This is a genomic window from Gammaproteobacteria bacterium, assembly GCA_013817245.1.
In the GTDB taxonomy this organism is placed as follows: Bacteria; Pseudomonadota; Gammaproteobacteria; order HTCC5015; family HTCC5015; genus JACDDA01.
Map to the genome: position 1 here is coordinate 1 of JACDDA010000004.1, position 57,671 is coordinate 57,671.

Sequence of the window (57,671 nt, forward strand, 5' to 3'; positions counted from 1 at the left end):
GATCGACCGGTTGTTGCGAGAAGCAAAGGCGGGGATCGTAAATCGGCAGATTTTCAACGGAAGCTCAAATGAAAAACCAATATCAATCGAGTCCGACCCTATTGAAACTTCAATTTAATAATATAATTAGCTTGAACACCTTCTTTGTCAAATTCAACAAAATAATCATTCATCATGCTGATTTTATTTAATATTGATTGTGTTCTTTCCTTTTTATAGAGCCAATCTATCAAAGAATTAATAAATGATTTTTGATATTCAATAAATTGATGGGCTGCATCAGAGTTTTTGCTTTTATAGATAGTGTATGTATCGTCAAACAATGTTTTCATAGATGCTGAAAGCTCACTTGGTATTTTTTCACTTTCTTTATAATCGGATAGTACTCCAGAAATAAGAAATCCTATCAGGAATATGGTACTAGCGACTAAACTTGTGAAAAGGGCATTTAATTCCATGACCTCTAATCCAAATTTATGAGAAAGAAACTTCAATATAGTTACTAAAATAATTACAGGCATTATCCTGAATGCTATTGACCATTTCTGCCACAATTTTTTTGTTGATTTTATAATTATTTCTTGATCAATGGGGACAGACTTGTTTGATATTGGTGTTTTCATTTAACCTTCCTTTGAAAGTCTGTGGATTTACGGTCGCCGCCTTTGCTTCTGGCAACAACCGGTCGATCTAGTTTCTGATCTTGCCCTGCTTTAACGAGTACTTCGAAAGGGGTTCTTCTGCGAATTGCCTCGTGCGATACCCATGAAAAACATTAACTTATAAGCGATGAAAATACTAAAATTCGATGAATCGTATTTTGGTAGTGCGTAGGCGCAGGGTCTTAAAGAAATAAATTTTCAAACATGATAATGTAAAAAACTTTCTGTCTCACGCGGTGTTATTAATTAGCTTTAAATTTTTTGAGCTATCGAAACCTAAATAAAATAATCATTTTAAGAATGCAATTGTAATGAGCTCTATATACCGGAGCTTATTTTCATTACCCAATCTAATGCCGGTTGTGGATAGATACCCATTAATAATACTAATGTTGCGGCGATGATCACCATCACACCGCCTGCGAGTTGGCCCCAATCAGCGGGTGCGTCTTGTTGACGCATACCGGGTTCAGACAAATATAGTGTCACGATGACGCGTAGGTAGTAGTAGACACCAATGGCGCTGCCCATCACTAAAGCGCCAAGCAACCACCACAGTTGTGCTTGTACGCCGACGGCTGCGATATAAAATTTTCCGATAAAGCCTGCGGTTAACGGAATGCCGGCGAGTGATAACAGCATGACGGTGAGTGCAGCGGTGAGATAAGGATTTTTCCAGAATAAGCCGCGATAAGCATATAGCGTATCTGCGTCATGTCCTTGATACGGGCTGGACATTAATGCAATCACGCCAAATGCACCTAACGTTGTGAGTACATACGCCAGTAAATAAACGGCGATGGCTTCGGTTGCGAGTGTGTGTGCGGGAACGGCGACCAGTGGGATCAGTAAATATCCAAAATGTGCAATAGATGAATACCCTAACAAGCGTTTGATGTTGTTTTGCATTAACGCTAATAAATTGCCTACGAGTATCGAAGCAATCGCTAATGCTGTGAATAAAGTAGTCAGCAAACCGTCGTGCAATAAGGGCGTTTCTTGTGATAAGCGTAACAACACAGCGAATACTGCAACTTTACTGCTAGTGGCAAGATAAGCGCCGACAGGTGCAGGTGCGCCTTGATAAACATCGGGTGTCCATAAATGGAATGGCACGAGGGATAGTTTGAATGCAATCGCGACGAGTATCATGGCAACGCCAGCTAATAGTAGTGGATTGTAATGATAGGCTTCCATGAGTGGCATGCTTAAGTCAGCAGCGATATCTGCGAAAGCGAGACTGCCCGTGTGTGCATACAATAATGCCATGCCAAATAATAAGAAAGCAGAGGCAGCGGCCGATAGCACTAGATATTTTAGTCCCGCTTCCAGTGTGCGTTTTTCGCGAAAGGTGTAAGCGACGAGACCGTAAAGTGGCACTGATAAAATTTCTAAGCCTAAAAACAAACTTGCTAAGTGATTGCTGGATACGAGTACTAAGCCACCGGCTGCTGACATTAACAGCAACAAATAAAATTCTTCACGGTTGCCTTGGTATTTTTCTAAATAGGCGTGCGCAAGTGTTGCGCATGCAAGTGTTGAAATTAAAATAAGCGCCATATAAAAACAGGCGCTGGCATCAACTCGCAACAAACCAGTGACATCGTGAGGTCCTTGCCACGCGGCATAAGCCACACACAATAAAGTGATATTTAAACCGATGACGGTGAAGGTCGCATTCCAAAAATGATTGCGACGAAATGCAATCGCTAACATTACCCCAACAATCGTGCAGCAGATAGCAATGAAGGGTAGGAGTGCGATTAAATCTAAACGGGTAAATATCATATTGCGTTACTCAATTGAGACCGGTAAGTAAGCTTGTTGGATGCTTTGCATAACACTGGCTGAGGTGTCTAGTAACGGTTGTGGATACAAGCCGATGTAAAGCAATAACAGCACTAATGCAAACGACATGAGGAATTCGCGTAACGAAGGGCCGCGTATAGGTTCATCGGTTTTAGCGGGTCCATAAAATGCACGTTGCATCAAGGTGAGCGAATAAATAGAAGCTAATACTAAACCGCTGGCAGCAATGATGACGATAATCGGCGCTGCGTCATACGCGCCGAGTAAAATTAAAAACTCGCCAACGAAGTTACCGGTGCCAGGTAAACCTAATGATGCTGCACTAAAAAATAATGCGAAAGCGGGTAACAAAGGTAAGCGCGACCACAAACCACCCATTTCATTTAAATTACGAGTGTGTAAACGTTCATACACTTGGCCGCATAAAATAAATAAGGCAGCAGCTGAGATACCATGCGCTACCATTTGCACCACAGCGCCTTGTAACGCTATTAAAGTACCTGCGTAAATAGCAATCAACACAAAGCCCATATGCGAAATGCTGGTGTAAGCAATCAAGCGTTTGATGTCGGTTTGAGCAAACGCTAAAACCGCGCCGTAAATAATTCCAATGGCACCTAATGTCATCGCAATGGGTGCAAATTCTTGTGAGGCATGAGGAAAGATGGGTAGTACAAAGCGCAACAAACCATACGCTGCGGTTTTTAATAATAAACCGGCAAGATCCACGCTGCCCGCAGTAGGTGCTTGTGCGTGCGCATCGGGTAACCATGAATGCAAAGGCACGACCGGGAGTTTTACGGCAAATGCAATGAAAAAACCTAGCATCAATACGAATTCTAGAGCAGGCGACAATACGGCGTGTCGTAAAACATCGTAATCAAAACTAAGAATGTTGGTGCTTTGATAATGCGCAAATACTAAACCGAGAATGGCAAGCAGCATTAATAAACCACTGGCTTGTGTATAGATAAAAAACTTAGTGGCAGCGGTGATCCGACTTTTACCATCGGAGCCACTATGTCCCCATAGCGCAATGAGGAAATACATCGGCACTAACATCATTTCCCAAAAGAAGAAAAATAGAAATAAATCTAGCGCTAGAAATACGCCAATGACGCCGCCTAAAATCCATAATAAATTTAGGTGGAAAAAGCCCACGTATTTTTGTACTTCATTCCACGAGCAAGCAACCGATAATGCGCCAATGAATCCGGTTAACATGACGAGTAACAAGGATAGGCCGTCTAATCCTAAATGGATGCTGATCCCAAAACGTGTGATCCACGGTATTTGATATTCTAGTTGCCACTGACTTTGAGTAGCTGCACCACTAATGGCAGCAAGGTTGTAATCGCCTTGCAGCCATAATAAAACCGATATCACTGTGACTGAGGTCATGCACAATAATGCTATCCAGCGCGGAAAATTTTCTCCGAAGCGTTCAATTTGCCAGCACAGTAAACCGCCGATGAAAGGAGTTAAGATAAGTAAAATCAGTAGCATATGGATGCTGTATCCGCTTTAAATTAATTTAAAAATACTAAGGTTATTAAAACGATGACTGCGCCTATACCGATACTCGCGGTGTACCAGCGCAGGTAACCGGTTTGCGTCACGCTTAATAACATATTGCTACGTTTAACGAGTTTGGGTATTAAATTAATTGTGCGATCGGCGATATCGCGGCGCAGTAATCGTGCGACAGCAATATACGGTTTCACCAATAACGCATCATATAAAGCATCGAATCCCCACGCGTTATACCAAACATGCGTTAAGCCTCGTCCGATAGTGCTATTGGCAATGCGAGTTATAAAATCACGATTGCCAAGATACAGTGCAATTGCAATGCCGATACCGAGGATTGCTACTGCTGCAGATATGATTTCTATGGTGTGCTTCAAGTGATTATTATTGTCGTCAAAGCTAGGCAATACCGCCGCTAGCGGTGGATGGATTAATGCGCCGACAAAAGTGGATAACACTAATAATGTTATAAGTGGCAGTGTATACGCTATGCCGTGACCGGGGTGTGCATCGGTTTTTGCTTCGCCGTGAAATACGATAAAAATTAAACGGAAAGTGTAAATGGAGGTTAACAGCGCGCCGATTAAACCTGCGATGAATAAATCCAAATGTTGATTTGCAAACGCTTGCCATAAGATTTCATCTTTGCTGTAGAAGCCGGCAGTAATAAAAGGTAAAGCAGCAAGCGCTGCGCCGGCGACGATGAAGCAGGCGTATACCAGTGGTAATTTTTTACGTAAGCCACCCATTTTGAAAATATTTTGTTCGTGGTGACAGGCGACAATCACTGCACCTGCGGATAAAAATAATAAGGCTTTAAAAAATGCATGTGTCATTAAATGGAAAATTGCGGCTCCCCATGCGCTAGCACCCAGCGCCAGAAACATATAACCAATTTGACTCATTGTTGAGTAAGCAAGTATACGTTTGATATCGCGCTGCGCTAATGCGGCGAATCCTGCGAGTAATAAGGTGATGGCGCCGATATAACCAATGAGAGATAAAACGGTAGGTGATAATTCAAATATCGTGTGTAGTCGCGCAATTAAATAAACGCCCGCCGTAACCATAGTTGCGGCATGTATTAATGCCGATACCGGTGTTGGGCCAGCCATCGCATCGGCTAACCATGTATGTAAAGGTGCTTGTGCGGATTTGCCGATAGCGCCACCTAATAACATTAACGCGGTCAACATGATGAGCAAAGAGTCGGGGCTATAAACAGTGGGTGCGCGAGTGAGAATTTCTTGAATATTTAAGGTGCCTAGTTGATACCACAGCATGAATAAACCAATTGCCATGAATACATCACCTATGCGAGTGATGACAAAGGCTTTCATCGCAGCAGCGCCATTTGCCGCATTGCGATAATAAAAACCAATCAACAGATAGCTACATAAACCAACGCCTTCCCAACCAAAATAAAGGAATATTAAATTGTCGGCGAGTATGAGCACTAACATGCTGGCAATAAATAAATTCATATACGCAAAAAAACGTGAATAACCTTCTTCGCCGCGCATATACCATGATGCAAACAAATGAATTAAAAAACCGACGCCTGTTACTACGCCCAATAAGGTCAGTGACAATCCATCTAAATGTAACGCTAATTGTGGTGTGAAATTATCAATGCGTACCCAGTTCCATAATGGCTGAGTGAACTGTTGCTGGCTTTGTGACAATAAATCAAAACCAACCCACGCTGTGACTAATGCAGATAAACCAATTGAACCAACACCAATAATGGCGGCGTGATTTTCTGCTAGTCGACCACGAGAAAAAGCCAGCAGCAAGAAACCTAATAAAGGAAACGCAATAGTTAAAAAGAGTAAGCTCATCCGCGCATCTCACTGGCTGCGTCTATATCCAATGTGTGGAAGCGACGATAAAGTTGTAAGACTAAAGCAAGACCAATAGTGGCTTCGCATGCGGCTAAACTTAAAATCAAAATAAACATGATTTGACCATCTGCCTGCCCCCAGCGACTGCCTGCGACTATGAATGCCAGCGCTGCCGCATTCATCATTATTTCTAAACACATCAACATAAAAATAATATTGCGACGCACGAGAATGCCGGCAAATCCAATAACAAATAACATGGCGGCTAATGCTAAGCCGTGCTCCATGGGAACAGTGTTAGTCAGGTTAAACATATTTTTTCTCTTCAGGGCGACCTAAGTGCCAAGCGGTAACAAGTGCCGCTAATAATAAAAGTGAAGCGAGTTCTACTGCGAGCAAATAAGGACCAAATAGCGCGATGCCGACTTGTTTTGCATCGACGGTTATAGCCCCTGCGGGATGCGAACCGTTTTGTATAAATACATAAAGTAGGGTGCCTAACAAAATCAGCGATAAAAATGTGGGACCTAACCAAATGCGCGGTTTTAACCATTCGCGTTCTTGTTTAATAACGGCGGGGCCTAAATTTAACATCATCACGACGAATACAAATAACACCATAATGGCGCCTGCATAAACAATAATTTCTAATGCGCCAGCAAAGGGTGCGCCTAGCGCGAAAAAAATCATCGCAACGGCTATGAGTGAAATCACTAGATACAGTAATGCATGCACAGGATTGGTGTTGATAACAACACTTAAGGTTGCAAATAATGCAACGGCAGAGGCTATGTAAAACGCAATTTCCACTTTGGTGTTTCCTTATTAATTACTTTATAAATTAGGGCAGTAAGTTTTTCACGTCAATGGGCGCTGCTTCGTGTTGTGCGTCGCCTTTTTGTTTGCCCGCTATTGCGAGTCCTGCCACACGATAAAAATTGTAATCAGGATATTTGCCAGGGCCTGATATGAGTAAATGTTCTTTTTCATAAACTAAATTTTGACGATTGTAATCCGCCATTTCAAAATCTGGCGTTAGTTGAATCGCTGTAGTAGGACACGCTTCTTCGCAGAGACCGCAAAAAATGCAACGAGAAAAATTAATGCGGAAAAATTCGGGATACCAGCGACCATCCTCGGTTTCGGCTTTTTGTAATGAAATGCAGCCGACCGGACACGCGACTGCGCAAAGGTTGCACGCAACACAGCGTTCTTCACCGTCAGGATCGCGAGTAAGTACAATGCGGCCACGATAACGCGGTGGTACGTTTACTTTTTGTTCGGGATATAAAATAGTGTCGCGTTTGCGGAAGGTGTGCATGAAAACCAGCCACATGCTGCGCAGTTGACTGCCTACACCTGTCGTAATACTAACTAATGCGTTCCAAAAATAAGCCATGTGTTAACTCCGGCTCGCTACGTTCATGAGCAACAACGCCATAAAATAACAGCGCCAGTGATTAATAGATTAAGTAAGGTCAGCGGTAAACATATTTTCCAACTGGCACTCATCAATTGATCGTAACGAGGACGCGGTAATGCGGCACGTATTAAAATAAATAACATAATGAAAAATATCATTTTCAGTGCAAACCAAACGACGGGTGGTAAAAATGGCCCGTGCCAACCACCGAAGAATAAAGTCACTAATAATGCAGACACTAATAAGATGCCCACATATTCACCGACAAAAAACATTCCCCATTTCATGCCGGAATATTCGGTGTGATAGCCTGCCGCTAATTCTGATTCTGATTCAGGTAAATCAAAAGGACTGCGGTGAGTCACCGCGACGCCCGCTAACGCAAAGGTTATAAAACCAAAAAACTGTGGCACGATAAACCACAGGTCTTGTTGCGCATCGACAATGTCACGCATATTAAAAGAGCCGGTGATGGCCACCACGCCCATGAGTGAAATACCCATAAAGACTTCATAAGAAACCGTTTGTGCGGCTGAACGTAAACCACCCAGTAATGCGTATTTGCTATTGCTAGACCAACCTGCGAATAACACGGCATAGACGGCTAGCCCGGCGAGCATTAAGAAAAACAAAATACCGATACTAAGATCAGCCACACCCCACGTAGGCGTGATAGGCACAATAGCAAATGCAATAAGGAAAGCGCTCATTGCAATGATGGGCGCTAACCAAAATGTTAATTTATCAACAAATGGCGGCGTCCAATCTTCTTTAAAAAACATTTTGATCATATCAGCAACAATTTGCAGTAGACCAAATGGGCCGACTCGATTTGGGCCATAGCGATCTTGCCACAATGCTAATAAACGACGTTCGACGAAAGAAAGTAGTGATGCGCCCGTAACCGTTACGATGAGAATAAGCAGCGCTTTTGCAACAGCGATTAGAACTTCTAAGATGTCGGGTGTCAGCCAATTGAAATTCATACGATAACCTGCGCCCACAATTCTGTTTCGTCACGATTAATTATCAAGGGCATATTCGGTAAAACAGGTAAACCAATCGTGCCGCTCGCTAAAGCCGCGTGAATAATAACGGGGAGCTTCAATGTACATTGGCTGGTTTTTATATTAACAATCGTATTGTCGAGCACGTGAAGTTGCTGCGCATCGTGCGCAGAGATTGCGACATACGCTGTCGGCATGCGTGCTTGTATCGGTGCTGTGCGTGCGGATAATTCATCGCTGCCAAAAATATGGTGTAACGGTAAAACGCGCCATTCATTTTTGCGAGTAATAAAAGCGGCTGGTGCAGTGCCGAGATAGGGCGTTGTAGTGTTGTTAGGTTCTATTAAACGCACACCCGAATCACCGCCGCGTGAATGACCGCCGACTTCATCTTGAAATTTATTCCAAGCTTGCGGAGAATTCCAGCCAGGTACCCATGCAAAAGGAATAAGCGGCGCAACGGATTGTTTTGCACCGCTGTAACCTTCCATCGAGAATGCCAGTGCACTGTCTTTATCTTGGGATGCGCGTGGTTCATGCACCGATAAATTTGCACGCATAGCGGTGCGACCGCTGTAACGATTAGGTTCGCGCGCAATTTTTAAACCTTGTACACGGAAAGTTGCATCAGGCGCGGCTTCAACAATGCGTGCTAAAGCGGGAATTGCCGTTGCGCAAGCAAGCGTTACTTGATCGAGTTGAGTCCAGTCGATGTTTTGATTTTTAGTTGCGCACTGGAGTGCATGTAACCAGCGCCAGCTTTCTTTGATTTGACATTGTGGATCGTAGTAGATGGGATCATAAACTTGAAAATAACGTTGCGCGCGCATTTCATTATTAATTAAGGTGCCGTCACTTTCAGCGAAGCTAGCAGTAGGTAATACCATGCTCGCTTGTTGGGTGGTGCGTGTAATTTGATGATCTAAAACAATTATATTTTTAATTTTTTGTAATGCGTTATCGATGACGCTCGTGTCAGCGCGCTGATACAGATCATTTTCAACAATAATAACGGTGTCAACATTACCCGTATTTAATGTGTGTAGCGCGGCATCAAGTGATTGATTGTTGAGCATTGCTACGCCAAGACTATTTGTTTCTGGCACTACTAAACTGATTGCGGTATTTTTATTGTGTGCGTGTAATGCCGTAGTGATGTTGGCAGCTGCGTGCAGCACTGCGGTAGAGCCCGCACCAGTACCAGAAATGATCAAAGGTTTTTTAGCGTTACGTAATGCTTGCGTAATTTGTTGCGCTAGTGCCGAAGTGTTTGCGTCTAAGTCTTTTACGGCCGGCGCTTTGGAATCTAGTGCATGCGCAATAGCAAAACCTAATCGTGCTAAATCTTCTGGCGCGGCGCGATAAGTTGCGGTCGCAATATCATCAAGTTTAGTGCTGCTGAAGCTCGCAACAAACAAAGGATTTTTTTCATGTTGCGCAATGTTTTTAATGGCGTCGGCTTGCCACGTAGCAATATTTTGAGCGGCAGCGAGTGTTTGAGCTTTGCCATAAACAATTGCTTGGCGTAATGCTAATGCAATGCGCGGTGCGGTTTGTGTTACATCTTCTCCGAGCACCAAGATGGCATCGTATGATTCGATATCACGTAATGAAGGTGTACGTGCGGGACTGTTTTTTAATATACTCAATATTAGTTGAGTTTGAGTTAATTCTGCCGCGCGCATGCCCGTGTAAAAGTTTTTGTCGCCCACCAATTCGCGCAATGCAAAATTAGCTTCAAGACTGGCGCGAGGTGAACCAATACCAATAATGTTTTTGGCGTCGCGCAAATTGCTGCTAGTAATGGCTAATGCTTGATCAGTATTGATAATGCTGTAGGCGTTGTTGCTTTGTTTGGCAGTAGGCTGGCGAGGGCGGTCTTTATTATTGACATAGCCATAACCAAAGCGGCCGCGATCACATAAGAACGAATGATTCACTGCGCCGTTGTAACGATTTTCAATCCGGCGCACTTCGCCATAACGTTCGCCGGGGCTGGTATTGCACCCCACAGAACATTGTTGGCAAATGCTGGGTGCAAATTGCATATCCCATTTACGCGTGTAATGTTCACCGTGAGTTTTATCGGTAAAAACACCGGTGGGACATACTTCTGTTAAATTGCCAGAAAATTCGTTTTCTAGTGGGCCACTTTCAACGCGACCAAAATAAACATTATCGTGTGCACCAAAAACGCCGAGATCATCTCCGCCGGCATAATCTTGGTAATAACGCACGCAACGATAACAGGCGATACAACGATTCATTTCGTGATTAATAAAAGGACCGAGGTCTTGATTTAAATGAGTACGTTTATCAAAACGATAACTACGTTTGTTGTGACCGGTCATAACGGTCATGTCTTGTAGGTGGCAATTACCACCTTCTTCGCACACAGGGCAATCGTGTGGATGATTAACCATCAACCATTCAACTACATTTTTGCGGAATGCTTTTGCTTCTGCATCGTCAATTGAAATCCATGCGCCATTGCTTGCCGGCGTCATGCATGACATGACAATCTTGCCGCGTTTATCATTTGCATTTGCGTATTGTTTAACTGCGCATTGACGACAAGCGCCGACGCTGCCGAGTGCAGGGTGCCAGCAAAAATAGGGAATATCGAGATCTAATGACAAACACGCTTGCAGCAAGTTGTCTGTATCATCAACTTCGTATGTCTTGCCGTCTACGTGAATAGTTGCCATGATTATTTGTCAATCTCGTTAGCGTTTAATGCCGAGTTCAAATTCAGCGCGAAAATATTTTAATGCGCTTTGTAATGGTTCCATTGCGCCGGGCGCTAATGCACAAAATGTTCTGCCAGGTCCAAGCGCTACCGCTGTGCGTTCTAACATTTCGATATCGCCAGGTTTGCCTTCACCGCGTTCAAGTGCGCGTAAAACTTTTGCGGTCCACGGTAAACCATCACGACACGGTGTGCACCAGCCGCAAGATTCGCGCGCAAAAAATTCTTCAAGATTACGCACAGCCGCAATCATACTTTGTTGTTTGTCGATAACAATTAATAGACCCGTACCAAGACGACTGCCGGTTTTTGCAATAGTGTCGAAGTCCATTGCTAAATCTAAATGTTCTGGTAATAAGAAATCAGTTGATGCGCCGCCCGGTAACCATGCTTTGAGCGCGCGACCTTGTTGCATGCCGCCCGCGTGTTCTTCAAGAATTTCGCGCGCGCTAGTGCCTATCGGTAATTCCCATAATCCTGGACGTTTTGCGCGACCCGATACACCATAAATTTTAGTTCCACCATCGGTGCTTTTACCTTGCGCTAAACCGGTAAACCATTCAGCGCCATGCAACACAATATGCGGAACGTTTTGTAAAGTTTCTACATTATTAATAATGGTGGGTTTGCCCCATAAACCAGCGACTTGTGGAAAGGGTGGTTTTGCACGCGGATTAGCGCGACGACCTTCTAAGGCATTGATGAGCGCAGTTTCTTCACCGCAGATATAACGTCCTGCGCCCGTGTGTACAAATAATTCAAAATCCCAACCGCCACCGAGAATATTTTTTCCTAAATAACCAGCGGCTTTAGCTTCTGCAATGGCTTGATTTAAACGTTCTGCCGCAAGTACATATTCGCCGCGTAAAAAAATATAACCTTTTTTTGCTTGTATGGCATAACCCGCGAGCAGCATGCCTTCTATCATTTGATGTGGTAAACGTTCGAGTAATAAACGATCTTTAAAAGTGCCGGGTTCCATTTCATCTGCATTGCAGACAATATATTTTTCTTTAGGCGCATCCGCAGTCATGGGAACAAATTCCCATTTCAAACCAGTAGAAAATCCTGCGCCACCGCGACCACGAAGATTGGCGTCTTTTACAGTTTGTGTAATTTCAGCAGGCGCCATATTTTTTATAGCTTTGCGAACCGCTGCATAACCTTCTTGTTGTTCATACGTTTTTAAATCGGGTGCGCTGCCATCGGCGCGCATACGCCACGTTAGCGGATGTGTTTCGACCGATACATTCGTAGTGTTGCTAACATTACTCATGGGTATTGCTCCAACAACGAGCCAATTTTTTCGGGCGTTAAATTGTCGTGGGTATCATCATTAATCATTAACACGGGGCCTTTATCGCAGGCGCCTAAACAACAGATGGGTAAGAGTGTAAAGCGGTTGTCGGCGGTGGTTTGTCCGTATTGAATGTTGAGTTGTTGTTGCAGTGCAGTTAGCACTTCTTCATAGCCGGTGAGCATGCAAGAAATGCTATCGCAGATTTTAATAACATGACGACCTACGGGGCGACGAAAAATTAAACTATAAAAAGTGGCAACGCCTTCGACATCGACCGCAGAAATGCCCAGTATATTTGCAATAGGTGTGATCGCACCGTCAGGCACCCAGCCGCGATGCTTTTGCACAATTTTTAATGCTTCAATGCACGCGGCGCGCGAGTCATCGTAATGCTGCATGTCGTGTTCAATCTCCGCACGTTCTGTTGCAGACAGCACGAATGCATCTTGTTGCACGAGATCAATGCGGTTTAATTTAAATGTAGTGTTATCGGTCGACATCGGCCATCACAAAATCAATACTTGCCAAATAGGCGATAAGATCGGGAACCATGCCGCCACGAATGACGGATGGGATTTGTTGCAAATGCGGGAAACTTGGCGTGCGAATACGTGTGCGATAACTCATCGTGCTGTGATCGGAGATTAAATAATAACTGTTAATCCCTTTAGTGGCTTCAATCAATTGACTGGATTCACCGGCAGGCATAATAGGTCCCCACGAAACACTTAAGAAATGCGTAATCAGTGTTTCAATATCTTGTAAGGTTCGTTCTTTAGGTGGCGGTGTAGTTAATGGATGATCGGCTTTATACGGACCCGCTGGCATATTTTCTAAACATTGTTTGATGATGCGCACGCTCTGACGCATTTCTTCTAAACGCACCATGCCACGATCATAAGCATCGCCGTTGTTTGCAAGTGGCACATCGAATTCAAAATTTTCATAACCAGAATAAGGTCGCGCTTTGCGCAAATCATAATCTAATCCGGTAGCGCGTAAACCAGGACCGGTGACGCCCCATGATAATGCTTGCTCGGTATTATATTGTGCAACACCAATAGTCCGTGCGCGCAAAATACCATTAAGCATCGCGGCTTTTTCGTATTCATGTAAACGTTTTGGCATCCATTCTACAAATTCGCGAACCAGTTTATCCCAACCTTCAGGTAAATCGTGTGCGAGTCCACCGATGCGGAACCATGCGGGATGCATACGAAAACCGGTAATGGCTTCGATAACGTTGTAAGCTTTTTGTCGATCAGTAAACATGTAGAAAATCGGTGACATGCCGCCGACATCAACAATATAAGTGCCTAAGAAAAGTAGGTGACTGGTAATGCGAAAAAATTCTGACAACATGACGCGAATTACTTTTACGCGCTCAGGTACTTTTATGCCGGCTAATTTTTCTACGGCTTGTACATACGCTAAATTATTCATCACACCGCCGAGATAATCGATGCGATCGGTGTAAGGAATGTAACTGTGCCAGGTTTGGCGCTCGGCCATTTTTTCAGCGCCGCGATGGTGATAACCGATGTCAGGTACACAATCGACTATTTCTTCGCCATCCAGTTGTAAAACAATACGGAAAGCACCATGCGCAGAAGGATGATTAGGGCCCAAATTTAAAAACATGAAATCAGCATTATCAGAATGGCGTTTCATTCCCCATTCTTCAGGGTTAAAACGTAAGGCTTCTTGTTGTTCGTCTTGACGCGCAGTGGTGAGTGTAAAAGGATCAAACTCGGTGGCGCGTGCTGGATAACTTTTACGGAGCGGATGACCTTGCCAGTTACGCGGTAATAAAATGCGTTGCAGTAAAGGATGACCATCGAAATGTATGCCGAATAAATCCCACACTTCACGTTCATACCAATTGGCATTGGGCCAAATGCTGGTGACGGTGGGTAACGTTAAATCATCTGCTGATAATGCGACTTTAATGCGCACATCGCTGTTTCTTTCAATCGACAACAAATGATAAAACACGGTGAAATCAGCAGGCGGTAATCCTGTGCGGCGCGTGCGCAATGTTTCATCCATTGCGGAAAGATCTAGCAGCATCACATACGGACGTGGCAGCTGACGCAAAAAGCGCAACACTTCAAGTAGCTGGCTACGCGCTACCCACAAGGTGGGTATTTGATCGATCGTAGATTGAAATACAAAATTGTCTGCACCAAAACGTGTATACAAACCTTGCACTACATCGTGCGCATATTCTGCATCGGCGTTAGGAGGAGTTAGCGTTGAATGTTCGGTCATTTATTATTCGCTTGTAACAACGCTTAAATTTTATCGGGTGTGCGCAGATTGACAGTCTGCATGCGTGCTTCTTGTTTAACGTCACGTTGCGCGGGCATATTGGCGCGGTATACGCCTTGATCACCTACCACCCATGAAAGCGGTCGACGTTCTTTGCCGATAGAATCTTGTAAAAGCATTAAGCCTTGTAAAAAAGCTTCAGGACGGGGAGGACAGCCAGGCACATACACATCGACAGGTAAAAACTTGTCTACGCCTTGGACGACCGAATAAATATCATACATGCCGCCGGAATTGGCGCAGGCACCCATCGAAATTACCCATTTGGGTTCGAGCATTTGTTCGTATAAGCGTTGAATGACGGGCGCCATTTTAATGAAACAGGTACCCGCGATAACCATGAAATCAGCTTGGCGTGGTGATGCGCGGATAACTTCAGCACCAAAACGGGCAATATCATGCGGTGGTGTAAATGCGGTGGCCATTTCGACATAGCAACAAGACAGGCCGAAGTTGTAAGGCCATAAAGAATGTTTGCGACCCCAATTGACGGAGTCGTGTAACACATCTTGCAGTTTGCCCATGAAGATACTGCGATTAATGTGTTCTTCTGAGGGGTCGGCTACTGTTTGGCGTTGTCCCTGCGGATAAGGCTCGCTGGGGTTTTCGGCAGCGGTGGGGTCAATACGGGTGAGGGTGTATTCCATATATATAGTGTCTCAATTATCGGAATCGGCTTGCTGACGCGCGCGTTCGGCTAAGTTACGGCGCGCTTGAGGAGCCCAATCCAACGCGCCCAGGCGCCATACGTAAATTAAGCCAGCCAGTAAAATCGCAATAAAAATAGTTACTTCGATAAAGCCCATCCAGCCGCTTTCGCGTACTGAGACTGCCCAGGCGTATAAAAACAACGCTTCAACGTCAAAAATGACAAACATCATCGCGACTAAATAGAATTTGGCAGAGATGCGCATCTGCGCGCCGCCAACTGAGACAACACCGGATTCAAAGGCTTCTTCTTTAGCGCGGCCGCGGGCACGACCACCTAATACAAAGGATAGACCCAGCATAAAAGTGCACATTCCGCATACACCTAGCAGGTATACGATAAAAGACAAGCTGTGCGCGTCTAGCAGAGGCAGTGACATAGTGATCCCTCAAGGGTGAATGATTATAAAGGAACTGTGAAAAACTCTCTACGCTGTTTTTTTGACGCTTAACGCACGCGCAATGTTGAAGATTGTTGCATTGATAGCGGTTGCATGAAAGGAAAGTTGAGTCGGGTGACGGTTTTTTTAAACCGCTTGACGTTGATAATTGCAAAACGGGTTTGCTTTGAAAAAATTGTTTATATGTTTTTGTAGGTGTCATTCAGCAATATCGGAGCGCGCGCATTTTTTATATTGCAGCGCGCTAATTTTGTCTGATGGTTTTATCGCCATAATAATAAAACTTACATGATTTCAGTGTAATTCAGATCTTTGCCAAAGGTTTCTTTGCTGTTAAGTGTTGCAATGAAGGCTAGACCAATACAAATCATACCGACAATGAGCGCGCTAGTGATGCTGCCTGTAAAGGGGGTCAAATAAGTAAACAGCACAGTAATGGGTAATACGGCGCCGCGGACAAAATTAGGCACGGTGTTAGTAACAGTGGAACGAATATTAGTACCAAATTGTTCGGAGGCGATGACTACAAACAATGCCCAATAGCCAGTCGCACATCCCAATAAGAAACACAAAGTATAGAAATAAGTGAGCGAAGAGTGTGGCGGCATAAATAAATAAGCTAATACTAAGATGACGGTGGCAGTGAGATACGCTAATACAATTTTCTTGCGGCTGCGGAACCATTGACTTAATAAACCGCTGAGTAAATCACCTACTGATAAACCAATATACGCGCACATAATAGCGGTACCATTTTCAACAACACCGTCTACTTTTAGTTCAATGCTAAACACATCTTGCGATAAACTGATGAGCACACCAATCATGTACCAAATAGGCAAGCCGATTAAAATGCAATTGAGGTATTTGAAAAAACGTTCGCGATTATTGAATAATTTAAAGAAGTTGCCTCTACTAACACCGGTATGTTGCAAAGACTGAAACATACCTGATTCGTAAATGCTGAGTCGCAATGCGAGCAACATTAATCCTAAGGTGCCGCCAACCAAGTAGGCAACTTGCCAATTAGCAAATGCTATTCCGGTGGTTGCCAGCAGTATTTCTCCTAGCGCCGTGCCACGCGCACCGACGAATGCCGCCAGCACTGCGCCCAAAGCGCCAAAAGTAACAATGATCATCGTTCCATAACCGCGTTTTTCTTTGCTCATGGCTTCTGACACGAGTGTTACACCAGCGCCTAATTCACCGGCTAATCCAATACCCGCTAAAAATCTGAGCATCGCATAGGTGTTGACGTCGGTAACAAATGCATTGGCAATATTAGCCGCAGAATAAAGCAGGATAGAGCCAAATAGCACTGAGACTCGGCCGCGTTTATCGCCCCATACACCCCATAAAATGCCGCCAATTAACATGCCTAACATTTGCATGTTAAATAAGAAAATCCCGGTGTTTTTTATAATTTCTGCTGAATGACCAATGAGAATTTGCTCAAGGCTGGCCTTTTTTACGATGTTAAACAGAACTAAATCGTAGATATCGACAAAATACCCCAGTGCCGCGACGGTAATGAGAATGGCGGTAGAGCCTTTTATTTTGCTAAGCGATGTCATGCGATAGTCCAGGTTACGAAGAAGCCCAAAGGTTGTGCATATTACGATATTTTCGTTATTTTAACAGCGCACGCGAAATTCTGAAGAAGATTTTCATCAACGCTAATTGCCAATTTATTGATTCATCTAGGAAGACGAGGGGCGGGAAGACGGAAATTTTAGAGCTTAAAAATTATAAAATTTCTAAGCGCCTATCAATTTAACACGATCAAACTTGCGCATCAAATTGGCGGCTGAGATTATTATTGCTGTTAGTGTTGCCAGTAGTGTTGAGAGGACCGTAGGTGTTGTTATTGTCGTTGGTTAAACCCAATGCTTGACATATAAACTGTAAAGCATTGCGGGTGTTTTGTAATTGGCTGTGAGTGACTTGGCGGTTATTTTGGTTTTGTTGAAAACATTGCAGCAACACACTTAAATATTGTTGCCAGAGATCGTGAAGCTGTTCATCGTTAGCTTTAAGCAATGCGCTAATGGCGATTGCATCGCTATTAGAAATTTGTAATTGTTGTTTGAGTTTGCGATCAAGCAAGTCCAATGATTCGGTAGCGTGATGCAAATCAGGGGTGATGCGTTCTAATGTTTCAGTGTCGCGTTCACGCAGAGCGCGTTCCATGCTACGACTGATGTTGCCGAAAAGATGCGCCTGCTGGATGAGATCATTCAGCAGGCGGTTTAATGAACTGATCGTATCCTTGTTCATGCCGATCCTCCCTGGTAATTTTTTTGCTCGTCCTGAGCGATTATTTCAGTAAATTTTCCATATCCAGAAGTTTGTTTGCAATCTTGTCGGCATCGACACGATAACTTCCATCCGCTAAAGCTTGTTTAATACTATCTACTTTCGCGGTGTCGACTACGGGAATTTGCGCGAGCGTTTGCTCTAACTGCTGCAAACGTTTTGCAGAGTCCGTCAGCACTAGTTCGTCGCTGCCACTCGTGCCACTTGTGATGGCTGAGTTAGCTTGGCGGCGAGTATCGATATCCTTATCCGTTTGCCCAGCAGATTCCCGCAATTTCGCAGCGGTTTCAGTATTCGCCGCGAGGTTATTGCTAGATACACTGTCAATTGAATTACTCATCTTTCTCTCCGGTTGATATTCCCAAGGTTGCCGTGTTTTACAGGGAATTCACTGTACCTAGCGGCCAATAAGCGCAAAACTTTAAACCCCAGCCCCGCCCAAGCAAGAGCTTGCCAAGTTCGGGTGATCATAAAGGAACCTCGACTATACCACGGGCAATAACGACGCCTTGTATAACGCGGGCGCTACTATGGCTGCGCGCGCGTAAGGTTTCGCCGAGGCGAGCGGTATTTAAGGCAATGCCGCTACTATTTACGGCCAACGTGCTACTACTGGCGCGAATAATCACGTTTTCGCCTTGTTTCACCAACGGTGGGTTAATCACCGCGGAGCCACTCAAAACTTCACCTTGTTGAAGATTGCGGCGTAATTGTTGGCCGACCACTTCTTGCGGCGTTTGCCAATAACCTTGTAACAAATAACTGACGTTTTGTTCGGCGATTTCCACATCGTTTGCGGTCAGCGTAGTGCCGCGCATTAACGCGCTGCGGGCAACCAACACGGGGCGAACGACTTGCACATCCAGCGGTATATAAAGTTGCCAAGGTTTATCGCTATGGTCGCAACGCACTTGTAAAGATGTTTTACCTAAGCGCCGCGCTTGGGCGGGCCATTGCAAGTTAATCGGGGTATTGCAAGCTAACTGTAAGCGTTGATCCAACTCCATATTAATAGTCACGCTTTTGGCGTCGGCATGTTCTGCGCGCACAAATTGTTCAATGCTGTTTTGTAAATTCAATGCACGCGCCTCAATCGCGATCGCGTGATTGCCGAGCAGCATAATGAATAAGTATACGAGCAGCACGTGCTTATTAGTTTTGTCAGATTTTTGTCGGAGTAATATTTTCATGCTTAGGATTCAGCAAGTACTGTGCCTAGTTCTAATAATTATGGATGGATGTGTGAGCGCAGCAACAGAAGGATTTTAATGCGTACGAGTGATTAATAGGATGGCGGCGATTGTTTGCCTGTCATTGCGCAGCGCGCGGGCAAAATTTTGCCGCCATAAAAATAACAATAAAAAATAAAAATAAAAAACAGTTTTGCATAGTCTGATGCGCCAGCATTAGCGGCTGGCATAAGCATTGCTTTAGTCTTTATTGCCAAGGAGTATTGACGGCAAGGATGCTTGATATGACTAATATATTAGACCAACATTTCGGTATACACGCCAAAGCGTTGACAGTGCGCTCGCAGCGCAGTGAATTACTGGCTTCGAATATCGCGAATGCCGAAACACCTAACTACAAAGCACGCGACCTCGATTTTAAATCTATTTTAAGTTCTGAAGCAAAAGCTAATGATGATAGTTTAGGTAATACAATGCTCAGTACAGCCAATGGGCATATCCATGATAATGAGTTTTCTGCTAATACTTTATATCGTGTGCCTAATCAATCTGCTTTAGACGGTAACACGGTCGATCCTCATATGGAACACAGCCAGTTCACTGAAAACGCCGTGCGTTATCAGATCAGTTTGCAATTACTTAACAGCAAAATTACCGGCATGTTGAAAGCGTTGACGGGAGATTAATCATGTCTTTGTTTAATATTTTAAATATTTCTGGTTCTGGGATGAGTGCAGAAAATTTGCGCTTAAATATGATCGCTAGCAATATCGCCAATGCTGAAACCGTTGCAAGCTCGGCGGCTGACGCTTACAAATCCAAACAACCGATTTTTTCTACGGTCATGGAAAACGCGACCGAAGAACAAGTTCAAGGCGGTGTTGCCACTACCGCGATTGTGCAAAGCAAAGCAGAGCATGCGCGTCAATACGAACCTGAAAATCCATTAGCGGATAAAGAGGGTTATGTGTACGCGTCTAATGTTGACCCCGTAACTGAAATGACCAACATGATCAGTGCGTCGCGTAATTATCAAAACAATGTTCAAGTGTTTAATACTTCTAAAGAACTGGTGTTAAGAACCTTGTCATTAGGTCAGTAACACATAGCGAAAATATTAATCAGGAGTTAAATCATGACCGCAATCAGCGCAGATGCTTTAAGCAATCTTGGCATTAAGCAGCAAGAAAGTATTGGCGAAACGAAAACGCGTAAAGCCGATGATTTGGGCGTGAATGATTATCTGCAATTAATGATTGCACAAATGCGTAATCAAGATCCGTTTGAACCAATGCAAAACGGCGAGTTTATTGCACAGCTTGCCCAGTTCGGTACCGTTTCCGGTGTAGAAAAATTACAGCAATCATTTGAAGGTTTATCGAAATCTATAGATTCCGATCAACGTTTGCAGGCCGCTGGTTTAATAGGTCGGCAAGTGAGCATTGCTAGCGATAAAATTAATTTTGATGGACAGAATATTTCTAGCGGTGCGGTTTCATTACCGTACTCGACCTCGGAATTAAAATTACAAGTTGTCGATGCAAGCGGACAAGTCATACGCGAAGCATCGTTAGGTTTGCAAGCAGCAGGCGAAATCCCCTTTGCGTGGGATGGTCGCGATCAAGCGGGTAATACCGTGGCCGCAGGCAACTACACATTAAAAGCGTCTGCACAAAATAATGGCACATATACTGCAGTTCCTACTTTAGTAGATTTAAGAGTAGACAGTGTTGCATTTGGTAGTGGTAGTTTGGAATTGCAATTAGCGAACGGACAAGTCACAGGTTTAAATAATGTATTACGGGTTTTTTGAGATTTATTTTTAAGATTCATCTTCAAGGAGAAGAGTGTTATGCCATTTAATGTTGCGTTAACAGGATTGAATGCAGCGTCAACTGATTTGGAAGTGACGGCTAATAATATTGCAAACAGTAATACCACAGGTTTTAAACGTTCGCGCACCGAGTTTGGTGATATTTATGCCAATACTAATTTAGGCGGCGGCGGTAATTCTGCGGGGCAAGGCGTGCAAGTAACGAAAATAAAACAAGACTTCGGTCAAGGCAGTATTAGTTTTACTGACAATGCGCTGGATATGTCGATTTCAGGCCGCGGTTTTTTTCGATTAAGTGATAACGGCACGGTTTCATATAGTCGTTCAGGCGCATTCAGTGTTGATCGAAATGGATTTGTTGCCAATGCGCAAGGTCAACATTTAACCGGTTATTTAGCGGATACCGCGGGTAATTTAACGGGCGCGTTAGGTGATTTGCAAATTGATACGGCAGATCAACCACCACAAGCAACCACCGATATTGCGGCGCGTTTAAATGTTAATGCAAGCAGTGTTATTCCCGGTGCATTCACCGTAGGCGTGGGTGGGCCCGATCCTGCAACGTACAATCACTCCACATCATTAACGGTTTATGATTCTTTAGGTTCTTCGCATATTGCCTCGACGTATTACCGCAAAAATGCGGTGAATGATTGGCAAGCATTTTTATTCGTTGATAACGCGCAAGTCGATGGCCCCGACGCTATTACTTTTAATACCGATGGCAGTTTAAATCAAATCAATGGCGGGCCGGCTACTACGCTTACATCACCTGCATTTAATCCAGGCGGTGGTGCAGCGAATATGACTTTAACGTTGGATTATAGTGAGATCACACAATTCGGTAGTCCGTTTGGTGTTAGTGCTTTAAGTCAAGACGGTTATTCAACCGGTCGTCTAACCGCAATTGATATTGATCAAAGCGGTGTATTGTTTGCGCGTTACACCAATGGTCAATCACGTTCACTAGGTCAAGTCGCGTTAGCAAACTTTGCCAACGTTGAAGGTCTGCGACCAATTGGTAACACCGGTTGGACTGAAACTGTGTCTTCAGGTTCGCCGTTAGTAGGCGCGCCGCAATCTGCGGATTTAGGTGGCATTGAATCCGGTGCATTAGAAGAATCGAATGTTGATTTAACGCAAGAGCTTATTAGCATGATTACGTCGCAACGTAATTTTCAAGCGAATGCGCAAGTGATTAGTACTGCCGATACGATTACACAAACTATTATCAATATTCGTTAGTAGTAATGTTAAAGCAATAGCGAGGTAGCGCGATGGATCGCATGTTATATACCGCCATGACCGGTGCTCAGCAAATTATGCTGCGTCAAACGAGTAATAATAACAACTTGGCGAATACTCAAACCACGGGTTTTCGCCAAGACCTCGATACCTTCAAAGATTTACCGTTGTATGGCCCAGGATGGGAAACACGCGTACTCACCGAATTGCAAAGTAAAGGCGTTGATATGACACCGGGCGCCATTATGGAAACCGGGCGCAGTTTAGATGTCGCTGCAAAAGGTAATGCGTTAATTGCTATTCAAGCAAAAGATGGTAAAGAAGCATACACCCGTGCCGGTGCATTAAACGTTAATGCTAACGGCATGTTAGAAACATCCACAGGACAACTCGTTATCGGTAATGGTGGACCAATTTCAGTCCCGCCTTATGAAAATATTGCCATTGCTGCTGATGGTTCTATTTCAGTACAACCGCTAGGCCAAGCCGCATCAACACTTGCAATATTAGATCGCCTCAAATTAGTCAGCGCCGACGCGAAGGAATTAGTTAAAACCGCAGACGGTCATTTGCGCGCAGTGAATGGCAAGCCACTCGCGGTTGATGCGTTTGCACAAGTGCAAAGTGGGGCTTTAGAAACCAGTAATGTGAATACCGTAGAAGCTTTGGTGAATATGATTGCGCTGTCGCGCCAGTTTGAACTCAATGTGAAGCTAATGGAAACAACCGAGAAATTAGATGAACAATCCGCGTCGCGGATGACATTAAGTTAATACGGATAAGAGGATAAAAACATGAATCAAGCATTATGGGTTGCGAAAACCGGTTTAGATGCGCAGCAAACTAAAATGACAGTGATTGCTAATAACTTAGCAAACGTAAATACCACTGGATTTAAAAAAGATCGAGCGGTTTTTGAAGATTTGCTGTATCAAAATATTCGCCAATCAGGTTCTGCATCATCACAAGACACACAATTGCCGAGCGGACTTTCACTGGGTACCGGCGTGCGGCCTGTCGCTACTGAAAAATTACATACTCAAGGTAATTTAACGTTGACCGGTAATCCTTTAGACATGGCTATTCAAGGGCGCGGTTTTTTCGAGATTTTATTACCCGATGGTTCCACCGGTTATACGCGCAATGGTGAATTTCAAATTGATTCGCAAGGTCAAGTAGTAAACTCAACCGGTTATGCATTGCAACCTGGTATTACAATTCCGCAAGGCTCTTTAAGCGTCAGTGTTGGAGCAGATGGCACTATCACCGCGTTGCAATCGGGTAGTGCATCACCCACGCAGATTGGCACTTTGCAATTAGTGGATTTTGTAAATCCAACCGGCTTGCAACCGCGCGGTGAAAATTTATTTTCTGAAACAGCGTCGAGTGGTTCACCGCAACCTGGCACGCCAGGATTAAATGGTTTAGGTACTTTAACGCAAGGTTCTTTAGAAACATCCAACGTTAATATTGTTGAAGAATTAGTGAGCATGATTGAAACCCAGCGCGCTTATGAAATTAATTCTAAAGCCATCGAAACCGCTGACAATATGTTGCAGTATTTAAACAATAACCTTTAGTCAGGATAATACTGATGCGTAGTCTAATTATTATATTTTTTATAGTTATGTTAAGCGCTTGCGCTAGCATGGATGATTTGCGTAATCCAGAATACGCACCTACGCAACCGTCACAAGTTGATTATCAATTAAAACCGAACGGCACCATTTACAGTCCATTAACAGCGCAATATTTATTTGAAGATATTAAAGCACGTCGCGTCGGTGACACAATCACCGTCGTGTTAGAAGAAAGTACTCAAGCGAGCAAGTCTGCAAAAACTTCCGCGAAGCGCGCCAATGAAGTCAGTATTGCGAATCCTACTATTTTAGGACATGTGCCTGTGCATAAAGGCAATCCTTTGTTTACCACTAGCTTAAGTCAAGACTCTAGCTTTTCAGGACAAGGAAACAGTGCGCAAAGTAATAATTTAAGTGGCAACGTCACCGTTACGGTTGCTGAAGTGCTGGGTAACGGTAATTTATTAGTGAAAGGCGAAAAATTACTGACACTAAATGAAGGTAGTGAAGTCGTACGCGTCAAAGGCATTGTGCGCCCGATTGATATTTCTCCTGACAATACTATTTTGTCGACGCAAATAGCCGCTGCTGAAATTACTTATGGCGGCAATGGCATTGTTGGTAATAGTAATAAACCAGGCCCTTTAACGCGATTCCTTAATAGCAGCTGGTGGCCTTTATGAAAAATATTCGCATCGTGATATTTTTATTATTCTGCATAGCCACTACGGCACAAGCAGTAGAACGCATTAAAGATTTAGCCGATGTAGCGGGAGTGCGTCCTAACCAATTAGTCGGTTATGGTTTAGTAGTGGGTTTAGATGGTACGGGTGATCAAACCAGTCAAACGCCGTTTACGGTGCAAAGTTTAAAAAGCATGTTAAATCAATACGGTATTACTTTACCGCCTGGCGTAACGCCCCAATTAAAAAATGTAGCAGCCGTAGCGATACACGCAGAGTTGCCGCCGTTTGCAAAACAAGGGCAAACGATTGATATCACCGCTTCATCCATTGGTAATTCAAAAAGTTTGCGTGGTGGTTCTTTATTAATGACACCGCTGCGGGGTGCAGATGGTCAAGTGTATGCTGTGGCGCAAGGCAGTTTAATTGTCGGTGGTTTTGGTGTGAGCGGCAGCGATGGTTCTAGCATCACAGTTAATATACCCAGTAGTGGCCGCATTCCTAATGGTGCAACCGTTGAACGTACGGTTATTAATTCATTCGCGTCAGATCCAAAATTAGTTCTGAATTTGCATCGCGCCGATTTTACGACCGCAACCCGTTTATGTTTAGCGATCAATGAAGCGATGGGTTCAGAAGTGGCAATGGCGATTGATGCTACCAGCATCATTGTTAAAGCGCCCGCTGAAGCGCAACAACGAGTGGGTTTTGTTTCGTTTCTAGAAAATTTAACATTAGAACCCGGCGAAACCTCAGCCAAGGTCATTGTGAATTCACGTACCGGCACTGTTGTTATTGGTGCGCACGTTAAAGTATTACCTGCGGCAGTGTCACACGGTAATTTAGTCGTAACGATTAGTGAGCGTACTGATGTGAGTCAGCCGGGTCCGTTTTCGAATGGCGAAACCAAAACCGTTAAACGCAGTGAAATAAAAGTAGAAGAAGACGCGGGCGACCGTATGTTTTTATTTAACCCCGGCGTGACCTTAGATGAAATTGTGCGCGCGGTAAATCAAGTCGGCGCTTCGCCTTCAGATCTGGTCGCCATTCTTGAAGCCTTACGTGAAGCCGGCGCTTTGCGTGCACAATTGATTGTGATTTAGTGATGATAGATGCACGCAGCCAATTACAGCTAAATGGTTTAAGCAGCGCTGAGAGCGCAGCTAAGGCTACGCCATCAAAAATGTTGACTGGGAAAAACGTTGAGAAAAATCAGCGTGAATCAGTCGCGCAGCAATTTGAACAAATAATGTTGAAGTCAATGTTAGACAGTATGCAAGACACCGTCGCCAAAAGTGAACTTATGCATAGCGATAGCGAATCGTTATATCAAGACATGCTCAATCAACATCTGGCTAAAGTATTAGCCGAGAGAGGCACTTTAGGATTCGCTAAAATAATTGCCGAACAATTACCAGATCAAACCTCGAATGCTGAAATTAAAACAGCTTTACCGAGCGTGAGTCCGAATACCAATCAAAATAATAATCCGCTACCGGACTCAACGACAAAAAGCCCAGAGACTAAACAGCCCGTTTGGAGTAATCCACAAAGTTTCGTTAAAGATATTTATCCGCATGCCTCAATTGCTGCGGCTAAATTAAACACCTCGCCAGAAGCCATTATTGCGGTTGCTGCCTTAGAAACAGGTTGGGGCGCGAATGTTATGTCGGCCAATGCAAACACGGGCAATGAAAGCAGTTATAACTTATTTGGCATAAAAGCAGATACTGCTTATGACGGTGAGAAAACCTTGCAATGGACGCATGAATTTTCAGCGGGTGCGATGCAGCGCAAACAAGATAATTTTCGTGCGTATGATTCGGTAGCCACTGCGATTAATGATTTTGCAAATTTTATTGAAAAAAATCCTCGTTATAGCGCAGCGTTGGAAACCCAAGGGGACGCTACAAAATTCACCGCCGCATTAGCGCAAGCGGGATATGCGACCGATCCGCAATATCAACAGAAATTATTGGGCATTTTAAATGGCAGCGTCTTAAAAAGCGCATTAAATGAAGTCAAGAATCTGACCTATCAGCCGATAGTAGAGGCAAGTAATACGCAATCTGCATCACTTTCGACTAGCCCAATGTTTGCGCTGCGCTAATCATGAACTTCATCATTGAGGTAACGCTGTGACCGATATGCTCAAAACCAGTGTCAGCGGTTTAATCGCTTTTCAGCGCGTGCTGACAACTACGAGCCACAATATTTCGAATGCCAGCACGGAAGGTTATTCGCGGCAAAAAGTAGAACTACAATCGCGCTTACCGCAATATTTTGGCAATGGCTTTGTGGGACGCGGTGTTAATGCCACCACTATTACGCGGGTGCGCGATCAATTTATTGATAAACAATTGCAACAAGGTTTATCGGATCAGTCGCGCTTGAATATCTTTCATTCTCTATCTAGTCGTGTTGATAATTTGCTCGCCGATGGTGGTGGTAGTTTAGCGCCGACCTTGCAACGTTTTTTTAATAGCATGCAAGATGTCGCAACGGATCCTACGTCCACATCTGCAAGACAAGTTTTATTGGGCGAGGGTGATAATCTTAGCAATCGTTTGCTATTTTTAGATCAGCAATTGTATACACAAGAAAAAGAAGTGAATGCGCGGATGGGAGAGATCACTACTGATATTAATCGCATCGCTAACAATATTGCTGAATTAAATAAAACCATCATCATTGCGCAAGGCCAAGCCGGTGGTACTTTATTACCCAATGATTTATACGATCAGCGCGATAAATTAGTAACAGATTTATCGAAACTAGTAAAAGTGACTACCTTAGAAGAAGATACTGGCGCGTTGAATGTTTTTATTGGCAATGGACAAGCGCTGGTTGCTAGTACAGATGCACGTCAATTAGTTAACCAACAAAACCCTGATAATTTTGCTGAATATGTTATTAGCTACCAAACGCCGACGGGGACAGTGTTAATTAATAATCAATTAACCGGCGGTGAGTTAGGTGGCTTATTAGATTTTCGTCGTGAAGTATTAACGCCCGCTCGCAACGAATTGGGCCGTATTACGATCGCGTTAGCTGATCAATTTAATCAGCAACATAGTTTAGGTGTGGATTTAAATGGCAATACCGGTGCAGATTTTTTTAGTACACCAACAGGCACCGCCATTACTAGTTTGTTAAATGCAGGTACCGCGTCTGCTACGGTGAATATTACTAATTCCGGTGCGTTAACGACGTCGGATTATCGCTTGAGTTATGATGGCGCAAATTACACGTTGACACGTTTATCGGATAATAATGCGATAACGGGTGCAGGCCCATTAAGCATGGATGGTTTTACGGTAAGCGCCACTGCCGGTGCTGTCGCTGGCGATACATTTTTAGTGCGACCTACCTATGGCGCAGCGAGTCAATTAAATCGCCTGATTTTAACTACCTCTGAAATTGCTGCGGCTGCACCGATGCGTGTTAGCCAGCTTAGCGGCAATATTGGTAATGCTAATGTTAGTTACGTGCAAACATTAGATGCTACGAACGCCGATTTTAGTGACACTGTAGAAATTGTTTTTAATGATCCACCGACCACGTTTAATATTTTAAACATCACCGATAGTACAACAATTTCTGCGGGCGTCGCTTATACGGCTGGTGCAAATATTGATGTGAACGGTAATCGTTTATCCATTAGTGGTATTCCACAAAATGGTGATCGATTTAGATTGGAAGTGAATACCAATGGTTATGGCGATAATCGCAACGCCTTGGCGCTCGCCAATTTACAAAGTGCGAATATTATTGCGGGCGGTACAGTACAAAACGCTTATGCAAGCACCGTGGGAAGAATTGGTACTTTAACGCGTCAAGCTGAAATTAATGCTACCGCCCAAGATAATTTAGTTTCGCAAGCACAAGCCGCGCGTGATGCGCGATCAGGCGTTAATTTGGATGAAGAAGCGGTGAATTTAGTGCGTTATCAGCAAGCTTACGAGGCATCTGCCAAAGTTATCTCGGTTGCTGATAATTTGTTTCAAACGATTTTGGCAGCGTTTGGGAGATAATTTATGCGAGTCGCGAGTTCTTTACTGTATCAACAATTTGTTAAAAATATGCAACGTCAACAAGCGGCGGTTGCGCATTTGCAAAATCAAATATCGTCAGGTAAGCGTATTATTTCACCGTCCGATGATCCCGCCGGTGCTGCACGCGCGGTAGATCTGAATCAATCAGTATCCCGCTTAGAGCAGTTTGCTGCTAACGCTAATATTGCGGGCCAGCGCATTTCATTAGAAGAAAATACTTTGGAACAAGCGGGTAATGTTTTGCAACGCGTGCGTGAATTGATTGTTGCGGCGAATAACCAAGCGCTACAAACGGATCAAACGTATACCGCGTATCGAACTGAAATCCAACAGCGTTATGATGAATTATTAAATCTAGCAAATACAGTAGACGCGAATGGCGATTATTTGTTCGCCGGTTATTCGACGAATACTCAGCCCTTTCAAAAAACCGCCGCTAGCGTTGCTTATAATGGCGATCAAGGTCAGCGCTTTATACAAATTAGTGAAAATCGTCAAATTGCGAGTAGCGATGCAGGCGATCGTTTATTTGCTGGCATGCGCAATGGCAACGGGCGTTTTTCTATCAATACCGCGCTTACTAATACGGGCGTCGCTACTATTGCGGATGGCGGAGTAGTGAATGCCAGCTTACTAACGCATCATGATTATCGTATTCAGTTTACAGCCGCGAATACTTTTGATGTGATAGATATTAATACCGCCACTACGGTATTAACTGCACAACCTTATACGAGTGGTGCAGCGATTAGTTTTGACGGCTTATCGGTTAGCGTTAATGGCAGCACCAATACCGGCGATCAATTTTTAGTTTCGGCCGCGCGTGAACAGTCTGTTTTTGCAACGCTGGAAAATATTATAGGCGCTTTGCAACAACCACCAGCCAATGATGTTGATCGTGCGCAAAATAGACAAACCTTAGGAAATTCTCTATCCGATTTAGAGCAGGGCATTAATCATTTACTAGAAGCGCGCACGCGGGTGGGCGGACGTTTAAATGCTTTAGATGATGCTTTGGCGGAAAATGAAGATTTGAGTTTGCAACTACAAAAAACGCTGTCGAATATTCAGGACGTAGATTACGCAAAAGCGGTGTCTGATTTGCAATTACAAATAACCAGTTTGCAAGCGAATCAACAAAGTTTCGCGAGTATTCAAGGTTTGTCCTTGTTTAATTATATCCGCTAAATAAAAATCTAATTAGTTATGGCTTTGGCAGCGAATGTATCTGCCATAAATACCACGCGGCAATCGTTCGGTAAGGGCTACACACTAAACCGGCGGCATGCATTTCTTTTTCAGTTGGCGCAACGTTTAATGATTTTAGCAAGCGATAACCTTGGCGCACGCCTAAATCACCCACGGGCAATATGTCTAAACGCGCCAAGGTAAACATTAGCATCATTTCTACGGTCCAGCGTCCTACGCCTTTTAAAGTAATTAATTGTTTAATTAATGCTTCATCGCTTAATTGCTCGGCTATTTTTCGAGTAGGCACAATGCCATCCACTGTAGCATTTGCAATATTTTGGATGGTCTCGACTTTACGTGCTGAAAAACCACAGGCACGCAAAGTAGCAAACTCCGTTCGTAAAATTTCATTTGCAGTAGGGAAGTCCGCATTTGAATAAAGATTTAAAAAGCGACCCATAATCGTAGCCGCTGCTTTACCGTGAAGTTGTTGATACGCCACCGCGCGAATCAATGATTCATAAGGTTCGCGGGTAGCGTGAAGTTGCGGTGCGTAAACGCCTACTTGTTGTACTAATGCCGCCCAATCAGCGTCAATATCGGCAATATATTGACTCCCATGTGCATGTGCTTGAATTTGCTTATCTGGATATATCACGTCTGGATTTATCATGTTTGGATTTAGTCGGTGTTTTGTTTAAGGCTTAAATACATGCTATTTGTTATTATTCGTTGAGGATATCATTAGCACAATTTAGAAATCGAATTAAATGTAATTATTTAAGTAAGTCTACAAGGAATACGGAATGTCATCGAATCTTCATCGTCCTGCTACTGTAAAAGAAATTATCCATTTTTCAGTAGGTAAAAGTGCTTTGGGTTTAATATTGGTTGCACAAAGCAATCAAGGTATTTGCGCCATCGCGTTGGGTGATAATGCCGAGAGCTTAATAGACGCTTTGCAAACTCGATTTTCTAAATTAGACATCATTGCTGATGATAATAAACTCAAAAATGTCATTAGTCATATTGCTAATTGGATTGACAAACCTGTCGCAGATCTGGAGTTTGCTCTAGATTTACGCGGTACACCTTTTCAGCAACAAGTGTGGCGCGCATTGCGTAATATCCCATTAGGAAAAACGGCTACTTATACGGATATCGCTAACCAAATTAATATGCCAAAAGCAGCGCGGGCGGTTGCCTTAGCCTGCGCTGCGAATCCGGTGGCCTTGGCTATTCCATGTCATCGCGTCGTGCGCCAAGATGGTAATTTGTCTGGCTATCGTTGGGGTATAGAGCGGAAAAAAGCGTTGTTAAAAAAAGAAATATAAACTCAGTTTTTAACAACGCCGCTATTTAGTTACTGATGGCATTGGTATTCAAAGGAATATTGGGTTGCCATTGTTCCCATGCCGAATCTATTTCATCTGCTAATCCGAAACTCGCTTCAGCAACGACAGCATCGCCCATCTCTGGATTATTAGGTGTTGCGAAAGCAATGCCGCCCTCTAATAAAGTATCCATAGATTGTGTTTTTATATCTAAACCGCTAAATAATTTATATCCTACGTTAATGCCGCTAGCATTCCAAAAACGCGTGTTGGTACGAACTAACGGCGCGTATTTATAGGCGATAGATGCATAAATGCGAACTTGGCTACCGTCTTTTTCTAGCTCGAAACCATCTACTTGTCCTACTGCGACATTGCGATAATAAATTTTCACACCTTGTTTAACCGAGCCCAGTTGTTTTGCAATCAAGATAATTTTTAAGTCTTGTCCGCTGACATTAGATTTTAAATTAGGGGGGCTATCTAATCCTACAAAGCGATTAGCCGTTTTTCCTTTGCCAGGCTCTACTGTAATGTATTGTCCTTCAAGTAAAGTATCTAAGTTTCGTGATCCAGTTAAACCTAGCTGTGGTTTAATAATCCAAAATTTAGAATCTAAGCGGGCAATATGATTGGCGTGCTCAAATAAGTTTACAGTGGCTACCACTCCCTTCAGGTTTTTTTTCAATTCTATCGTTTCTACTTCGCCGACTTGTAAGCCGTTATATTTTATGGGCGTGCCTGCCGATAAACCATCGGCAGATTTAAATTCTATGCTGATTAAGTGTTTTTTTGAAAACGCTTCATCGTTATCAGGAAATAAAACAAATTTATGATTATTGTCTTTTAAAGGTGCTAATCCTTCGCTACTCGATGGATTGCCAAATGCAATCCCGCCAATTAATAAAGTATTTAATGAGTCCATTTTTATTTCAACATTTTTTAATGAACCTTGAACTGTTATGCCGCTGACATCCCAGAATCGCGTTCTAGCGTTAATTAAATGTCGATAGCTTTCTTCTATATACACATCGTAATAAACGGTTTTTCCGTCTTGTGATAATGATACCTTTTCTATTTCTCCGACTTTTACTTTTTGATAATTAACGGACGCCCCGCTTGTAATGGAAGCAGGGCGGGTTGAAGTAACCACTAAATGTAAGCCGCCTAAATAAGTAGGTTTAGACGGTGGTTTTATTAATGCGGTATATTCACGGGTGGTCGGTTTCAGTTTTAATATATCTTTTTCTGGCATATTTCCGAGTTTTTCACCAATTTGGAAAGTGATGTAACTGCCCGAAACCAAGGTGTCCAATCCAGAAATGCGCGATAAAGAAATTTGCGGTTCAACAACCCAAAAAACCGTATCTTCTTGCAATACGGCAGCAGCGCGTTTGTCTATTTCAATAACAGCATTTACGCCTCGCAAATTGTCCGCAAGTTGTACTTCTTTTACTAAACCAAAACGCACGCCTTCAAATTTTACTTCTGTTTGATTAGCAACAATGCCTCTGCCATTAGGTAAATGAATAAGGATTTCGGTGCCGGCATCAACATAACTTTTATAGATTAACCATCCACCAATCATTAACGTAATAGCGGGCAATAACCAGATTAACCAAGGAGTGTGTTTTTCTTTAATAATAACGTCGGCGGTGTCCGGCGTAATTTCATTATTGTGTTGCACGTGATTATTCATTTTTATTCTCCACTAAATCCCAGATTAAACGCTGATCAAAACTATGTGCTGCTAATACGGTTATTACGACTACGCTAGCAAATGCGGTTGCGCCTGCGCCAGCATGAATCGTAGCAAGGGCGCCGAGGTTAACTAACGTGATTAAAATAGAAATTATAAAAAGATCGAGCATAGACCAACGACCAATAATATGAATAAAGCGGTACATCACTATCGCTTGACGATGATTGATTTTGCGTTTTCGCTGAATCGCTACTAACAACATGACTAAACCTATTAATTTTATAGCAGGCACTAAAACGCTAGCGATAAATACAACCGCCGCAATTGGATAAAGACCTGCTTGTGCAAGACGAATGATGCCAGATACGATAGTGTCGGGTTGGCCCTGACCTAAATGTATAACCGTCATAACGGGATAGAGGTTGGCGGGTACTAATAAAATCGCAGCGCTTAATAATAACGCCCACGTCTTGGCAATGCTATGCGGGATTCTAGTGTGTAGTACCGATGTGCAGCGGGGACAATACGCGTGTTCATCATCACGCAGTCGCGGCAATAATGAAATTTTGTTGCAGCCATCGCAACGCGCTAATCCGGAAAGTTTTGCTGTGGCGCCTATGAATGTTGTCATGATTATATTTTTATTAATGTTGTTTGACAGGGTGATTTGAATCTAAATAATTAAAACCGCTTTCGGTGTTAAATGAAGATTGGGCTAACAAGGTCGACAATACCATACCTATAAAACAATAAAGTCCCGTGCCAATTACAATGTTGCCCATGGTAAGCATTTTAATATACGCCACGACAATGCCGAGCAGGTATACTTCTAGCATGCCCCAGTCTTTGATGGTTTGTTGCCACAATAAAAGTTGTTTTAAATGAGTTTTTGAAATTAACGTATTTTCTTGTCTCACTATCGGAACTTTATTTCTTTTAAAGCCAAACTTTAAAGAAAAACTAATCAACAATAATAAAGTAAGATCCAGCAAAGGCACGACTATGCTGCACATTAATACTAAAAAACCCATCCACCAGTAACCGGTTTCGAATAAATGTTCTACGCCATTCCACATGGTATTGGTGCTGTTAAAACTCAACATGCCAAAGCTCAAGATAGGCAAGATATTAGCGGGAATATAAAATAATAATCCCGCTAAACTAAAAGCCAGTGTTTTATCAATATAATGTTTTTTTTCTTGATAAACGACCGCACCACAACGTGTACAGATTGCGACTTGATTATTTTGTAATGCATGTTTAGGTAATACCAGGTCGCAATCGGGGCACACCGTTATGTTTAGAGAGGTGCTCATTGCTTGAGCTTTGTATGCATGTGTGGATTAGTCATTTGTATGTTATTTATCTTTAATCGCTTCAACTTGAATGCGCAGATGAATTTTCCCTGCATTGTTTTCTGTATATTGCGTTAAACCAAAATCCGCTCGATTTAAATCACCTTCAGCGTCAGCACCGCAAACTTCGGTTTTGTAGTAGGGATGATCGGTTAAACAATTAAATTGATTTATTTTAAGCTTTAATGGTTTCGTTATGCCCAATAAAGTTAACTGACCATCCACCGCGATTGGCGTAGCGCCATCAAACTTAATAGTGCCTTTATAAGTCATCGTGGGAAATTTTGTGACATTTAACCACTCGGTTTTAAGCGCATATTCATTCATCAGATCCATACCAAAATCGATGCTGGCAATATCAACAATGATTTCGGTGCTACCCGTTTTAGCTGCGCGATCTAAGGTTACTTTGCCGCTGGTTTTATTAAATTTGCCGCGCCAAATGGATAAACCCATGTGCGAGAATTCTAAGCTTGGATAAGTATGACTCGGTTCAATGGTGTAATTAGCCGCCAATGAAGGCATACAAAAACTCAGTAGTAATAAGCAAAATAAAGATTGTTTTTTAAACATGGTTTCTCCTAAATTTTAAATTATTATTGGGTGTTGATTAATATAGCCAAATTATTTAATAACGCTTCAGTACCGCGTTTGCGATTCTGCGCATTATCTAGCGGATCTAAAAACACCGCTTGTTCAGTGTAAGTCAGTTGGGTCTCATTATTCATTGCGCTAAAAATAACCGTGACCAGTGAAACTGAAATCCGTTTGTTGTTCAGGTGCATATCATAACTATAAATAATGCGTTGACTAGGTATGATTTCTTGATAATAACAACTAAACGTAGAGATGACACCATCGCTAAATTCGCCGCTGAGATATTCTCGGCCACCCACGCGGAAATCAAATTCGCGTTTCATCACGGTCCAACTCTCGGGCCCCGCAAACCAGCGTGCTTTTGCTTCTGCGCTGGCCCACGTATTAAAAAGTTCATCAGGCGTGGTGTGATAGTGACGTTCAATAACGAAACTGTCGTGCTGTGTGTTGTGGTGGGTCATAGGCTGGCCTCTTGATAAATATCTATGTTGGGGTTGTAGCCTTTATACCAATTATAAATAGCTTGTTGCATTTGGGTGCGTCATGGCAGGCTTTAATTGAAAACCCCTGTCTATATATAAGGTATAGCGTGACCTAAACCGAGATAAGTATTCAAAATACGCGCGGGGAGGTTGCTGAATGGGGAGCATTAGCAGCAGGTCGCAACTTTCCACCGGAGCGGTAGGGAATGCCGCGACATAAAGGCGCTGAGCATGAGCCAAAAAAAAGCTCATACAGCGGACACTGATGAGCTTTTTTACAAATAAAACAATGGGGCGGTTAGTTGGGTAAAAGAACCCCGGTGAACCAAATAGCCAATAAGACAATTGCGAGCGCTCCAAGCATGGTAAATCTCCATAATTTAAAGTGGTGATGGATAATAAAGCACGAATGTTACAAACAATCTTTGATAGCGGCTGTGCGATAGGCCACCTTAATTTAATTATATTGAGAGGAAAAAATATCACAGCCGAAATGTAGCTTTTACCAATCACCACGTTTAGCAATAATTTTGTCATTTTTTTAATCATGATCTGAATTACCTGCAATTGAGGGATGGCGTTACATTTCTTTATTTTCTTAGTCTGATTATTTGTGACTTGAAAAATAATCCTAAATTTTATAAATAAAGCCCGCCAAATACTTACTGGCGGGCTTCATGGTGTTGCTCATTAATTTATTCTGATCTTAATTAATTACTTCTTTTGGCCAGAGTTTTGCGCTGCGGTATTAGCAATAATGACTTCAACGCGGCGATTTTGTTGGCGTCCCGTATCAGAATCATTGCCAGCAATCGGAGTGCTTTCACCTTTACCAGTAGCGGTTAAGCGCGCTGCATCTACACCGTGTGTAACTAAATAAGACTTTACTGCATCCGCACGACGTTGTGATAAAGCAAGATTAGTTGCATCGCTGCCTAAATCATCAGTATGACCTTCGATAGTCACATTGCGATCTGGATATTGAGCCAAAAAAGCAGCTAACTTATCTAAATTTTTAGTAGCGCCACCTTTCAGATCTGACTTACCCGTTGCAAATAACACATCGCCTAAGGTCACAACAAAACCGCGATCCGTGGTTTTAGCATTAAGCTCAGCGAGTTGCTGTTGCAAACCCGCATTTGCTTCTTGCATAGCCACATTTGCTTCTTGCATAGCAGCGGCGTTCATCATGGCGATTTCGGCATCAGTACGAGCCATATTGGCATCCGTACGCGCCATATTTGCATCTTCGTTCGCCATCTTTGCTTCGCCACGTGCTTTTTTAGCATCACCGCGCGCTTGATCCGCTTCTTTAGTACGGGCTTCTAAGCGAATTTTCTGAGTTTGATCGCTCAAACCTTTGCGTTGATCTTCTAACAAACGTGTTTGCGCTTGATCGCGTGCAATATCAACTTTGCGATCTGCCATCATGACCAAATGCTTAGATTTATCTTTATCACTTTCTGGTTTTTCCGCGAGCTTGACAGCTTCTTCAGCTTCTTTAATAGCCACGGGCGCACGAGTTGCTAATTGCGGATCTGCTTGTAATACCGTCAATTTATTGCGTACGTTTTCAGAACCTTCAGGCTTTTTAGTTTTAAAGCTACAACCTGCTAATGCTAAAGATAATAAAGCAGGGGCGATTAAATACTTAAGATTGTGTGAGTAGTTCATTGTTTTGCTCCTGAACGTTGCATTTCTTGTTTCAATGTTTCATTGCTTTTTTGCATATCGTCATTGACAGCTTTAGCTTTGGCAGCGCTAGCTTTAGCGGTCGCTAATTCAGCGTTAACGCGCGCTTGCTCGGCTAAACGTTTGGCTAATTCCATATCTTCTTTTTCTACGGCGCTATTAGCAGCCGCAAGCTCTTTACGCGCTTCGCTAAGTTCAGGCGAGGCATAATCTGACACCCGTGCTTGTTCCGCATTAGCGATAGCCATTTCAGCCGCTTTTAGTTCTGCAGTAGGAGCAGGTAAAGAAGCACATGCAGTTATGATGAATAGTCCAGTAGTTAATAGCATTAACGGTAAAGATAAACCCCGGCTGGTTTTTACTTTTACCAGATTGTAAGTAGAGTGAGTCATAGTATTTTCCTTGTTTATTGGCAGTACCGGTTGTCCGGTAGTGATGTAAGTATGAACGCACGGGCGGGCAATTCAGTGCGTTGCCGTACATACATCCTCAAAACTGACAGTTAAGGCCAAGGCGTATTTTCCTAACCCATAATTTTGAAATGTTGTTAATAATTGCTCGATACCATGCGCTTACATTAGGTGATGACTCATTTTATAAACAACCTTCTTTGTGTATTAAAGCGTACAGACCTCGATAGGAGAACTAGTTAGGTTAACGATGGAGATATGACATTTTTGAATGCTCGTATCGTGTTGAATAGGGAGTGTAACGTGTTAACTACTGTTCCTGTTAATCGACTAATTGAAGCCTTGCCGCATAAAGAGCGTAATAAACTACTGCAGGAGTGTGAGCCTGTTGAGTTAGAGTTTGGTATGGTTTTATGCGAAGAAGATCGGCTTATACAATATGTTTATTTTCCTACCACTAGTATTATTTCTTTGGTAACAACGCTAAGTGACCATCCTCCTTTACAAATGGGAATGATTGGTAATGAAGGAATGCTTGGGGGCACCCTCGCATTGGGCATTAACGTAGCATCGATGCGTGCGCTAGTCCAAGGAAACGGTACGGCCTTGCGTATGAACGCGGAACAGCTGCGTCATGAATTACGTGAAAATGCAGCCTTACTACAGATTTTAAATCGTTATATATATGTGTTGATGGCGCAACTATCAAAAACAGTAGCGTGCACCCATTTTCATGAAATTGAACCGCGCTTAGCGCATTTGTTATTAATGACCCATGATCGCGCACCTGCCGATCACTTTCATTTAACCCATGAATTCCTAGCAAATATGCTAGGCGTTCGTCGCAGCGGCATTACTGTGGCGGCAGGTATTTTACAAAAACATAAATTAATAAATTATAAACGTGGCGAAATCAGGATACTAAATCGTAAAGGATTAGAAGCGGTAGCGTGTGAATGTTATAAAGATGCAATTGAAGATTACGAGCAAATATTGGGTGAGAATGTTAAATTTTAAGATAACTATTAATTACTTAGATTAATAATGTGCACTTATATAAATTTGGCGGCTGGCTACCATAATGGTAAAACAACCGCCAAATAGTCACATTAGCTATAAATTAAAAACTAACTACTAAGCCAATGCTAGCAACGTCAAGATCAGTCGAGTTATCTACGTTACCCACATCGTCTTGACTTAACTCAAATTTATAACGTTCAAGTTCTACACGCAGTGCAAAATGTTCGTCAAAATTAAAGTTGGCACCTACACCATAAAAAACCTCATCGCCATCAAACTCAGTGTTAACAACGTTAAGTATTTCTACATCGTTTTTCCACCACAATTTTCCGCCTTTAATAAACGGTTCGATCACGTCTGAGATAGGAAACATACCTACTAAAGCCAAGGTGTTACCTTCAAATTCTGAAGAATAACCAGGGCCTTCCGCTGAGCCGTAATTATTGATAGCCGCTTCAAGCGCGATATGACGATTAAATTTTGCGCCAATGAGAACTTTATAAGCAGAATCTTTATCGTCATCAAACTCTTCATTGTCGACACGAGTTAAACCGTAAGCGGCACCGGCATAAATACCTGGCTTAGAAAATTCTGACTCAGCAGCAACGTTGCCACTAGTAAGAAGTAGGCCAGAAGTAATAGCTAAAGCTACTACGCTGTTTCTTGCTTGCTTCGTTTTAAAATTTTTCATGATAATTTCCTGAGTTAATTAACAAGGGAATTGATATAAATCAACTCTTGGAACAATTGTCGCGGAGGCTTGATAAATGGTCTGTGCGGTGTCGCTCATAGGAATTTTTAGAATTTTTTTCTAAAATTTTTAATATAATATTAGTATGTAGACATTGATTATTAAGGTATATATGCAAATAAATAAAGAACTGCACGCAAATATAAAATTTATTCAATTTAATATTTATTAAGTGTGATAACGAACCGATCCAAAATAGACATCTTCATAATATATTTGCAAGTAAGCATGAAAAACAAGACATAAAGATAATTTATGTTTTTAAATCAACTCATGTTTTTTTACAACACTCTAAAAAGGTATTATTTTATGGAAAACAAAATCGGTAGTTCTGATCATGATTCATCAATGAAGAAAGACGGCAACGGTCAAAGCCGAGCAAATAGCCATGAATTTTCTGCTAATGCTCAAGGTAGCAGTGCAGGTTATTCTGCTAGTGCGCAAACTGGCCAAGCCGGTAAATCTGGTAAAGCTGGTCAATATGCAGGCAGCCAAGCTAATAAAGCGCAATCAGGCATAAGCGGTGAATTCCACAGCTTTATTTCTGACATTGAAGAGTTCATTACATCTAATACCTCTTTAACTGGCGAAGATTGGGCGCAAGCAAAAGCAAAGCTTAATGCGCGCATTGCTTCTGCTAAAGAATCTGTACAAGAAATGAGTGGTGCGGTTGTAGAACGTGCTCGTACTACGGCACGTGCTACCGATGGATATGTACGTGAAAATCCATGGAAAGCAATTGGTGTAATGGCTGCTTTAGGTTGCTTAGTAGGTGTAATAGCGGCTCGCCGTCGTTAATAGGCAAGCAAGGCGAGTTTTACTTGTTAGGTTGTGCGTCATGCTCTTGCTAGAAGTAGCGGCCCTGGGAGGCTTGTATAAATGCTTCTTCTAGATATCGCTCGTAAATGCCCTGGACAGTATTTACGAAAATGGAGGCGATATAGCATGACGCCCCTACCAAGTAATACCATGTAATAATAGAAAAGCAGTGACAACAATAGGTTGCTCACAAACGTCGGACAACTTAATTACATTTAGGCGACGTCTTTGTCGAACAGCCTTTTGTCTTCACTGCTTTTTGTGTAATCCAAATAAAAAAGCCAGAACTAAAATTCTGGCTTTTTGTTTTCATAAGCATTTCGTATTTTTACAAAATATTGGCGCTAGTTGGCTCAGCTGATCCCGTTGATTGGGAAAAGTCGGCTAATAACCCCGCTAATTCATCTGCATGATCTTCTTCTACCGCTAAAATTGATTTTAATAAATGAGTAGTTGTAGAATCTTTATCACCTAGATATTGTATAAATTCACGATAGCTATCAATGGCAATGCGTTCAGCGATTAAATCTTCTTTAATCATCTCAGCTAAAGATTCTCCCGTAATATATTCAGCATGACTGCGTTGAGTGAGCGTGTCTGGCGAAAAATCGGGTTCGCCTCCTAACTGAACGATACGACTAGCGAGTTGATCGGCATGAAGTTGTTCTTCTATTGAATGCGCCATAAATTCATCGGCAATACTTTTGGCATTAATGCCGTTCGCCATAAAATGATGACGTCTATAACGCAACACGCAGACGAGCTCAGTCGCTAACGCTTCATTAAGCAATTTCAACACTTCGGTTCGATCTGCAGAATAACTCGAAGTAACGGCGCCTTGTTCAATATTTTGGCGTGCTTGTAGACGTAAGGTTTTTACATCAGTTAAGGCGTTTTCAGTAAGCATAAAAGCTCCGGTAATGATGATGCGGGGATTCTAAAATTTCTTAATTAATACGAAAAAAATAAAGTGCTTCCGTATCGATTGGGAAGCACTTTATGCGGTCAAAAGATTATTTTGCTTTTATGACCATATCGCTTTTAACGTTTTTAACGTGCTTTACATTTTTTGCAACTTGAATAGCTTTATCGATTTGCCATTGTGAATTAACAAAACCAGCTAACTGCACATTACCTTCAAAAACGGTGACATTAATATCAAATGAATTAACGTCTTTTTCAGCTAACAAAGCTGCTTTAACTTGTGCTGTGATCGTAGAATCGGTAACTACTTCACGCCCCGTTCTTTCATGACCGTCATGATGTGCGCAGGCTACAAAAAATAAACTGCTAGTGCCAATAACAGCGGAGACTAATAAGGTTTTAAAATTCATAAGAAGATCCTTTATGATTGAGAGAGATACGAGGTTTTCGTAGTGCAATGTGCTATGAGCGCCATTTAAAGTCAGTGCGCAAGCGCACATACGACCCACGCGATTTTATTTAAGATAATTTATACATTAAGGAATGAGCTGATATTGCTAGCTCAATTGCGATCAATAATTGGAGTTAGCTATGTTTAAGTATGTTGTCGTATATAGCGTTATTTTAATTGTAATGTTTTTGCTGGATTTTATATGGTTGGGTTATATCGCCAAATCTTTTTATCAAAATAGCATGGGTCACTTAATGGCCGCGCGGCCTAATTTTTTTGTAGCGTTTCTGTTTTACGCGATTTTTTCCGTCGGTTTGTTGATCTTCGCCGTAGCGCCTCATGGCGCTATTAATTCATGGTCAACGACGTTTGTTACCGCCGCGCTTTTCGGATTTTTTGCTTACGCTACTTATGATTTGACTAATCTGGCCACCTTAAAAAATTGGCCCATTAGCCTGACAGTAGTAGATATCGCTTGGGGAACTTTTGTTAGCGGAATCTCAGCCGTCGCGGGCAGATCTGCGTGGGAATGGTTTGCTACAGCCATTAGATAATTTTTCTTAAATTTAAGTACGTAAAACTAACTAAGGAAATTATTTGTGAGTACATATGATATTGCGGTAATAGTGGGCAGCTTACGTAAACAATCTTATAATCAAAAATTAGCGCAAGCCTTGATAAAATTAGCGCCTCCTGAGTTTTCATTTAATTTTATTTCAATAGCAGATTTGCCTCTTTATAATCAAGACGATGATGAAAATCCTGCTGCTACAGTACAACGTTTAAAAAAAGAAATATTAGCCGCGGACGGCTTATTATTTGTAACGCCCGAATATAACCGTTCGATCCCCGGCGTATTAAAAAACGCGATGGATCATGGCTCGCGTCCGTATGGAAAAAGTGTATGGACGGGTAAACCGGCGGGTATCGTCGGCGCTTCTATAGGTGCTATGGGCACTGCCTTGGCGCAACAACATTTACGTAATGTTTTATCGTATTTAGATATGCCTACTTTAGGTTTACCAGAAGTTTACGTGCATATTCAAAAAGATTTTTTTGATGCGCAGGGTGAGCTTGCCGAAAAAAATCAGAAATTTTTACAAGACTGGATGAATCCATACGTAGCATGGATAAAACAACATGCTTCTACAGCGCGGACGGATGCTAAATAATCTATTATCAGTCATGCCCGCATTTTATTTATTGTTATATTTTTGGAGACTATGCTATGAGCAATAAAAATCCTCCGGTGTTAGATCCTGTGCAAACCCGGGAAAAAGCCTTATCTCGCTGGGATGATGAAGGCGGTTCCGTAGCCGTGCAACCAGATCGCACACCCAATGAAATACAGGGTGAAACGCCCAATGAAATACAGGGTGAAACGCCTAGCGGTATATATAGTGAAGTGCCTGCCTTAACTCATGCGGAATTAGTCCAATTGCGTGTACGGGTGATTGCCTTGGAAAATTTGCTAATCAGTCTATTAAGCGACGCCTCTATCGAGCAATTGCAGCAAGTGAGAGAGATGGCCAGTTATATCTCGCCGCGCGTGGGCGCGACGCATCATCCACTTACAGTACGAGCGGCCGCACAGATGAATCATTTGGTCGAACGCGCAAGTCACTTTCGTGATCTAGCATAACTCGGACAGGGAAACTCTATATTATGCGCTGTGTGCTGTACCGCACATACTGCGTGTGCGCAATCGCACATGATTTTAGCGTCTTGCGATCCGCCTAAAATAACGCAATAAAATCGAGTGTGATATCCAATCTCTTTTTTGTTGATAGCTGATAACACGCCATTCATATTATTTGGTTTTATCCCAATAGGAAGCAGGGCTGTTTATGATTGATGAAAAGGCCCAGACTTTAGATATAAATACCTCCCCGTTAAGTTCGCAAGCCATGTCTCTGGTTGCCGATGATGCAAAAAAATTATTAAAAACAGGCGTATTGCAAACCCAACTGCTTACCAATCCTCATTTCGCGCTGATCGCTACCGACCAACAAGGAGTCGTGCAGGTTTTTAATGCAGGCGCCGAGTGCATGTTAGGTTATCAAGCCACAGAAGTGCTGAATGCTATTACGCCCGCTGCTTTGGCTGATCCTGTGGAATTAATTAATCGTGCTCAAGCACTCAGTTTAGAATTTGGCACTTCTATTGCACCGGGGTTTGAAGCTTTAATATTTAAAGCTGCGCGCGACCTTGAAGATAAGTATGAACTGAGTTTTGTGGACAAAGAAGGTCGCCGTCTTCCAGCTATGTGGTCGGTGACGGCATTACGCGATCAACATAATGAAGTGATCGGTTATTTATTAATGGGCATAGATAACTCTTCGCGTAAACGTGTAGAGGAAGACAGCAAACGATTTTTTTCCGTGTCACAAGACCTCTTATGTATTGCGAGTTTTGATGGTTATTTTAAATCTTTAAATAGCGCTTGGGAAAAAACGCTAGGTTTTAGCTGTGAGGAAATTATGGCTAAACCAATAATTGAATCTATATATCCGGAGGACAGAGAAGATACTCTAAACCATATTCAAAAATTGATTGCGGTTCCTGTTACTGATAAACAGCTCTATGAAAATCGTTATCTTTGTAAAGACGGATCTTATCGCTGGTTGTTATGGAGCACCACAGTAGTAGTTGAAGATCAATTATTGTACGCCTCAGCACGCGATGTCACTGAATATAAAGAAGCGCGTGAAGCCTTGCTGAAAAATAATATTGAATTACAACAAGCCTGGACAGAAGCTGAAAAAGCGAATCGAGCAAAGTCGGAATTTTTATCTAGCATGAGCCATGAATTACGCACGCCGCTGAGCGCGATTCTAGGCTTTGCGCAATTAATAGATTCAGCAACGCCGCCACCTACACCCGCACAGAAAAGCAGCGTTGATCAAATCTTACAAGCCGGTTGGTATTTGCTGGATTTAATTAATGAAATTTTAGATCTAGCCTTGATTGAGTCTGGAAAATTATCTTTATTGCTAGAGCCCATCTTGCTAGAGGAAGTAATGTGCGAATGTGAAATGATGATAGAACCACAAGCAGAGCGCCGTGGCATTACATTATCTTTTGAGCAAAGAGCGACTGAACACGTCCTACATGCCGATCGTACGCGTACCAAACAAGTGATCATCAACTTATTATCCAACGCAATTAAATATAATATTGCTGGCGGTACGGTTAATGTCCATTACGCCACAAGCAAACTTGGTTTCATTCGTATTTGTATTTCTGATAGTGGCGAAGGTTTGCCGCCCGAAAAAATGGCTCAACTATTTCAACCGTTTAATCGTTTGGGCCAAGAATTGGGTTGCGAAGAAGGCACTGGTATCGGTTTAGTCTTGAGCAAGCGTTTGATTGAATTAATGGGCGGCACTATTGGCGTAGAAAGTACCGTAGGCAAGGGTAGTACCTTCTGGGTAGAATTTAAATTAAGCGCGCAATCTTTATCAAATGCTATATCTACCGAGAATCTTATGGATAATGCCGAATCTGTCAAAGTCGAAAAAAAATCCCCTACCATCTTATACGTAGAAGATAACGCAGCAAATTTAATGTTGGTAGAAAACCTGATTGCCCGTCGTGCCGATTTAAATCTCATCAGTACGCTTGATGGCCATGCAGGCATTGCGCTTGCGCGTAATGCTCAGCCTGATATGATTTTAATGGATATCAATTTGCCGGGTATTAATGGCGTTAATGCGCTACAGATTCTAAGGAATGATCCTCTTACGGCTCATATTCCAGTAGTAGCACTCAGTGCCAATGCTATGTCCGGTGATATTGAAAAAGGCTTGCAAGCAGGTTTTTTTCGTTATCTAACCAAGCCTATTGTATTGGATCAGTTTATGGAAATCGTAGACCTTACCTTGAAACATGCGCGCACAAAATTAGCCAATAAAGATTCGACTTCAACCGATCAAAAAGTATAAAAAATTTATAATGAAACGATTATTTATTTTAAATATAAAGCCTCTGTCTTTATATCGTGACGTAAAGGACGGCAGTATATGAAGAAGGCGCCATCCGGATCCGGGTATAGAGTGGTTGGATTTATCAGCGTAGCCGCATTGATAGTTTCTTTAGGTGCGTTTTGGACGTTTAGGCAAATTCAACACGCAGCAGATGCACGTCAGCAAACCTATATAGTGCTTACTACTGCCAATAAACTATTATTAGAAGTACAAATATCTGAACCTGAGCGCGCTTATGTCCTGTTACAAGATCCTCATTTTCTGTCTAACTATATCGCAGCGCGCGAAAATATTCGCCGACTTTTAAAAAGCTTGCGAGTCGTTACCAAAAATAATAACGATCCCGCGAATTTGAATGCAGTGACGGCCTTGATCGAAATAAAAAAAGCCAAAATGAAGCAGATCATAGATTTTTTACAAAACAATCAAACGCTGCCAGCCATTCTAGAAATAGAGAGCGAGCAGAATCAACAGTTGATGAGTCGCATTCACTTTGAAATGCAAGCTTTTATGCAGTATCAAGAAGAATTAGTGATACGCCGAGATGCCAAATTCCAAGCTGAAATGCGTTTGTTGTTTATATTTATTGTGGTCGGCAGTGTATTTGCATTCGTTATCGCTGTTGTATTCGTGTATTTTGTTTATCAGCAATCACAGCATCGAATAAAAAATTTAGTGTTCTTGAAAACACAAGAATTATTAGCATCGCAAGAACGCAGCAATCAGCAATTACAAAAAATGATTGCTGTCGCGGAAAAAGCGAATTTGGCGAAATCAGAATTCTTATCCAGCATGAGCCACGAATTACGCACACCCTTAAGTGCCATTTTGGGATTTGCTCAATTGATAGATTCCGGTACACCTGAGCCTTCAGCTGCACAAAAACGCAGCCTCGATCAGATCTTGCAATCCGGGTGGTATTTATTAGATTTAATTAATGAAATTTTAGATTTGGCATTAATTGAATCAGGACGTTTGTCAGTGTCATGTGAACCCATGGCTTTAAATGACGTGTTGCAAGAATGCCGCATGATGGTAGAGCCAAAGGCTCTTGAGCGTGACATCATTCTAAGTTTCCCTCCCGCGTATGTTTCATACACAGTACACGCGGATCGCACGCGCTTAAAACAAGTCATTATTAATTTATTAACTAATGCCATTAAATACAATGTCATCGGCGGCAAGGTAATCGTGGACTGTAAAGAGTGTGCGCCGGGATATATTCATATTTCAATCAAAGATACCGGCGAAGGTTTATCGCCAGAACAAACGGCGCAACTATTTCAACCTTTTAATCGTTTAGGCCAAGAAATTAAGGCGACCGAAGGCACGGGTATTGGCCTAGTGTTAAGTAAACGCTTAATCGAATTAATGGAAGGTACGATTGGCGCAGACAGCATGGTAGGCGAAGGTAGTGTATTTTGGGTAGAGTTAAAATCAACTGAAGCAGCGCTACCTGTGTTCGCACCTAACGATACCGTTAAAAAAATAGTGACACCAGTGGATGCTAATATGAAAAAACGGACTTTACTGTATGTGGAAGATAATCCTGCAAACCTGATGTTGATAGAGGACCTGGTTGCCCGTCGTTTGGATTTACGTTTAATTAGTGCACGGGATGGTATTCAAGGAATTGAAATGGCACGCACTGAACAACCCGACATTATTTTGATGGATATTAATTTACCGGGTATTACAGGCGTTAAAGCCTTGCAAATTTTGCAAGATGATCCGCTGACGATGCATATTCCCGTCATTGCGGTCAGCGCTAATGCAATGCCGCGAGATATTGAAAAAGGTTTAAAAGCGGGTTTTTTCCGTTATTTAACTAAGCCTATTATGGTTAATTCTTTTATGGACACGATTGATTTAGCATTAAAAGTTGCAGAAACCCGAGCCACCAACAGTCCCGTGGAGAAAGCATGGTAATAACTAATGAAGATATTCTTAACGCCAGTATTTTGATCGTTGATGATCAAAAGCCGAACGTTCAATTATTAGAACAGTTACTGGAAGAAGCAGGTTATGTGCAAGTGAGTTCTACGATGAATCCGCAAGAAGTTTGCGCTTTGCATCGAAAAAATCACTATGACTTAATTTTGCTGGATTTGCAGATGCCCATTATGGATGGTTTTGAAGTCATGGCTGGCTTAGATACCAATGCTGCAGATAGTTATTTGCCGGTGATTGTGTTAACTGCGCAACCAGCCCATAAATTACGCGCTTTGCAGTCGGGCGCTAAAGATTTTATTAGCAAGCCCTTTGATTTGGTCGAAGTTAAAACGCGTATTTATAATATGTTAGAAGTGCGCTTGTTGTATAAAAAATTAGAAAATTATAACCAAGTGTTAGAAGAAACCGTGGCGGAAAGAACCGCAGAATTACGTGAGAGCGAAGCACGTTATCGTAGTCTCACGGAGTTGGCCTCGGATTGGTATTGGGAACAAGATGAAAATGGCAACTTCATAAAAATGTCTGGCCCCGTGCTAGAAATGCTCGGCATTCGCGTTGATCCTTTAATTAACGATACAGATGAAGAACAACAGGCGGGTTGTAATGAAAGCGAGCGTAAAGTGTTACAAGAAAAAATTGCCGCGCGCGAGCCATTTTTAGATTTTTTAGTTAATTACAAAAACCCGAATGGCATGGCGCAACAGTTTCGCGTCAGCGGTGAACCCATGTTTAATCGGTTTTCACGCTTTATTGGTTATCGCGGGATCGGCGTGGAGATTACGAGTAAACATAACCTAAAAAATAATAAGGGTTAATGATGGCTATCATACGTAGTTCACAACCCAGTCCACAGCAGAATAGTTTGCTTGCAGCTTTAACAGCTGAAGATTTAAAAAGATTAACGCCGCATTTGGAATGGGTAGCGATGCCCTTGGGTCAGATTCTGTATGACCCGGGCGAAAAATTACAACACGCTTATTTTCCAACTACGGCTATTGTGTCCTTACATTATATTACTGAGTCGGGCGCTTCTGCCGAAAGCGCAGGCGTAGGTAATGAAGGGGTAGTGGGCGTTACTATATTTATGGGTGGTGATACGATGCCAAGTTCTGCGGTGGTAGTGAGCGCGGGACATGCGTATCGATTAGATCGACACATCTTCAAACAAGAATTTGAACGCCATGAAATATTGCACCGCATGTTATTGCGTTATACGCAGGCGTTAATGACACAAATGATGCAAACAGCGGTGTGTAATCGTCATCATGCTATTGAACAACAACTCTGCCGTTGGTTATTACTCACGATTGATCGCTTGCCTTCAACAGAAGTGGTGATGACGCAAGAACTGATCGCGAGCATGTTAGGCGTACGCCGTGAAGGCGTAACAGAAGCCGCGAGAAAATTGCAGCAAGCCGGCTTTATTCAATATCGACGCGGGCATATTTCGTTATTGGATCGAAAGGGTTTGGAAAGTCGTGCTTGTGAATGTTATGACGCGGTGAAAAAAGAAATGCATCGTTTATTAAGTGATGTTGATTAAATCATTAATTTTGTGTGAGATCGTTCTTCAAAATCATAATAAAGTGTCTGCTTAGACTCAATACACAAGTGCAACACTTTCCGTGAAGATGAGGCTTATGAAAAGTTATCATCCTTGCGCTCATCTGGCTACATTTTACTCAATGCAAAAAAGCAGATGTAGCCTGGATGAAGCCGAATTTATTCGGCGCAATCCGGGAACGTTCTTCACAATATCGCGGATTGCTTACGCATCAAATGATGAGGAATTAAAACCCCCTCCCAGATTACGCTGCGCTCATCCGGGCTACATTTGACTCAATACAAAAAAACAGATGTAGCGTGGGTTGAGCAAAGCGCTACCCACAGAAGGCAGTTTCATTTGGCGTTATTAAAAGGGCAGCTGAGCCTTATAACACGACAGGCGTATCAGACAATTCATTGGGATTAGCGTTGAGACCTGCAGTTGTTTTAGCCGCAGGAAAATGGTGAACCAGTTGCGCTGTTATCGCTTCGATCCCAATAATAACACCGCTCTGATAAGCATTTTGTCTAAAATTAACTTCCATCGTCTGACAAATAGTTTCCCAAGCAGCGGCACCCACAGCGCTATGAATACCGCGATCGGCAATGATTTCTACGTCACGATCCGCGAGTAATAAATAAATCAGCACACCATTATTATGTTCAGTATCCCAAATACGTAATTGCGAAAAAACATCAATCGCGCGTTCGCGTGCGGTTTGGCCTTGGAACAGAGGTGCGCCATCCAAGGCATTTTCTACCACGAAACGAATTTCACCCGTGTGCGCGATCTCACTCGCTTTAATCGCGTGTTCAATGGCTAACAAAGTAGCCGCAGGGAAAGCGCGTTTAACGCGCCAATTCATAGCGCATAAATGTGTAAAGATACGTTTAATATTCATCATTACCACCGTCCCGATGCGCCGCCGCCGCCAAAACCGCCGCCGCCTCCACCAAAACCACCACCGCCGCCAAAACCGCCTCGGCCGAATCCACCACGACCTAAACCGCCGGCCATGCCACCGCCCATACCACCACCCAGTAAGGTAAATAACAAGGCAATGACACCGGCGATCACGGCAATGGATATAGCGCCCGCGAAGAACCATGCTACTAACGCAACCGCACCGCCCGTGAGTAGTGAACCAAAAAATCTACCGAGTAATGAACGTAATGCGCCGCCTAATATAAGTGCAATCATAAAAATGATAGGCACATAAGATTGAATCTTAGTTTTGTTATTTGCTCGTGTATTCGCAGCTGGCGGCAAAGGTTCGCCGTCGATAACACGCATCATTTGTTCAACACCAGCGGCAATGCCGCTATAAAAATCCCCTTGCTGAAAATGCGGTGTAATAATGTCACTGATAATGCGTTTACTGGTCGCATCATTTAAAGCGCCTTCTAAACCATAGCCTGCCTCTATACGCAGTGCGCGATCATTTTTTGCAATGATTAGAAGTGCGCCGTCCTCAATTTTTTTACGGCCTAATTTCCATTGATCGACGACTCGCAAACTATATTGTTCAATGGTTTCGGGTGCGGTTGTAGGAATAATTAACACCGCTACTTGACTGCCTTTTTTGTTTTCAAAAGCTTCTAATGTTTGTTCTAACTGATTTTTTTGCTGTGCGTTCAGCGTATTGGTCTGATCAATAACGCGGGCATTGAAAGCAGGAATAGCCTGCAAAGCGTCTTGGGCATTGACTAGCCAAGGCCAGCCTAACATTGCTATAAACAATAATGTTTTGATGGATAGGCTGGCGCGCATTAAAGAGCTCACTGAAAAGGATGTTTAATTGGCTGCGAGATTACTGAATACTAGGCGCCGCAGAATTAAAATCAACAGTAGGGGGTTTGGCAATTTCTTTTTCGTTTTCTACTGTGAAGTTCGGTTTGGCTTTGTAGCCAAAAATCATCGCCGTTAAGTTCGAAGGAAACGAACGTACAGTGACGTTATATTCTTGCACGGCAGTAATGTAACGATTACGCGCTACGGTAATTCGATTTTCAGTGCCTTCGAGTTGCGCTTGTAAATCACGAAAATTAGCATCGGATTTTAATTGTGGGTAGTTTTCCGATACGACCAGCAAACGCGACAAGGCGCTAGACAATTCACCTTGTGCTGCTTGGAATTTAGCAAAGGCTTGTGGATTGTTAACCAGTTCTGGCGTTGCTTGAATGCTGCCTACTTTTGCACGCGCATTGGTTACGCCTAACAGCACATCTTTTTCTTGAGCTGCAAAACCTTTAACGGTATTTACTAAATTGGGAATCAAATCTGCTCGACGTTGATATTGGTTTAACACTTCAGACCAGCTGGCGGTAATTTGTTCATCGCCGCGTTGAAAATTATTGTAGCCACAACCTGATAAGGTCAAGCTTAAAAACAGCATGGTCAGGCAGGCTAAAAGTTTGGACATGTTTTTTCTCCGAATGAATGAGGTGCTAAAGAATCCTAAAAATATCACATTTTGACTACAGAATTTAAGTACATCTGTACGTGAATATAATGTGTGAACATCAAAGCTAGGTTATTTTATGTGCATGACTTTAAGCTGCAAATACTTAACACTCTGTACGTTGGCGCTCATTACAGCCAATAGGCCCAAATCGACGCGAAGTATTCTTTGATCCGACTATGAATGGGTCGGTTTTGCCATTCTTTTAACAGAACCTCTTTGGAATAGCGAAGGTCCTTCATAAACATTTTCTGAGTTTGCGCACCAAAGTCTGCGCCTAAGATAACAGCGGTGAGTTCAAAGTTATGGACGAAACTACGCCAATCTAAATTAGTTGAACCAATAGTAGTCCATACGCCATCAATAAGTACGGTTTTGGAATGCAAGACTACGTCTTGAAGTTCATAAATTTTGACGCCGGCTTGTAAAAGTTTTGTGTAATAACTGCGGCCAGCATGAAAGGCTAACCATGAATCCGTTTTACTGGGCAATATTAATCGTACGTCAACGCCACGGCGTGCAGCAGTTTGTAAGCGCAGCAATAATTGAGGGTCTGGAATAAAATAAGCATTCGCAATATAGATAGTGGTTTTTGCATTATCAATCGCAGATATCAATGTTGCATAAATAAGGCTATAGGGTTCTTCGGGCGAGCTGCCAATAGCACGGACGACTTCATCACCTACATTTTCAAGCGGCGGAAAATAATTTTTTTGCGACAGCGGAGCGCCATGCTGCTTTTTCCAAGCAGTGAGAAAAAGTTTTTGAAATTCTGCAACTACGGGGCCTTGTATTTGTACGTCAGTATCACGCCATGCTGTTTTGTTATTATTATTTTTAGTCCGAGAAGCACGTTTAAAAGAGCTGCCGGAATAGACACTGCTAATATTAATGCCGCCTAAAAAAGCTGTGTGGCCATCAACGATCAATAACTTACGATGATTACGCTGATTCCATTCAAAGTCTTTTCGAAGTTCGGTAGGATTGATCGGATTAAATTCTAATACCTTGATGCCATGATCACTTAAGTCTTTAAAAAAATCATCAGAAGTATAAAGGCTACCCACGTCATCATAAATAAGATTAACTTGTACGCCGGCTTTTTGTTTTTCGATTAAGGCTTGAGCAAACAGTTTTCCTACATCGTCTGCTTCGAAAATGTAAGTTTCCATATTGATATGATCTTTAGCGGCTTTAATGGCGCTAAGCATGGCTTGATAAGTGGCAGGGCCATCTTGCAGTAAAACCACTTTATTGCCCGCAACCAGTGGACTATCAGCCACCGAGTCTTCTAATGCAAGATGATGAGTAAAAATATTGGTATCTTGTTTAGGATTCTTTAAATTTTTTAGAATCTGTTTACTTTCGGTATTGGATAAAACTCCCTGTGAGTTTTCTAATTGAATAGCAAAGCGGGGGGTAGTGGTACTAGTCGTTTTCTCAGCCGCAAAAACCGGCAGAGTTTTGCAGCTCACTAAAGTAATGAAAGCTAAACTTATAACCAATATTGAAGAAAAGACAGTACGCAAAAACAACATTATTGAGTATTTCCAGCAGTTGCAACACGCCAGATTATATTGCCAACATCGTCTGCAACTAATAAGGCGCCTTTTTTATCGATAACCACACCGACAGGGCGGCCGTACGCTTCCCCTTTTTTACTTAAAAAGCCGCTTAATACTTCTATGGGTGTGCCGCTCGGTTGAGCAGGGGCTTGAGCATTATTAAACGGTATAAAAACCACGTTGTATCCACTGTGAGGTTTGCGATTCCATGAACCATGTTGACCAACAAACATGCCATTTGTAAATGGCGCAGGTAAGGTTGCGCCGACAGAGGATGTTAAACCTAATGGTGCCACGTGGGAACCTAAAGCGTAATCAGGTCGAAGCGCTTGCGCCACCAGTGCGGGGCGTTGGGGGCTCACTCGTGTATCAACATGTTGACCATAATAACTATAGGGCCAACCATAAAATCCGCCTTCGCGCACTGAGGTTAAATAATCAGGTACTAAATCATTGCCTAAGCCATCACGTTCATTCACTACTGTCCATAATGTTTTGCTAGAGGGTTCCCACGCTAAACCATTGGGATTACGTAAGCCGCTCGCAAAAATTTGATGTTTGCCAGTTTTAAGATTCACTTGCCAAATTGCTGCGCGCTCCGATTCAGCCGCCATTCCATTTTCGCCGATGTTACTGTTCGAACCAATGGTTACATACAGCGTGGTGCCATCGGCATTAGCAATTATATTTTTAGTCCAATGATGATTGATAGGTTCAGCAGGTAAGTCAATTACTTTAACCCCTGGTGCGGTAATGACAGTATCACCGGATTGATAGGGGAATTTTACAATTGCATCTGTGTTAGCTACATAGAGTGTATTTTCTATTAGCGCCATACCAAAAGGGGAATTTAAATCTTGCAACAATACCGAACGAAAATCCGCAATGCCATCATTGTCGGTATCGCGCAGTAAACTGATACGATTAGCGCTGGGGACGCTAGCGCCTGCTTTTTTCATAGCTAAATTCATAAAAAATTTCTTAACACTGGCTTTTTTAGCCGGTGCATTCGTTTCAGCTACTAAGACATCGCCATTAGGCAATACATATAACCAGCGTGGATGATCGAAATCTCGTGCGAAAGCGTTTACTTGCAAACCAGTCGCCGCTTGTGGAAGTACATCTTTTGGCCAGCCGATCGCATTTGCAATATTTACGGTAGGAATAAGATTGGTTTCGGCAGCCGGTAATACAGGGTGAGGGCCCGTGCTAATTGGCACGGGCTTCTCTATTTCATTACCACAGGCGATTAAAACCCAAATCCATAAAACCAATAAGCTGGGATATAAAATTGTTTTCATCGCGAATGTTTTAGAAACGTCCCGTCATAACTAAAATTAACACAACAATAAGCACCAAACCTAAAACACCGCTGGGAGCATATCCCCAACTTCTGCTATGTGACCAAGTAGGAATAGCGCCAATTAATAACAAAATTAAAACAACTAAAATAATAGTTCCGACAGACATGATGATCTCCTAATATTAATAAATGAATAGAACTTTTTTATTGCACGTGATGGTTTTTATGGCGATGTATTAACGCTAAGTTTGTTAGCGTTTCATGTTCGCCCATACCAATAGGGTTAGCTGCGATAATAGAAGCCGCCATCGTAAACATTTGAATCATTTTACTATGAGCTGCATCCCAATATTCGCCGGTATCCGCTAAGAATTTTAATAAACCTAAATTAGGCGAATCAGGTCCTTGCGGAAACCAGGGTCTAAGAAAAGGCGTCCATAACTCATCGATTTTCGTTCGATCAGTAGTAACCTCTCCATATCCCGATAAAGAAACGAATGTAGAACGTGATATGTCAGCAAAACTTAAATTGATTAAACGTAAATTTTCTAATTTTGCTGACTTGATATCAATAGAAAACCATAAAGCACCGGTTTCATCCATTTGTAAGGGTGACATTGGTCGACTAACCAATGCACCCTTATCATCTAGAGTAGTGAACATGGCGACTGAAATATTTTCAATCAGCTTGCCTAGGTGGATTAGCTCAGCATTATTTTGAGTTTCTATTTTCATCATTCTTCTTCTGGTTTTTATCAAAAAAATTATGCTTTATTGAAGAATGATGAAAGTGTGCCGCGCGATTTTGAGTTTTTATCTGAAGGATATTCTGATAATAACTCAGCTTTGCGTTCTGCCATTTTTCGTCCCAGTTCAACCATATCCAACTTAGTTGCTTTTGCTTTTGGGAACATTTCGTTGTGTTCTTCTTTGACGTGATGTTTTACGTATTCAGACAGTACCTTGATTTTTGCATCGTACATTTCACCATTCGGTTCAACGCCTTCAACTTGGGCAATAAGATCTTTTACGGTGGCATGTTCAACTGTAGCTTCTGGAATAAGCTCTTTATCTTTTAATGCCGCTTTTACGGCAGGATAAAAAATTTCTTCTTCAATTTGTGCATGCACCGTTAATTCCATGCAAATTTGATCTACTAATTTTTTCTTCTTTGTGTCAGAACGAGTGGTTTCGAAGGCGGCAAATAAATCACTTACCTTTTTATGGTCTGCACGCAATAAAGCGATGGCTTCTTGAGCTTTTGGTGCTGCCTTTGAGCCTCTAGGTGCGCTCTTTGATTTGCGGGCAGGTGATTTTTTGCTCATTGCTTTCTTTTTGCTGTTTACTTTCTTTTTGCTAATGGCCATTTATTGTTTCCTCTTTAATATTGATGGTAATAAATTATTAAGTTTTAAATTAAATATTTTTAAAATATTGTTTGTTTTTAAATTTAAAACCATCGTTAAGTTACCATATATTTCTTATAAAACGCTTAACGATGGTTGCTTCATTTAAAAAAGTTCTTTCTGGATTAAGTAAATAAAGCAATTAATATAATAATAGGAATAGGGATCCCCAAAAAAAGCAATAATAATGAACGCATGGTTATATCCTCTCTTTACAGGTTAATTAGAAATTAAAGATCGCGATGACGACCGCCCCAAGTAGCGGCCAAACTGGCACTAAATGCCCCAATTAATAAAGCAACGAAAAACCACAATGCAGCATAAGCAGATGCTTTACGTGCTTTATCAGCTGCTTCTTTTGCACTGGTTAACATTTCTTGAATCCGCGTGTAAGTGGCGCTAACGCGTTGTTCGGCTTGTTCTTGCGATAGGCTAGTGCGCTGCGCAACCAATTGACCTACATAACGAGTATCTGCATTTGATAGTTCACCGCTATTAATGCTGTTGGTGAAAATGCGAGTTACTTCTTTAGAATGATCAACGGGAGTATTAACGGAAGCCTTAGTGTCTTGACGAAATAATGAGTCGACAAAATAACCCATTGAATTATTGTCATTATTGCCTTCCTGCATTTCTGAACCAACTGTGCTCATAACATGAGTAGCTGTTTTGGCAGCACCGCCTACTACAGAAGCGCCAGCTTGTACGCCGCCACTCACGATGGAGCCAATGACGGAGGTCAATAAAGCCGCAGTTGCTAATGTCGCTATAGCCCAGGTTAAAAAGCCATGCGCAGTATCACGAAAAAAGACTTCGTCTACATGAATAGACGTCCAACGGTTTCTTAAACGACCGGCAAGATAACCACCTAAGGCTGAAACAATTAATTGCGTTAAAGTAATCCACAAAATTACGGAAACGCTAAAAGTGGCAGCACTAATGCCTTCATGTTTCCAAGGGGATATGGCAGACAAACCTAAGCCCGTTCCAAGCAGAAATAAAATTAACGTTAAGGCCGCCGCTGTGGCCGCGCCTGCAAAAACAGCACTCCAACAAACGCCGTGTTCTTCATTAATCAGATTTCGGGTGGTATTAGTAGGGGTATTATGTTCGTTAGCAACTATGTTCATAAATGTGCTCTTAATTAAGGTTAATAGGGTCCGCATGGGCGGAGGAATAAAATAAATTTCACATAGGCATACTAAAAATTGTGGGTGTAAAGGTCAGTGCGCTGCCGCACGTAAGCAGGTGTCAGCATTACCAGAAAAACGGGGGGCAAAGATCTGAATGAACTTCATAAGGAATATTATTTTTTTGATGTTAAATTTATTTAAAAATCAATGTATATCTAAGTTTTATTAGTTATTGCATCTGGCAATAAAAAAGCTGGCAAAAAGTTATTTCGCCAGCTTCGGTTAAAAACCGCATGAAAATTCAGATGGATTACATTTTTTTATCTAAATTTTCTGCTGCTTGCAAATGCTTTCTTAGAACCGGTAAGGTTTTATTTGCAAAGGCGCGAATATCAGCATCTTTGGTATCTTTTGCTGTAGTTTCACATAACTCTATTGCATCTTTATGACCTTTTACCATGTTATCTGCATAGTTATCATCAAAATCTTTTGCGTCTTCTTTTTGAAGTTTTTCCAACATTTTTTGATGTTTATCATCTAAGGCAGTAGGTAAGGTCACTGATTTTTTCATCGCTAACGCTTTTAACTCGTTATTGTTGTCGGCATGGTCAGTGGTCATCATTTTTCCAAACGATTTAGTTTCGGCATTAACACCACGCGTGACAGCAACGTTGCCTGCTTTAACTTCATAAAGACCAATTTGTGCGGCTTTTTCAAAAAACATTTTATCGTTTGCTGACAGGGCTGGAGCTTTGGAAGCTTTCATATTATTGTTAACGTTGCTACCGGTGTTATTGGGGCCGCTATTGCTATTAGTAACGCCTGTATTGTTAGTACGGCTACTGTTGGCGTCGCTGCTTTTATCTAGCATATCGGCAAATACATAACCGGCCATAGAAGTGGTAGCAATACACAGAATAAAA

Annotated in this window: 61 protein-coding genes (1 of these 61 running past the window's edge); 21 read left to right on the plus strand and 40 right to left on the minus strand. The window is 42.4% G+C overall.

The features are described from left to right. Positions 1-98: 98 nt before the first annotated feature. From H0W44_05795 to flgA, 18 genes are all read right to left on the minus strand, one after another. The gene (locus tag H0W44_05795) at positions 99-623 is read right to left on the minus strand and encodes a hypothetical protein (protein MBA3581951.1); all 525 of its coding nucleotides are present in this window, start codon (positions 621-623) and stop codon (positions 99-101) included. A gap of 357 nt (positions 624-980) precedes the next feature. After that, entirely contained in the window at positions 981-2,450 is a 1,470-nt protein-coding gene (gene nuoN, locus H0W44_05800) for an NADH-quinone oxidoreductase subunit NuoN (protein MBA3581952.1), read from the minus strand. Between the two features lie 6 nt (positions 2,451-2,456). Further along, positions 2,457-3,977 carry an NADH-quinone oxidoreductase subunit M gene (gene nuoM / locus H0W44_05805; GenBank protein MBA3581953.1) on the minus strand — a complete coding sequence of 507 codons (1,521 nt, stop codon included), beginning with the start codon at positions 3,975-3,977 and terminating at the stop codon, positions 2,457-2,459. Between the two features lie 23 nt (positions 3,978-4,000). After that, positions 4,001-5,842: an NADH-quinone oxidoreductase subunit L gene (nuoL, locus tag H0W44_05810; GenBank protein MBA3581954.1), complete on the minus strand. Its 1,842-nt coding sequence runs from the start codon at positions 5,840-5,842 to the stop codon at positions 4,001-4,003. Further along, a complete protein-coding gene (gene nuoK, locus H0W44_05815; GenBank protein MBA3581955.1) occupies positions 5,839-6,159 on the minus strand; it encodes an NADH-quinone oxidoreductase subunit NuoK in 321 nt (106 codons plus the stop codon). Before nuoK ends, nuoL begins: the two co-directional genes overlap by 4 nt. After that, positions 6,152-6,655 carry an NADH-quinone oxidoreductase subunit J gene (gene nuoJ, locus H0W44_05820; protein ID MBA3581956.1) on the minus strand — a complete coding sequence of 168 codons (504 nt, stop codon included), beginning with the start codon at positions 6,653-6,655 and terminating at the stop codon, positions 6,152-6,154. Before nuoJ ends, nuoK begins: the two co-directional genes overlap by 8 nt. Before the next feature lie 31 nt (positions 6,656-6,686). Then, positions 6,687-7,244, minus strand: a complete 558-nt coding sequence (nuoI, locus tag H0W44_05825) for an NADH-quinone oxidoreductase subunit NuoI (protein MBA3581957.1) — start codon at positions 7,242-7,244, stop codon at positions 6,687-6,689. Between the two features lie 23 nt (positions 7,245-7,267). Then, positions 7,268-8,254 carry an NADH-quinone oxidoreductase subunit NuoH gene (gene nuoH / locus H0W44_05830; protein ID MBA3581958.1) on the minus strand — a complete coding sequence of 329 codons (987 nt, stop codon included), beginning with the start codon at positions 8,252-8,254 and terminating at the stop codon, positions 7,268-7,270. Continuing rightward, positions 8,251-10,983, minus strand: coding sequence for an NADH-quinone oxidoreductase subunit NuoG (gene nuoG / locus H0W44_05835; GenBank protein ID MBA3581959.1), 2,733 nt, complete (start codon positions 10,981-10,983; stop codon positions 8,251-8,253). The genes nuoH and nuoG overlap by 4 nt, the downstream gene beginning before the upstream one ends. An 18-nt stretch (positions 10,984-11,001) precedes the next feature. Beyond that, positions 11,002-12,300 carry an NADH-quinone oxidoreductase subunit NuoF gene (nuoF, locus tag H0W44_05840; protein ID MBA3581960.1) on the minus strand — a complete coding sequence of 433 codons (1,299 nt, stop codon included), beginning with the start codon at positions 12,298-12,300 and terminating at the stop codon, positions 11,002-11,004. Further along, entirely contained in the window at positions 12,297-12,824 is a 528-nt protein-coding gene (gene nuoE / locus H0W44_05845) for an NADH-quinone oxidoreductase subunit NuoE (protein MBA3581961.1), read from the minus strand. Before nuoE ends, nuoF begins: the two co-directional genes overlap by 4 nt. After that, a complete protein-coding gene (gene nuoC / locus H0W44_05850) occupies positions 12,811-14,595 on the minus strand; it encodes an NADH-quinone oxidoreductase subunit C/D (protein ID MBA3581962.1) in 1,785 nt (594 codons plus the stop codon). Before nuoC ends, nuoE begins: the two co-directional genes overlap by 14 nt. A 23-nt stretch (positions 14,596-14,618) precedes the next feature. Further along, positions 14,619-15,302 (minus strand): NADH-quinone oxidoreductase subunit B, encoded by a 684-nt coding sequence (locus H0W44_05855; GenBank protein MBA3581963.1) that lies wholly within the window; start codon positions 15,300-15,302, stop codon positions 14,619-14,621. 12 nt (positions 15,303-15,314) lie between these two features. Beyond that, the gene (locus tag H0W44_05860) at positions 15,315-15,749 is read right to left on the minus strand and encodes an NADH-quinone oxidoreductase subunit A (protein MBA3581964.1); all 435 of its coding nucleotides are present in this window, start codon (positions 15,747-15,749) and stop codon (positions 15,315-15,317) included. A 299-nt stretch (positions 15,750-16,048) separates the two neighbouring features. Continuing rightward, positions 16,049-17,338 carry an MFS transporter gene (locus H0W44_05865; GenBank protein ID MBA3581965.1) on the minus strand — a complete coding sequence of 430 codons (1,290 nt, stop codon included), beginning with the start codon at positions 17,336-17,338 and terminating at the stop codon, positions 16,049-16,051. 208 nt (positions 17,339-17,546) lie between these two features. After that, positions 17,547-18,041 (minus strand): flagellar export chaperone FlgN, encoded by a 495-nt coding sequence (gene flgN, locus H0W44_05870; protein MBA3581966.1) that lies wholly within the window; start codon positions 18,039-18,041, stop codon positions 17,547-17,549. Positions 18,042-18,081: 40 nt separating this feature from the next. Next, positions 18,082-18,420, minus strand: coding sequence for a flagellar biosynthesis anti-sigma factor FlgM (gene flgM, locus H0W44_05875; protein MBA3581967.1), 339 nt, complete (start codon positions 18,418-18,420; stop codon positions 18,082-18,084). A 127-nt stretch (positions 18,421-18,547) separates the two neighbouring features. Further along, a complete protein-coding gene (flgA, locus tag H0W44_05880) occupies positions 18,548-19,270 on the minus strand; it encodes a flagellar basal body P-ring formation protein FlgA (protein ID MBA3581968.1) in 723 nt (240 codons plus the stop codon). Between the two features lie 284 nt (positions 19,271-19,554). Here flgA and flgB point away from each other — a divergent pair, with 284 nt between their 5' ends. The 11 genes from flgB (at position 19,555) to flgL (ending at position 29,855) form a co-directional block, all read left to right on the plus strand. Continuing rightward, a complete protein-coding gene (gene flgB, locus H0W44_05885) occupies positions 19,555-19,956 on the plus strand; it encodes a flagellar basal body rod protein FlgB (GenBank protein MBA3581969.1) in 402 nt (133 codons plus the stop codon). Between the two features lie 2 nt (positions 19,957-19,958). Next, the gene (gene flgC, locus H0W44_05890) at positions 19,959-20,372 is read left to right on the plus strand and encodes a flagellar basal body rod protein FlgC (protein MBA3581970.1); all 414 of its coding nucleotides are present in this window, start codon (positions 19,959-19,961) and stop codon (positions 20,370-20,372) included. Between the two features lie 33 nt (positions 20,373-20,405). Continuing rightward, positions 20,406-21,083: a flagellar hook assembly protein FlgD gene (locus H0W44_05895; GenBank protein MBA3581971.1), complete on the plus strand. Its 678-nt coding sequence runs from the start codon at positions 20,406-20,408 to the stop codon at positions 21,081-21,083. A gap of 39 nt (positions 21,084-21,122) precedes the next feature. Next, positions 21,123-22,349: a flagellar hook protein FlgE gene (flgE, locus tag H0W44_05900; protein ID MBA3581972.1), complete on the plus strand. Its 1,227-nt coding sequence runs from the start codon at positions 21,123-21,125 to the stop codon at positions 22,347-22,349. A gap of 32 nt (positions 22,350-22,381) precedes the next feature. Beyond that, positions 22,382-23,122, plus strand: a complete 741-nt coding sequence (locus H0W44_05905; protein MBA3581973.1) for a flagellar basal body rod protein FlgF — start codon at positions 22,382-22,384, stop codon at positions 23,120-23,122. Positions 23,123-23,143: 21 nt separating this feature from the next. Further along, positions 23,144-23,929, plus strand: coding sequence for a flagellar basal-body rod protein FlgG (gene flgG / locus H0W44_05910; protein ID MBA3581974.1), 786 nt, complete (start codon positions 23,144-23,146; stop codon positions 23,927-23,929). A 14-nt stretch (positions 23,930-23,943) separates the two neighbouring features. Next, the gene (locus H0W44_05915; GenBank protein MBA3581975.1) at positions 23,944-24,612 is read left to right on the plus strand and encodes a flagellar basal body L-ring protein FlgH; all 669 of its coding nucleotides are present in this window, start codon (positions 23,944-23,946) and stop codon (positions 24,610-24,612) included. Beyond that, a complete protein-coding gene (locus tag H0W44_05920) occupies positions 24,609-25,715 on the plus strand; it encodes a flagellar basal body P-ring protein FlgI (protein ID MBA3581976.1) in 1,107 nt (368 codons plus the stop codon). The genes H0W44_05915 and H0W44_05920 overlap by 4 nt, the downstream gene beginning before the upstream one ends. Positions 25,716-25,795: 80 nt before the next feature. Continuing rightward, a complete protein-coding gene (gene flgJ / locus H0W44_05925; GenBank protein ID MBA3581977.1) occupies positions 25,796-26,722 on the plus strand; it encodes a flagellar assembly peptidoglycan hydrolase FlgJ in 927 nt (308 codons plus the stop codon). Positions 26,723-26,750: 28 nt separating this feature from the next. Next, positions 26,751-28,646 carry a flagellar hook-associated protein FlgK gene (flgK, locus tag H0W44_05930; GenBank protein MBA3581978.1) on the plus strand — a complete coding sequence of 632 codons (1,896 nt, stop codon included), beginning with the start codon at positions 26,751-26,753 and terminating at the stop codon, positions 28,644-28,646. 3 nt (positions 28,647-28,649) lie between these two features. Further along, positions 28,650-29,855 carry a flagellar hook-associated protein FlgL gene (gene flgL, locus H0W44_05935; protein MBA3581979.1) on the plus strand — a complete coding sequence of 402 codons (1,206 nt, stop codon included), beginning with the start codon at positions 28,650-28,652 and terminating at the stop codon, positions 29,853-29,855. A gap of 16 nt (positions 29,856-29,871) precedes the next feature. On the opposite strand, the gene H0W44_05940 is transcribed toward flgL, so the two are convergent. Further along, a complete protein-coding gene (locus tag H0W44_05940; protein MBA3581980.1) occupies positions 29,872-30,531 on the minus strand; it encodes a DNA-3-methyladenine glycosylase 2 family protein in 660 nt (219 codons plus the stop codon). 133 nt (positions 30,532-30,664) lie between these two features. Here H0W44_05940 and H0W44_05945 point away from each other — a divergent pair, with 133 nt between their 5' ends. After that, complete coding sequence (locus tag H0W44_05945; GenBank protein ID MBA3581981.1) at positions 30,665-31,192, plus strand: methylated-DNA--[protein]-cysteine S-methyltransferase; 528 nt, start codon at positions 30,665-30,667, stop codon at positions 31,190-31,192. A gap of 25 nt (positions 31,193-31,217) precedes the next feature. On the opposite strand, the gene H0W44_05950 is transcribed toward H0W44_05945, so the two are convergent. The 8 genes from H0W44_05950 to H0W44_05985 form a co-directional block, all read right to left on the minus strand. After that, positions 31,218-32,891, minus strand: a complete 1,674-nt coding sequence (locus H0W44_05950; protein ID MBA3581982.1) for an MCE family protein — start codon at positions 32,889-32,891, stop codon at positions 31,218-31,220. Further along, positions 32,884-33,525: a paraquat-inducible protein A gene (locus H0W44_05955; protein ID MBA3581983.1), complete on the minus strand. Its 642-nt coding sequence runs from the start codon at positions 33,523-33,525 to the stop codon at positions 32,884-32,886. Before H0W44_05955 ends, H0W44_05950 begins: the two co-directional genes overlap by 8 nt. A gap of 13 nt (positions 33,526-33,538) precedes the next feature. Next, entirely contained in the window at positions 33,539-34,210 is a 672-nt protein-coding gene (locus H0W44_05960) for a paraquat-inducible protein A (protein ID MBA3581984.1), read from the minus strand. Positions 34,211-34,252: 42 nt separating this feature from the next. Then, positions 34,253-34,822: a polyisoprenoid-binding protein gene (locus H0W44_05965; protein ID MBA3581985.1), complete on the minus strand. Its 570-nt coding sequence runs from the start codon at positions 34,820-34,822 to the stop codon at positions 34,253-34,255. A gap of 23 nt (positions 34,823-34,845) precedes the next feature. Continuing rightward, entirely contained in the window at positions 34,846-35,307 is a 462-nt protein-coding gene (locus H0W44_05970) for an SRPBCC domain-containing protein (GenBank protein ID MBA3581986.1), read from the minus strand. Between the two features lie 51 nt (positions 35,308-35,358). Continuing rightward, on the minus strand, positions 35,359-35,877 hold the full coding sequence (locus H0W44_05975) for a hypothetical protein (GenBank protein ID MBA3581987.1): 519 nt from the start codon (positions 35,875-35,877) through the stop codon (positions 35,359-35,361). Between the two features lie 165 nt (positions 35,878-36,042). Then, entirely contained in the window at positions 36,043-37,002 is a 960-nt protein-coding gene (locus H0W44_05980; GenBank protein MBA3581988.1) for an OmpA family protein, read from the minus strand. Continuing rightward, complete coding sequence (locus H0W44_05985) at positions 36,999-37,349, minus strand: DUF4398 domain-containing protein (protein MBA3581989.1); 351 nt, start codon at positions 37,347-37,349, stop codon at positions 36,999-37,001. The genes H0W44_05980 and H0W44_05985 overlap by 4 nt, the downstream gene beginning before the upstream one ends. Before the next feature lie 339 nt (positions 37,350-37,688). Between H0W44_05985 and H0W44_05990 the strand changes: the two genes are divergently transcribed. Further along, on the plus strand, positions 37,689-38,447 hold the full coding sequence (locus tag H0W44_05990; protein ID MBA3581990.1) for a Crp/Fnr family transcriptional regulator: 759 nt from the start codon (positions 37,689-37,691) through the stop codon (positions 38,445-38,447). A gap of 103 nt (positions 38,448-38,550) precedes the next feature. Here the strand turns inward: H0W44_05990 and H0W44_05995 are convergent, their stop codons facing one another. Continuing rightward, positions 38,551-39,141 (minus strand): porin family protein, encoded by a 591-nt coding sequence (locus tag H0W44_05995; GenBank protein MBA3581991.1) that lies wholly within the window; start codon positions 39,139-39,141, stop codon positions 38,551-38,553. A gap of 369 nt (positions 39,142-39,510) precedes the next feature. On the opposite strand from H0W44_05995, the gene H0W44_06000 reads away from it, so the two are divergent. Continuing rightward, positions 39,511-39,999 (plus strand): DUF883 domain-containing protein, encoded by a 489-nt coding sequence (locus H0W44_06000; GenBank protein MBA3581992.1) that lies wholly within the window; start codon positions 39,511-39,513, stop codon positions 39,997-39,999. 349 nt (positions 40,000-40,348) lie between these two features. On the opposite strand, the gene H0W44_06005 is transcribed toward H0W44_06000, so the two are convergent. Beyond that, positions 40,349-40,927 carry a bacterioferritin gene (locus H0W44_06005; GenBank protein ID MBA3581993.1) on the minus strand — a complete coding sequence of 193 codons (579 nt, stop codon included), beginning with the start codon at positions 40,925-40,927 and terminating at the stop codon, positions 40,349-40,351. A gap of 106 nt (positions 40,928-41,033) precedes the next feature. Further along, positions 41,034-41,354 (minus strand): BON domain-containing protein, encoded by a 321-nt coding sequence (locus tag H0W44_06010; GenBank protein MBA3581994.1) that lies wholly within the window; start codon positions 41,352-41,354, stop codon positions 41,034-41,036. Between the two features lie 181 nt (positions 41,355-41,535). Between H0W44_06010 and H0W44_06015 the strand changes: the two genes are divergently transcribed. From H0W44_06015 to H0W44_06045, 7 genes are all read left to right on the plus strand, one after another. After that, the gene (locus tag H0W44_06015; protein MBA3581995.1) at positions 41,536-41,949 is read left to right on the plus strand and encodes a DUF2177 family protein; all 414 of its coding nucleotides are present in this window, start codon (positions 41,536-41,538) and stop codon (positions 41,947-41,949) included. A 45-nt stretch (positions 41,950-41,994) separates the two neighbouring features. After that, positions 41,995-42,567, plus strand: a complete 573-nt coding sequence (locus tag H0W44_06020; protein MBA3581996.1) for an NAD(P)H-dependent oxidoreductase — start codon at positions 41,995-41,997, stop codon at positions 42,565-42,567. 56 nt (positions 42,568-42,623) lie between these two features. Further along, positions 42,624-43,037, plus strand: coding sequence for a hypothetical protein (locus H0W44_06025; protein ID MBA3581997.1), 414 nt, complete (start codon positions 42,624-42,626; stop codon positions 43,035-43,037). A gap of 205 nt (positions 43,038-43,242) precedes the next feature. Continuing rightward, positions 43,243-45,339 (plus strand): PAS domain S-box protein, encoded by a 2,097-nt coding sequence (locus tag H0W44_06030; protein MBA3581998.1) that lies wholly within the window; start codon positions 43,243-43,245, stop codon positions 45,337-45,339. A gap of 519 nt (positions 45,340-45,858) precedes the next feature. After that, complete coding sequence (locus H0W44_06035) at positions 45,859-47,310, plus strand: response regulator (GenBank protein ID MBA3581999.1); 1,452 nt, start codon at positions 45,859-45,861, stop codon at positions 47,308-47,310. Then, positions 47,304-48,149, plus strand: a complete 846-nt coding sequence (locus H0W44_06040; GenBank protein MBA3582000.1) for a response regulator — start codon at positions 47,304-47,306, stop codon at positions 48,147-48,149. The genes H0W44_06035 and H0W44_06040 overlap by 7 nt, the downstream gene beginning before the upstream one ends. A gap of 2 nt (positions 48,150-48,151) precedes the next feature. Then, positions 48,152-48,877, plus strand: coding sequence for a Crp/Fnr family transcriptional regulator (locus H0W44_06045; GenBank protein MBA3582001.1), 726 nt, complete (start codon positions 48,152-48,154; stop codon positions 48,875-48,877). 388 nt (positions 48,878-49,265) lie between these two features. Here the strand turns inward: H0W44_06045 and H0W44_06050 are convergent, their stop codons facing one another. The 10 genes from H0W44_06050 to H0W44_06095 all read right to left on the minus strand — a co-directional run. Next, on the minus strand, positions 49,266-49,781 hold the full coding sequence (locus H0W44_06050) for a TPM domain-containing protein (protein MBA3582002.1): 516 nt from the start codon (positions 49,779-49,781) through the stop codon (positions 49,266-49,268). A 2-nt stretch (positions 49,782-49,783) separates the two neighbouring features. Then, positions 49,784-50,650, minus strand: a complete 867-nt coding sequence (locus tag H0W44_06055; GenBank protein ID MBA3582003.1) for a YgcG family protein — start codon at positions 50,648-50,650, stop codon at positions 49,784-49,786. Between the two features lie 40 nt (positions 50,651-50,690). Then, a complete protein-coding gene (locus tag H0W44_06060; GenBank protein MBA3582004.1) occupies positions 50,691-51,302 on the minus strand; it encodes a LemA family protein in 612 nt (203 codons plus the stop codon). A gap of 170 nt (positions 51,303-51,472) precedes the next feature. Then, a complete protein-coding gene (gene cls / locus H0W44_06065; GenBank protein ID MBA3582005.1) occupies positions 51,473-52,879 on the minus strand; it encodes a cardiolipin synthase in 1,407 nt (468 codons plus the stop codon). Beyond that, positions 52,879-54,207, minus strand: coding sequence for a sorbosone dehydrogenase family protein (locus H0W44_06070; protein ID MBA3582006.1), 1,329 nt, complete (start codon positions 54,205-54,207; stop codon positions 52,879-52,881). The genes cls and H0W44_06070 overlap by 1 nt, the downstream gene beginning before the upstream one ends. Before the next feature lie 10 nt (positions 54,208-54,217). Continuing rightward, positions 54,218-54,376: a DUF3309 domain-containing protein gene (locus H0W44_06075; GenBank protein MBA3582007.1), complete on the minus strand. Its 159-nt coding sequence runs from the start codon at positions 54,374-54,376 to the stop codon at positions 54,218-54,220. A 37-nt stretch (positions 54,377-54,413) separates the two neighbouring features. Beyond that, positions 54,414-54,947, minus strand: coding sequence for a pyridoxamine 5'-phosphate oxidase family protein (locus H0W44_06080; protein ID MBA3582008.1), 534 nt, complete (start codon positions 54,945-54,947; stop codon positions 54,414-54,416). 26 nt (positions 54,948-54,973) lie between these two features. After that, on the minus strand, positions 54,974-55,534 hold the full coding sequence (locus tag H0W44_06085) for a hemerythrin domain-containing protein (protein ID MBA3582009.1): 561 nt from the start codon (positions 55,532-55,534) through the stop codon (positions 54,974-54,976). A 311-nt stretch (positions 55,535-55,845) separates the two neighbouring features. Then, positions 55,846-56,694, minus strand: coding sequence for a hypothetical protein (locus H0W44_06090; protein ID MBA3582010.1), 849 nt, complete (start codon positions 56,692-56,694; stop codon positions 55,846-55,848). Positions 56,695-57,058: 364 nt separating this feature from the next. Next, a protein-coding gene (locus tag H0W44_06095; GenBank protein MBA3582011.1) for a DUF4142 domain-containing protein crosses the window boundary here: on the minus strand, positions 57,059-57,671 show its 3' portion. Its footprint extends 26 nt past the window's final position; only the last 613 of its 639 coding nucleotides appear in the window; the start codon falls outside the window, past its right edge; its stop codon occupies positions 57,059-57,061.

Excerpts from the sequence above, each read along its gene's own strand:
- H0W44_05795 (MBA3581951.1), bottom strand. The coding sequence starts at position 623 with ATGAAAACACCAATATCAAACAAGTCTGTCCCCATTGATCAAGAAATA.
- nuoN (MBA3581952.1), bottom strand. The coding sequence starts at position 2,450 with ATGATATTTACCCGTTTAGATTTAATCGCACTCCTACCCTTCATTGCT.
- nuoM (MBA3581953.1), bottom strand. The coding sequence starts at position 3,977 with ATGCTACTGATTTTACTTATCTTAACTCCTTTCATCGGCGGTTTACTG.
- nuoL (MBA3581954.1), bottom strand. The coding sequence starts at position 5,842 with ATGAGCTTACTCTTTTTAACTATTGCGTTTCCTTTATTAGGTTTCTTG.
- nuoK (MBA3581955.1), bottom strand. The coding sequence starts at position 6,159 with ATGTTTAACCTGACTAACACTGTTCCCATGGAGCACGGCTTAGCATTA.
- nuoI (MBA3581957.1), bottom strand. The coding sequence starts at position 7,244 with ATGGCTTATTTTTGGAACGCATTAGTTAGTATTACGACAGGTGTAGGC.
- nuoH (MBA3581958.1), bottom strand. The coding sequence starts at position 8,254 with ATGAATTTCAATTGGCTGACACCCGACATCTTAGAAGTTCTAATCGCT.
- nuoG (MBA3581959.1), bottom strand. The coding sequence starts at position 10,983 with ATGGCAACTATTCACGTAGACGGCAAGACATACGAAGTTGATGATACA.
- nuoF (MBA3581960.1), bottom strand. The coding sequence starts at position 12,300 with ATGAGTAATGTTAGCAACACTACGAATGTATCGGTCGAAACACATCCG.
- nuoE (MBA3581961.1), bottom strand. The coding sequence starts at position 12,824 with ATGTCGACCGATAACACTACATTTAAATTAAACCGCATTGATCTCGTG.
- nuoC (MBA3581962.1), bottom strand. The coding sequence starts at position 14,595 with ATGACCGAACATTCAACGCTAACTCCTCCTAACGCCGATGCAGAATAT.
- H0W44_05855 (MBA3581963.1), bottom strand. The coding sequence starts at position 15,302 with ATGGAATACACCCTCACCCGTATTGACCCCACCGCTGCCGAAAACCCC.
- H0W44_05865 (MBA3581965.1), bottom strand. The coding sequence starts at position 17,338 with ATGACATCGCTTAGCAAAATAAAAGGCTCTACCGCCATTCTCATTACC.
- flgN (MBA3581966.1), bottom strand. The coding sequence starts at position 18,041 with ATGAACAAGGATACGATCAGTTCATTAAACCGCCTGCTGAATGATCTC.
- flgM (MBA3581967.1), bottom strand. The coding sequence starts at position 18,420 with ATGAGTAATTCAATTGACAGTGTATCTAGCAATAACCTCGCGGCGAAT.
- flgA (MBA3581968.1), bottom strand. The coding sequence starts at position 19,270 with ATGAAAATATTACTCCGACAAAAATCTGACAAAACTAATAAGCACGTG.
- flgB (MBA3581969.1), top strand. The coding sequence starts at position 19,555 with ATGACTAATATATTAGACCAACATTTCGGTATACACGCCAAAGCGTTG.
- flgC (MBA3581970.1), top strand. The coding sequence starts at position 19,959 with ATGTCTTTGTTTAATATTTTAAATATTTCTGGTTCTGGGATGAGTGCA.
- H0W44_05895 (MBA3581971.1), top strand. The coding sequence starts at position 20,406 with ATGACCGCAATCAGCGCAGATGCTTTAAGCAATCTTGGCATTAAGCAG.
- flgE (MBA3581972.1), top strand. The coding sequence starts at position 21,123 with ATGCCATTTAATGTTGCGTTAACAGGATTGAATGCAGCGTCAACTGAT.
- H0W44_05905 (MBA3581973.1), top strand. The coding sequence starts at position 22,382 with ATGGATCGCATGTTATATACCGCCATGACCGGTGCTCAGCAAATTATG.
- flgG (MBA3581974.1), top strand. The coding sequence starts at position 23,144 with ATGAATCAAGCATTATGGGTTGCGAAAACCGGTTTAGATGCGCAGCAA.
- H0W44_05915 (MBA3581975.1), top strand. The coding sequence starts at position 23,944 with ATGCGTAGTCTAATTATTATATTTTTTATAGTTATGTTAAGCGCTTGC.
- H0W44_05920 (MBA3581976.1), top strand. The coding sequence starts at position 24,609 with ATGAAAAATATTCGCATCGTGATATTTTTATTATTCTGCATAGCCACT.
- flgJ (MBA3581977.1), top strand. The coding sequence starts at position 25,796 with ATGTTGACTGGGAAAAACGTTGAGAAAAATCAGCGTGAATCAGTCGCG.
- flgL (MBA3581979.1), top strand. The coding sequence starts at position 28,650 with ATGCGAGTCGCGAGTTCTTTACTGTATCAACAATTTGTTAAAAATATG.
- H0W44_05940 (MBA3581980.1), bottom strand. The coding sequence starts at position 30,531 with ATGATAAATCCAGACGTGATATATCCAGATAAGCAAATTCAAGCACAT.
- H0W44_05945 (MBA3581981.1), top strand. The coding sequence starts at position 30,665 with ATGTCATCGAATCTTCATCGTCCTGCTACTGTAAAAGAAATTATCCAT.
- H0W44_05950 (MBA3581982.1), bottom strand. The coding sequence starts at position 32,891 with ATGAATAATCACGTGCAACACAATAATGAAATTACGCCGGACACCGCC.
- H0W44_05955 (MBA3581983.1), bottom strand. The coding sequence starts at position 33,525 with ATGACAACATTCATAGGCGCCACAGCAAAACTTTCCGGATTAGCGCGT.
- H0W44_05960 (MBA3581984.1), bottom strand. The coding sequence starts at position 34,210 with ATGAGCACCTCTCTAAACATAACGGTGTGCCCCGATTGCGACCTGGTA.
- H0W44_05965 (MBA3581985.1), bottom strand. The coding sequence starts at position 34,822 with ATGTTTAAAAAACAATCTTTATTTTGCTTATTACTACTGAGTTTTTGT.
- H0W44_05970 (MBA3581986.1), bottom strand. The coding sequence starts at position 35,307 with ATGACCCACCACAACACACAGCACGACAGTTTCGTTATTGAACGTCAC.
- H0W44_05975 (MBA3581987.1), bottom strand. The coding sequence starts at position 35,877 with ATGATTAAAAAAATGACAAAATTATTGCTAAACGTGGTGATTGGTAAA.
- H0W44_05980 (MBA3581988.1), bottom strand. The coding sequence starts at position 37,002 with ATGAACTACTCACACAATCTTAAGTATTTAATCGCCCCTGCTTTATTA.
- H0W44_05985 (MBA3581989.1), bottom strand. The coding sequence starts at position 37,349 with ATGCTATTAACTACTGGACTATTCATCATAACTGCATGTGCTTCTTTA.
- H0W44_05990 (MBA3581990.1), top strand. The coding sequence starts at position 37,689 with ATGACATTTTTGAATGCTCGTATCGTGTTGAATAGGGAGTGTAACGTG.
- H0W44_05995 (MBA3581991.1), bottom strand. The coding sequence starts at position 39,141 with ATGAAAAATTTTAAAACGAAGCAAGCAAGAAACAGCGTAGTAGCTTTA.
- H0W44_06000 (MBA3581992.1), top strand. The coding sequence starts at position 39,511 with ATGGAAAACAAAATCGGTAGTTCTGATCATGATTCATCAATGAAGAAA.
- H0W44_06005 (MBA3581993.1), bottom strand. The coding sequence starts at position 40,927 with ATGCTTACTGAAAACGCCTTAACTGATGTAAAAACCTTACGTCTACAA.
- H0W44_06010 (MBA3581994.1), bottom strand. The coding sequence starts at position 41,354 with ATGAATTTTAAAACCTTATTAGTCTCCGCTGTTATTGGCACTAGCAGT.
- H0W44_06015 (MBA3581995.1), top strand. The coding sequence starts at position 41,536 with ATGTTTAAGTATGTTGTCGTATATAGCGTTATTTTAATTGTAATGTTT.
- H0W44_06025 (MBA3581997.1), top strand. The coding sequence starts at position 42,624 with ATGAGCAATAAAAATCCTCCGGTGTTAGATCCTGTGCAAACCCGGGAA.
- H0W44_06030 (MBA3581998.1), top strand. The coding sequence starts at position 43,243 with ATGATTGATGAAAAGGCCCAGACTTTAGATATAAATACCTCCCCGTTA.
- H0W44_06035 (MBA3581999.1), top strand. The coding sequence starts at position 45,859 with ATGAGTCGCATTCACTTTGAAATGCAAGCTTTTATGCAGTATCAAGAA.
- H0W44_06040 (MBA3582000.1), top strand. The coding sequence starts at position 47,304 with ATGGTAATAACTAATGAAGATATTCTTAACGCCAGTATTTTGATCGTT.
- H0W44_06045 (MBA3582001.1), top strand. The coding sequence starts at position 48,152 with ATGGCTATCATACGTAGTTCACAACCCAGTCCACAGCAGAATAGTTTG.
- H0W44_06050 (MBA3582002.1), bottom strand. The coding sequence starts at position 49,781 with ATGAATATTAAACGTATCTTTACACATTTATGCGCTATGAATTGGCGC.
- H0W44_06055 (MBA3582003.1), bottom strand. The coding sequence starts at position 50,650 with ATGCGCGCCAGCCTATCCATCAAAACATTATTGTTTATAGCAATGTTA.
- H0W44_06060 (MBA3582004.1), bottom strand. The coding sequence starts at position 51,302 with ATGTCCAAACTTTTAGCCTGCCTGACCATGCTGTTTTTAAGCTTGACC.
- cls (MBA3582005.1), bottom strand. The coding sequence starts at position 52,879 with ATGTTGTTTTTGCGTACTGTCTTTTCTTCAATATTGGTTATAAGTTTA.
- H0W44_06070 (MBA3582006.1), bottom strand. The coding sequence starts at position 54,207 with ATGAAAACAATTTTATATCCCAGCTTATTGGTTTTATGGATTTGGGTT.
- H0W44_06075 (MBA3582007.1), bottom strand. The coding sequence starts at position 54,376 with ATGTCTGTCGGAACTATTATTTTAGTTGTTTTAATTTTGTTATTAATT.
- H0W44_06080 (MBA3582008.1), bottom strand. The coding sequence starts at position 54,947 with ATGATGAAAATAGAAACTCAAAATAATGCTGAGCTAATCCACCTAGGC.
- H0W44_06085 (MBA3582009.1), bottom strand. The coding sequence starts at position 55,534 with ATGAGCAAAAAATCACCTGCCCGCAAATCAAAGAGCGCACCTAGAGGC.